Source organism: Paenibacillus sp. HGH0039, assembly GCF_000411255.1.
GTDB lineage: Bacteria > Bacillota > Bacilli > Paenibacillales > NBRC-103111 > Paenibacillus_F.
Genome location: NZ_KE150412.1, coordinates 2,280,310 through 2,337,980, shown reverse-complemented (window position 1 = coordinate 2,337,980; position 57,671 = coordinate 2,280,310). Strand labels below are relative to the sequence as shown.

52 protein-coding genes (1 of these 52 running past the window's edge) are annotated in these 57,671 nt (G+C 53.1%); 39 read left to right on the top strand and 13 right to left on the bottom strand.

What is annotated here, in order from left to right; genetic code table 11:
* Together HMPREF1207_RS10135 and HMPREF1207_RS10130 are read left to right on the top strand one after the other, a co-directional pair.
* Positions 1 to 362, top strand: the end of a protein-coding gene (locus tag HMPREF1207_RS10135) for an ABC transporter permease (RefSeq protein ID WP_009671664.1). The gene continues 955 nt to the left of window position 1, outside the view; 362 of the gene's 1,317 nt are visible here — the last part of the coding sequence; its start codon lies off the left edge, out of view; the stop codon is at positions 360 to 362.
* A 99-nt stretch (positions 363 to 461) separates the two neighbouring features.
* Positions 462 to 1,844 carry a TraB/GumN family protein gene (locus tag HMPREF1207_RS10130; RefSeq protein WP_016423635.1) on the top strand — a complete coding sequence of 461 codons (1,383 nt, stop codon included), beginning with the start codon at positions 462 to 464 and terminating at the stop codon, positions 1,842 to 1,844.
* A gap of 87 nt (positions 1,845 to 1,931) precedes the next feature.
* Here HMPREF1207_RS10130 and HMPREF1207_RS10125 read toward each other — a convergent pair whose 3' ends face one another.
* The 3 genes from HMPREF1207_RS10125 to HMPREF1207_RS10115 form a co-directional block, all read right to left on the bottom strand.
* Positions 1,932 to 3,986, bottom strand: a complete 2,055-nt coding sequence (locus tag HMPREF1207_RS10125) for a serine hydrolase domain-containing protein (protein WP_009671665.1) — start codon at positions 3,984 to 3,986, stop codon at positions 1,932 to 1,934.
* A 122-nt stretch (positions 3,987 to 4,108) separates the two neighbouring features.
* Positions 4,109 to 5,401 carry an ATP-binding protein gene (locus HMPREF1207_RS10120; protein ID WP_016423634.1) on the bottom strand — a complete coding sequence of 431 codons (1,293 nt, stop codon included), beginning with the start codon at positions 5,399 to 5,401 and terminating at the stop codon, positions 4,109 to 4,111.
* The gene (locus HMPREF1207_RS10115) at positions 5,388 to 6,143 is read right to left on the bottom strand and encodes a LytR/AlgR family response regulator transcription factor (protein WP_009671706.1); all 756 of its coding nucleotides are present in this window, start codon (positions 6,141 to 6,143) and stop codon (positions 5,388 to 5,390) included. The genes HMPREF1207_RS10120 and HMPREF1207_RS10115 overlap by 14 nt, the downstream gene beginning before the upstream one ends.
* Before the next feature lie 709 nt (positions 6,144 to 6,852).
* Between HMPREF1207_RS10115 and HMPREF1207_RS10110 the strand changes: the two genes are divergently transcribed.
* A complete protein-coding gene (locus tag HMPREF1207_RS10110; protein ID WP_009671717.1) occupies positions 6,853 to 10,923 on the top strand; it encodes an FIMAH domain-containing protein in 4,071 nt (1,356 codons plus the stop codon).
* Between the two features lie 217 nt (positions 10,924 to 11,140).
* Here the strand turns inward: HMPREF1207_RS10110 and HMPREF1207_RS10105 are convergent, their stop codons facing one another.
* Entirely contained in the window at positions 11,141 to 12,313 is a 1,173-nt protein-coding gene (locus tag HMPREF1207_RS10105) for an ROK family transcriptional regulator (RefSeq protein WP_009671658.1), read from the bottom strand.
* A 375-nt stretch (positions 12,314 to 12,688) separates the two neighbouring features.
* Between HMPREF1207_RS10105 and HMPREF1207_RS10100 the strand changes: the two genes are divergently transcribed.
* The 13 genes from HMPREF1207_RS10100 to HMPREF1207_RS10050 all read left to right on the top strand — a co-directional run bounded on the left by HMPREF1207_RS10100 (position 12,689) and on the right by HMPREF1207_RS10050 (position 24,023).
* Complete coding sequence (locus tag HMPREF1207_RS10100) at positions 12,689 to 14,131, top strand: extracellular solute-binding protein (protein WP_009671669.1); 1,443 nt, start codon at positions 12,689 to 12,691, stop codon at positions 14,129 to 14,131.
* 64 nt (positions 14,132 to 14,195) lie between these two features.
* On the top strand, positions 14,196 to 15,143 hold the full coding sequence (locus HMPREF1207_RS10095) for a carbohydrate ABC transporter permease (protein WP_009671667.1): 948 nt from the start codon (positions 14,196 to 14,198) through the stop codon (positions 15,141 to 15,143).
* A 30-nt stretch (positions 15,144 to 15,173) separates the two neighbouring features.
* Entirely contained in the window at positions 15,174 to 16,010 is an 837-nt protein-coding gene (locus HMPREF1207_RS10090; RefSeq protein ID WP_009671685.1) for a carbohydrate ABC transporter permease, read from the top strand.
* Positions 16,011 to 16,130: 120 nt separating this feature from the next.
* The gene (locus HMPREF1207_RS10085; RefSeq protein WP_036739924.1) at positions 16,131 to 17,162 is read left to right on the top strand and encodes a Gfo/Idh/MocA family protein; all 1,032 of its coding nucleotides are present in this window, start codon (positions 16,131 to 16,133) and stop codon (positions 17,160 to 17,162) included.
* On the top strand, positions 17,149 to 18,162 hold the full coding sequence (locus tag HMPREF1207_RS10080; protein WP_009671692.1) for a Gfo/Idh/MocA family protein: 1,014 nt from the start codon (positions 17,149 to 17,151) through the stop codon (positions 18,160 to 18,162). The genes HMPREF1207_RS10085 and HMPREF1207_RS10080 overlap by 14 nt, the downstream gene beginning before the upstream one ends.
* Before the next feature lie 13 nt (positions 18,163 to 18,175).
* Entirely contained in the window at positions 18,176 to 18,934 is a 759-nt protein-coding gene (locus HMPREF1207_RS10075; RefSeq protein ID WP_009671666.1) for a Cof-type HAD-IIB family hydrolase, read from the top strand.
* Positions 18,935 to 19,182: 248 nt separating this feature from the next.
* Positions 19,183 to 20,502, top strand: coding sequence for an S-layer homology domain-containing protein (locus HMPREF1207_RS10070; RefSeq protein ID WP_009671716.1), 1,320 nt, complete (start codon positions 19,183 to 19,185; stop codon positions 20,500 to 20,502).
* A gap of 339 nt (positions 20,503 to 20,841) precedes the next feature.
* Positions 20,842 to 21,354 (top strand): DUF2247 family protein, encoded by a 513-nt coding sequence (locus HMPREF1207_RS10065; RefSeq protein WP_009671677.1) that lies wholly within the window; start codon positions 20,842 to 20,844, stop codon positions 21,352 to 21,354.
* 138 nt (positions 21,355 to 21,492) lie between these two features.
* Positions 21,493 to 21,984 (top strand): HEAT repeat domain-containing protein, encoded by a 492-nt coding sequence (locus HMPREF1207_RS10060; protein WP_016423632.1) that lies wholly within the window; start codon positions 21,493 to 21,495, stop codon positions 21,982 to 21,984.
* Positions 21,985 to 21,999: 15 nt separating this feature from the next.
* Positions 22,000 to 22,146, top strand: a complete 147-nt coding sequence (locus HMPREF1207_RS29215) for a hypothetical protein (RefSeq protein ID WP_155977425.1) — start codon at positions 22,000 to 22,002, stop codon at positions 22,144 to 22,146.
* Positions 22,147 to 22,151: 5 nt separating this feature from the next.
* Positions 22,152 to 22,307 (top strand): conserved domain protein, encoded by a 156-nt coding sequence (locus HMPREF1207_RS29210; protein ID WP_009671710.1) that lies wholly within the window; start codon positions 22,152 to 22,154, stop codon positions 22,305 to 22,307.
* A 79-nt stretch (positions 22,308 to 22,386) separates the two neighbouring features.
* Positions 22,387 to 22,932, top strand: coding sequence for a hypothetical protein (locus tag HMPREF1207_RS10055; RefSeq protein ID WP_009671697.1), 546 nt, complete (start codon positions 22,387 to 22,389; stop codon positions 22,930 to 22,932).
* A 230-nt stretch (positions 22,933 to 23,162) separates the two neighbouring features.
* The gene (locus HMPREF1207_RS10050; protein ID WP_009671689.1) at positions 23,163 to 24,023 is read left to right on the top strand and encodes a hypothetical protein; all 861 of its coding nucleotides are present in this window, start codon (positions 23,163 to 23,165) and stop codon (positions 24,021 to 24,023) included.
* 247 nt (positions 24,024 to 24,270) lie between these two features.
* On the opposite strand, the gene HMPREF1207_RS10045 is transcribed toward HMPREF1207_RS10050, so the two are convergent.
* Positions 24,271 to 24,675 carry a hypothetical protein gene (locus HMPREF1207_RS10045; RefSeq protein WP_009671684.1) on the bottom strand — a complete coding sequence of 135 codons (405 nt, stop codon included), beginning with the start codon at positions 24,673 to 24,675 and terminating at the stop codon, positions 24,271 to 24,273.
* Positions 24,676 to 24,879: 204 nt separating this feature from the next.
* Between HMPREF1207_RS10045 and HMPREF1207_RS10040 the strand changes: the two genes are divergently transcribed.
* The 8 genes from HMPREF1207_RS10040 (at position 24,880) to thrC (ending at position 31,370) form a co-directional block, all read left to right on the top strand.
* Complete coding sequence (locus HMPREF1207_RS10040) at positions 24,880 to 25,653, top strand: hypothetical protein (RefSeq protein WP_009671721.1); 774 nt, start codon at positions 24,880 to 24,882, stop codon at positions 25,651 to 25,653.
* 4 nt (positions 25,654 to 25,657) lie between these two features.
* Positions 25,658 to 26,023, top strand: coding sequence for a GntR family transcriptional regulator (locus tag HMPREF1207_RS10035; protein WP_009671720.1), 366 nt, complete (start codon positions 25,658 to 25,660; stop codon positions 26,021 to 26,023).
* A gap of 27 nt (positions 26,024 to 26,050) precedes the next feature.
* Positions 26,051 to 26,770 (top strand): ABC transporter ATP-binding protein, encoded by a 720-nt coding sequence (locus tag HMPREF1207_RS10030; protein ID WP_231392034.1) that lies wholly within the window; start codon positions 26,051 to 26,053, stop codon positions 26,768 to 26,770.
* A gap of 70 nt (positions 26,771 to 26,840) precedes the next feature.
* On the top strand, positions 26,841 to 27,515 hold the full coding sequence (locus HMPREF1207_RS10025) for a GntR family transcriptional regulator (protein ID WP_009671703.1): 675 nt from the start codon (positions 26,841 to 26,843) through the stop codon (positions 27,513 to 27,515).
* 6 nt (positions 27,516 to 27,521) lie between these two features.
* The gene (locus HMPREF1207_RS10020; protein ID WP_009671694.1) at positions 27,522 to 28,499 is read left to right on the top strand and encodes a DMT family transporter; all 978 of its coding nucleotides are present in this window, start codon (positions 27,522 to 27,524) and stop codon (positions 28,497 to 28,499) included.
* Between the two features lie 268 nt (positions 28,500 to 28,767).
* The gene (locus HMPREF1207_RS10015) at positions 28,768 to 29,295 is read left to right on the top strand and encodes a GNAT family N-acetyltransferase (RefSeq protein WP_231392033.1); all 528 of its coding nucleotides are present in this window, start codon (positions 28,768 to 28,770) and stop codon (positions 29,293 to 29,295) included.
* Position 29,296: 1 nt separating this feature from the next.
* A complete protein-coding gene (locus HMPREF1207_RS10010) occupies positions 29,297 to 29,932 on the top strand; it encodes a histidine phosphatase family protein (protein ID WP_009671674.1) in 636 nt (211 codons plus the stop codon).
* Positions 29,933 to 30,116: 184 nt separating this feature from the next.
* The gene (gene thrC / locus HMPREF1207_RS10005; RefSeq protein ID WP_009671698.1) at positions 30,117 to 31,370 is read left to right on the top strand and encodes a threonine synthase; all 1,254 of its coding nucleotides are present in this window, start codon (positions 30,117 to 30,119) and stop codon (positions 31,368 to 31,370) included.
* Between the two features lie 129 nt (positions 31,371 to 31,499).
* On the opposite strand, the gene HMPREF1207_RS10000 is transcribed toward thrC, so the two are convergent.
* The 5 genes from HMPREF1207_RS10000 to HMPREF1207_RS09980 form a co-directional block, all read right to left on the bottom strand.
* Positions 31,500 to 31,823 carry a potassium channel family protein gene (locus HMPREF1207_RS10000; RefSeq protein WP_009671705.1) on the bottom strand — a complete coding sequence of 108 codons (324 nt, stop codon included), beginning with the start codon at positions 31,821 to 31,823 and terminating at the stop codon, positions 31,500 to 31,502.
* A gap of 162 nt (positions 31,824 to 31,985) precedes the next feature.
* Positions 31,986 to 32,606, bottom strand: coding sequence for a GTP pyrophosphokinase (locus HMPREF1207_RS09995; RefSeq protein WP_170318597.1), 621 nt, complete (start codon positions 32,604 to 32,606; stop codon positions 31,986 to 31,988).
* Between the two features lie 244 nt (positions 32,607 to 32,850).
* A complete protein-coding gene (locus tag HMPREF1207_RS09990; RefSeq protein ID WP_009671686.1) occupies positions 32,851 to 33,468 on the bottom strand; it encodes a nucleotidyltransferase domain-containing protein in 618 nt (205 codons plus the stop codon).
* Positions 33,469 to 33,692: 224 nt separating this feature from the next.
* Positions 33,693 to 35,435 (bottom strand): ATP-binding protein, encoded by a 1,743-nt coding sequence (locus HMPREF1207_RS09985; RefSeq protein ID WP_009671671.1) that lies wholly within the window; start codon positions 35,433 to 35,435, stop codon positions 33,693 to 33,695.
* Between the two features lie 33 nt (positions 35,436 to 35,468).
* Positions 35,469 to 36,551 (bottom strand): cobalamin B12-binding domain-containing protein, encoded by a 1,083-nt coding sequence (locus tag HMPREF1207_RS09980; RefSeq protein WP_009671670.1) that lies wholly within the window; start codon positions 36,549 to 36,551, stop codon positions 35,469 to 35,471.
* Positions 36,552 to 36,771: 220 nt separating this feature from the next.
* On the opposite strand from HMPREF1207_RS09980, the gene HMPREF1207_RS09975 reads away from it, so the two are divergent.
* The 5 genes from HMPREF1207_RS09975 (at position 36,772) to HMPREF1207_RS09955 (ending at position 43,972) form a co-directional block, all read left to right on the top strand.
* The gene (locus tag HMPREF1207_RS09975; protein ID WP_009671661.1) at positions 36,772 to 38,532 is read left to right on the top strand and encodes a cache domain-containing sensor histidine kinase; all 1,761 of its coding nucleotides are present in this window, start codon (positions 36,772 to 36,774) and stop codon (positions 38,530 to 38,532) included.
* Positions 38,529 to 40,139: a response regulator gene (locus HMPREF1207_RS09970; RefSeq protein WP_009671695.1), complete on the top strand. Its 1,611-nt coding sequence runs from the start codon at positions 38,529 to 38,531 to the stop codon at positions 40,137 to 40,139. Before HMPREF1207_RS09975 ends, HMPREF1207_RS09970 begins: the two co-directional genes overlap by 4 nt.
* A 347-nt stretch (positions 40,140 to 40,486) precedes the next feature.
* A complete protein-coding gene (locus HMPREF1207_RS09965; protein ID WP_370866982.1) occupies positions 40,487 to 41,809 on the top strand; it encodes an extracellular solute-binding protein in 1,323 nt (440 codons plus the stop codon).
* A gap of 371 nt (positions 41,810 to 42,180) precedes the next feature.
* Positions 42,181 to 43,059 carry a carbohydrate ABC transporter permease gene (locus HMPREF1207_RS09960; RefSeq protein WP_009671728.1) on the top strand — a complete coding sequence of 293 codons (879 nt, stop codon included), beginning with the start codon at positions 42,181 to 42,183 and terminating at the stop codon, positions 43,057 to 43,059.
* 19 nt (positions 43,060 to 43,078) lie between these two features.
* Entirely contained in the window at positions 43,079 to 43,972 is an 894-nt protein-coding gene (locus tag HMPREF1207_RS09955) for a carbohydrate ABC transporter permease (RefSeq protein WP_009671722.1), read from the top strand.
* Between the two features lie 526 nt (positions 43,973 to 44,498).
* Here the strand turns inward: HMPREF1207_RS09955 and HMPREF1207_RS09945 are convergent.
* Positions 44,499 to 44,732 (bottom strand): hypothetical protein, encoded by a 234-nt coding sequence (locus tag HMPREF1207_RS09945; protein ID WP_009671718.1) that lies wholly within the window; start codon positions 44,730 to 44,732, stop codon positions 44,499 to 44,501.
* Positions 44,733 to 45,470: 738 nt separating this feature from the next.
* On the opposite strand from HMPREF1207_RS09945, the gene HMPREF1207_RS09940 reads away from it, so the two are divergent.
* From HMPREF1207_RS09940 to HMPREF1207_RS09895, 10 genes are all read left to right on the top strand, one after another.
* The gene (locus tag HMPREF1207_RS09940) at positions 45,471 to 45,746 is read left to right on the top strand and encodes an acyl carrier protein (RefSeq protein ID WP_009671724.1); all 276 of its coding nucleotides are present in this window, start codon (positions 45,471 to 45,473) and stop codon (positions 45,744 to 45,746) included.
* Entirely contained in the window at positions 45,733 to 47,247 is a 1,515-nt protein-coding gene (locus HMPREF1207_RS09935; protein ID WP_016423629.1) for a hypothetical protein, read from the top strand. Before HMPREF1207_RS09940 ends, HMPREF1207_RS09935 begins: the two co-directional genes overlap by 14 nt.
* Before the next feature lie 22 nt (positions 47,248 to 47,269).
* Positions 47,270 to 48,376 (top strand): hypothetical protein, encoded by a 1,107-nt coding sequence (locus HMPREF1207_RS09930; RefSeq protein WP_009671693.1) that lies wholly within the window; start codon positions 47,270 to 47,272, stop codon positions 48,374 to 48,376.
* On the top strand, positions 48,348 to 49,523 hold the full coding sequence (locus tag HMPREF1207_RS09925; protein ID WP_009671676.1) for a radical SAM protein: 1,176 nt from the start codon (positions 48,348 to 48,350) through the stop codon (positions 49,521 to 49,523). The genes HMPREF1207_RS09930 and HMPREF1207_RS09925 overlap by 29 nt, the downstream gene beginning before the upstream one ends.
* Positions 49,524 to 49,583: 60 nt before the next feature.
* On the top strand, positions 49,584 to 50,567 hold the full coding sequence (locus HMPREF1207_RS09920) for an ABC transporter ATP-binding protein (RefSeq protein WP_009671675.1): 984 nt from the start codon (positions 49,584 to 49,586) through the stop codon (positions 50,565 to 50,567).
* Positions 50,564 to 51,373: an ABC transporter permease gene (locus HMPREF1207_RS09915; protein WP_009671727.1), complete on the top strand. Its 810-nt coding sequence runs from the start codon at positions 50,564 to 50,566 to the stop codon at positions 51,371 to 51,373. Before HMPREF1207_RS09920 ends, HMPREF1207_RS09915 begins: the two co-directional genes overlap by 4 nt.
* Before the next feature lie 12 nt (positions 51,374 to 51,385).
* Positions 51,386 to 52,189 carry an ABC transporter permease gene (locus HMPREF1207_RS09910; protein ID WP_009671723.1) on the top strand — a complete coding sequence of 268 codons (804 nt, stop codon included), beginning with the start codon at positions 51,386 to 51,388 and terminating at the stop codon, positions 52,187 to 52,189.
* 230 nt (positions 52,190 to 52,419) lie between these two features.
* Positions 52,420 to 53,445, top strand: a complete 1,026-nt coding sequence (locus HMPREF1207_RS09905; RefSeq protein WP_009671701.1) for a zinc-dependent alcohol dehydrogenase — start codon at positions 52,420 to 52,422, stop codon at positions 53,443 to 53,445.
* Between the two features lie 18 nt (positions 53,446 to 53,463).
* The gene (locus tag HMPREF1207_RS09900) at positions 53,464 to 55,122 is read left to right on the top strand and encodes a glycoside hydrolase family 3 protein (RefSeq protein WP_009671691.1); all 1,659 of its coding nucleotides are present in this window, start codon (positions 53,464 to 53,466) and stop codon (positions 55,120 to 55,122) included.
* Positions 55,082 to 56,125 (top strand): hypothetical protein, encoded by a 1,044-nt coding sequence (locus HMPREF1207_RS09895; RefSeq protein WP_009671704.1) that lies wholly within the window; start codon positions 55,082 to 55,084, stop codon positions 56,123 to 56,125. Before HMPREF1207_RS09900 ends, HMPREF1207_RS09895 begins: the two co-directional genes overlap by 41 nt.
* A 170-nt stretch (positions 56,126 to 56,295) precedes the next feature.
* Here HMPREF1207_RS09895 and HMPREF1207_RS09890 read toward each other — a convergent pair whose 3' ends face one another.
* Complete coding sequence (locus HMPREF1207_RS09890; RefSeq protein ID WP_009671699.1) at positions 56,296 to 56,853, bottom strand: hypothetical protein; 558 nt, start codon at positions 56,851 to 56,853, stop codon at positions 56,296 to 56,298.
* A 383-nt stretch (positions 56,854 to 57,236) separates the two neighbouring features.
* Positions 57,237 to 57,671 (bottom strand): YwmB family TATA-box binding protein (locus HMPREF1207_RS29780; protein ID WP_016423628.1); only part of this gene is annotated, 435 nt, incomplete at its 5' end.

Sequence of the window (57,671 nt, the reverse complement as noted above, 5' to 3'; positions counted from 1 at the left end):
TTTTCGCGGCAATCGGTTCGCTTGTCAGCCGCAGCGAGGAAGTGCAGCAGGCCGTTATGCCGGTCACGCTGCTTATCATCATCGCCTTTATGACGGCTATGTTCGGGCTGCAGAATCCCGAGGCTCCGTTCGTCATCGCGATGTCGTATGTGCCGTTCTTCTCGCCGCTCATTATGTTCCTGCGTATCGGTCTCGGAAGTCCGGCTTGGTGGGAAATCACGATCTCAATCGCGATCATGCTCGGTTCGATCTTCGTGCTGGGCTGGCTGTCGGCGAAAATTTACCGTACCGGCGTGCTGATGTACGGCAAACGCCCGTCGTGGAAGGAACTGCGGAAAGCGATGAAGGCTTTTCAGGCGTAAGGCGCATCCGCACATCGTCGTTTCCGTAGGTAGTAGTAACGGGTTAACACCCGATTTAAAGCTATTCTTCTCATCTATGTTTAGGAGGCAGGTTTGAACATGAAAAGTCATCTATGGAGCAAGTGGAGCCGCAAGACGGTAGCCGGCGTATTAGGGGTTACGATTCTGCTCGGGGGAACAAACTTAACCGTAAGGGCAGAGCAAGCTCCCGCTCCAACCCCATCTATCAGCACGTGGTCCCTCTCTACTCTTAACGAGGGAGAGAAATACGGAATCTACCCGACGGGCTGGTACTATGACGGCAAGTTTCAACAAGCGATTGACGCTGTAAAGTTTAAATCGTTAATCGAAAGCACGGCGGCCAAACTCGATCAGCTCGGTTTCAGTAAAAAAGATCTCCCTCTGCCGGCATCGGAAAATAAAGGGATCACCAGAGACACGGTTATGCGTGCCATGCACGGGTTACTGGCCCGCTACGAGCTGCCGGTCGCTTTCGGGATCGGATCTTCTTCACCGATCGAATATCTTCAGCAGAAAGGTATCGTACAGGGATCAAGCGAAGGACTGGAGCTCGATCAGCCTTGTACGGCCGAACAGGCCGCCGTACTCGCCTCGAGATTGGTGGAATTCAGTTACGATACGGCAGGGCAAGGAGCGAAAGGCGTATTCTGGAAGGTGAAGCATAACAATAACACCCTGTACCTGCTTGGGTCGGTCCACCTGGGAATTCCCGAGATGTATCCGCTCCAGAAAAACATAAGGGAAGCCTTCGAAGCTTCGGATGATCTGTGGGTGGAAGCCGATACTTTATCCGGGGATATGAGCTATTTCGCCAATCTGATGGTGTATGACGACGGCACGAAGATCCAGGATCATGTGTCGAAAGAAACGTACGAGAAGATGCAAAAAGTACTTGGAAAAATGGAGCTTCCGGAGCAGGCGTTCGACGAGTATAAGCCCTTTGCCGTCTCCAGCAACTTATCCATGCTATCCCTGTTCGACCGGCCCGAACAAATTACAGCGGCATCGGCGTCCGGAATTGATCACTATTTTCTCACTAAAGCGCTGCTGACGGGTAAACCGGTCCATGAACTGGAAGGAATCAAGCTGCAAGCGGACGTGTTTAACTCTTTGACTCCCGAAGCCCAGGAGAAGGATCTGAACAGCCTGCTGGATACTCTGCTTGCGGACGGAGGCAAGGAAGGGGCCGACTCCTTCAAACAGCTTCAACTGGATTGGAGTAAGGGCGATGCGAAAGGCGTTGTGGACGGACTTGTCCGGGGCGGCTTGATGGAAGGCGAGCTGAACAAGAAACTGATCGGCGAGCGCGACAAAAACATGGCCAAGAAGATTGCGGATCTTCTGGAGCAGGACGGGGAAAGCACTTCTTTCGTGGTCGTCGGCTCTGCGCATTATGTGGTGAAAGATATGGTCATCGACCAGCTGAAAGCGAAAGGTTATGACGTTCAGCCGGTTAAATAATGTTCAAGAACCGTAGAGATCTATCCATTGAAAAGAAACGAAGAAACCAGGCAGCGGACCGCTGCCTGGTTTCTTTGCTATTTCGTTTTATTTATTCTTCCAATCAATTTTGAATACGTCGCCTGCATGACCGCCGAAAACGATTAGCCCGCCCTCAGGCAGCAGGGCCGAATAATTTTTGCTTATTTTTGAGAAGTTCACAAGCTTTCCTTTCGCGTCATAAACGGCGAATCCTCCGCTTGCCGGAGCCTTAACGGTTAACGTCCGTCCGGCTGATTTCTTATCAATCTTGTACCATACGGCCTGACCGTTGGATGGTATGCTGCGAATTGCGGAGCTTCCTTGGGAGAAGGGCTGAATACCATCTTCATGGATATACGATTGTCCATCGATTGTTAAATACTCTGTATGATTCTTTTTATAAAAATTCAAGTCAAAAGAGTCTCTGCCGTTTATGACCGGAACAGCCGTTACATTGACGGCTTTATTCGGGTTCACAATTTTAGTGCCGGAGGCGTATCCGTAATCGGCATTAACGGTTATTTCTCTGGCTAAAAGCGCTTGGTTCCCATAACCGACGGAAGTTATTTTTTCATCCAAGGCGTAGTATTTCTTTCCGTTTCTTTGTTCCCATGCCTTTTTAGTTGTTTGGTCCAGAGGGTTGGCATCCAGTTTTTGATATTCATAGGTGACCATAACCGTTTGACCTAATCCCGGAAGATTCAAATAAGCGTTAAGTTTTAAATAGGTGTTTCCATTTTTCGCTTGGTCAAAGCTAAGGGTTAAATTTCCATCTCTATTTTTGAATTGTCGGTTGCCCGTATAGACATATTTTTGAGCCGGTACCAATCCACCGAACAGAGCGGGGAAATCAACCTCTCCGTTCTTGAACTCCAGATTTACCGTTTTACCCGTGGAACCGTACAATCCGGAGTAAGCCCGCAGCTCCGACGGCATATCCACTTTTACGGCCGGTTGGAAAGTTTTTGCAGGCAAAATCTCTTTAATGATGCCTTTGGTTTTTAAATATTCCAGTAAAATATTCGAGCTCATAATACTATTGAAAGTAGAGGACCCTCCTGATGAAAGCACCGCTACAGAAATATCATGTTCAGGCAGGGTGGTCAGATTTGCATGATACATTTGCGTATCCCCGCCTTTGGATAACGCCGTGATCCCGTAATCATCGAACGGGGCTAACTTGACGGCGTCCCAACCGAGGCCGTAATTAATGGTGTTGGTTTCTTCCGGAACCCACAGTCCCTTCCGATACTCGTGACTTTGCACGGCCTTGGCCGACTTCTCGGATAAAATATCCGTTCGGTTCCCGATCAGGACATCGCCGAACTTGCTTAGTTCTTCAGCCGTAGAGTAAATGCCTCCCGTCCCGATAAGATTGACATTTTCTACAGGCAAAGCCTGATCGTTCTCGGGAGCATACGTTTTTGCAAGCTTGTTTCTATCAAATGTATCGCGCGGTGTTTTGGTAGAGTTCAAATCAAGAGGCTTGCTAAAATGCTTATTCAGGAATTCGCTGTAGCTTAACCCGGTTACTCGTTCAACCAAGATTTCAAGCAGCTGAAACCCATCGTTGCAATAGACCGAAAACTCACCAGGGTCTGCCTTTAAGTGTTCGGATCGCAATTTGGTCAATAATTCATCATGAGCTTTCGTATCATTGTCATCGAACAAAAAGCCATTCTCATAGTGACTGCCGTAAAGTCCCGAAGAATGATTCATCAACATGCGCGGTGTAATTTTCTTGTACCGTTCATCAGCCATCTTAAAGTCTTTCAAATACGTGGTCAGCGGTTTATCGAGTTCAATCTGATTGGTATCCGCGAGCTTCATCGCTGCAGCCGTTATATACACTTTACTTACGGAACCTATTCCGAACATCGTGTCCTTCGTTACCGGGTTGTTGGCAGCTTTGTCTTTTAAGCCTGCGCCGCCGGATAGAACAACGGATCCGTGATCCCTGATCGCATACTGTATCCCGCTTGCCCCATAGTCGGAAACAATTTTCGAAGCCAGTACCTTTGCCTTTTCCTTAACAGGATCCTGAGTCGTTTGAGCAAATGCAGAGGTGACCGGTACCGTTAAAAGCATGGTGGTCATCAATACGGAAACCATTTTCTTCATGAATACTTCCTCCTTGCGGTTCAGTTTGAAATTTACTTGCTGAATTAATCATATATGGAAAATGATAGATGGATAAAAAAACGCCCTGAAACGAAAAAAACAATCCCTAAACAACATATTGTCTAGGGATTGTTCGTTAAGAAGGGGAGGAGAACCATATTATTAAACTGTTTATGTTTCGTTTCAAGTGTCATATGACCGCCGTACTTGTCACAAATTCTGGCGATATTGGTTAATCCGATCCCATGAAATTCGGGGTTTGGTTTCTGGCTGTGCAAGCGGGCGTCTTCCTTCTCCATATGGTTCAAGATGTGAATGAGAAGGGCAGACTCGGTCGCATGTATTTTGATAAGAATGTACCTGTCTTCCGCGATCTTGATATGTTTGGAAGCTTCAATTGCGTTATCCAGCATATTTCCCATAACCACACATAAGTCGTAACGGTCAATCGGGATTTCTTGTGAGCGCAGGTTAAGCTTGGTATCGATTCTTATCCCATTGGCTTGCCCGATATCAAGTGCATTGGTGACAAGGGCGTCAATAACCAGATTTCCCGTATTCACCCTTTGATAGGCTCCTTCGACTTTGTTTAGGGTCGTTTTAATATGTTCCACTGCCGCCGCCGGCTCATTTCGCTTAATACACTCTTCGATATATAAGAACTGTTGGTTCGTATCGTGAATGATTCTTTTGATGGATTTGAAGCTGTGAACGACTTTCTCGTAATTCGCATCCTGATAGTCCATCTGCTGCTGGAGCTGAGCGTTCTCATGCATGAATTGAAATTTATCCATAATCGTATCAAAAATATAGATAATCATCACGTTTAAGAAAAGAAAGCCGATGGCGGAAAGGAAAGAATAGAAGCTCTTATACGTTAGAATATTCAGGTGATAGAAACTTAGGAGCGGAATTACCAAGAATAGGACGTAGTATCGATAAGGCAAAGAGAAGCTTCTGCGTTTGGCAATGAGTCGTATAATCTGAATGACGACGAACATGATCATGCAGCTGAGGAAAATAAGCTTCGTGTAGGGAATTTGAGCGGCGGGCTGAGTTACAAGGTCAAGGGTGTCAAATTCAACGTTATCCAGCGTATATAAAATATAAAGGGAGATCGTATTAGAGATAGACATCAAAACGCCGTAAAGCAGGGAAAAAATGATTTTCATTCTAAATTCCACTTGATAAGAGTGCGCAATAGTAAATATGAGAAGCAAGGATACAATCGAAGATAACGCAGGCGATAAGGAAGTAACGAGGTACAGGTAATCGAGCAGCCCGAAGATAAGAAAGTAAATGATACGGTTGCGTTTGTGCGTGGTTTTATCGAAAACCGAGTTGAAGAAAAAATTAATTTGGACGGCCATTACAACTACCATGCTAAAGAAAATGGGCAAATTAGTTTGAATCATAGCCATCGACCTTCATAATCATAAATTTGGTGTATACATCTTTAACCTCTTTAACTTTAGAACGGCCTATGGGTAATTCCATGCCATTGGACATGAGAACAACTCCCTGGGCAAACTTCCTCACATGGAGCAGGTTAATAATAATGGATCGGTGGATTTGCAGAAATTTGTGATCTTTTAAGGCAAGGGCATAATCTGAAATCGTTCCTTTGCTTTCATAGGTTTGATTAACGGTCGTAAAATGCAGCTTGCTTTTTATGGTTAAGCTTTTGGCAGCCTCGATGCTAATGAGGTCATCGTATTTGATAACGACTTCGTCATAGGCCGACTTGATGACCATAAATTTTTTATCAAGGGCTTGAAAGTATTGGCACAGCTTGATGATTTTCTCTTCCAGGACCATGGGGGCGACGGGTTTGATCAAATACTGGAATGTCATGACGTCAAAACTTTCGACCATATATTCGGGGTAGCCGGTCAGAAAAATAATTTGTTCATCCAGGTTATTTAACTCTCTTATTCTTCGGGCGGTTTGAATGCCGTTAATCCCGCCCATTTCAACATCCAACAACAAAATATGGAACGGGGTTTCCTGGCGCTCATAATAGGCTGAGAGCTGCTCGCCCGAGCTGAATAATTCGATTTCAAATTGTATGTTGGATTTTATCGACAAAGCGATCAGGATGTTTTTAACAAGCTCTCTTTGTTTTTCCTCATCGTCGCAAATGGCTACTCTGTACATAAGATGCACCCCTCAGTTCCATTCCCTTATTCTGGGACCCTATCTAAGCATGATATCATTTTTGAACTTTGTATAGATCATTTTTGGATGAAATGCACTTTTGAATCCCTCAATTCACTTCTTGCGAGATTAAGGCCTTTGTAAAGATGAAACCTAATCCGCTGACTCCGGCGGAAAGAGCGTCACAAGTGGAACGAAAGCAGCCTCCAAGGTTAACCAATGAAGAGTACAAATTGCGGCACCATGCGCCTGTTCAAGTGTCATGCGCCTTCTCCTCCTTAAGTTTCCGAAAAAAGAAAGCGGCTTATCTGAAAGGATCAGAGCGTTTTCAAGCATTCGGCGGTTTCATCTGTTCAAGCAAGTCCTGTGAGGATACGGAGCAATGGCTGGATGCGGGGGAGGCTTACCGTTCATTGACCGCTATTTAAGCTGGACGCAGTACAGGAAGTTTTGAGAGCGCATCGGGATTTGCGAAGTTCAAGAGTTTGAAAAGTCAGGAAAGACAAGAATTCATAGGGTTCATGGGACCGCGCAGGTTCTGTGAATTCTTTTTTTATTTTACAAAAGATTAATAGAGGAATACTCCGGAAGATGACGAATACAGTAAATGAAATTAATAAATCCAATAGATATATAAATTAATTGTGGAGAAGAAGCGTGTAACTGTGGTTGTATTCTGCCAGTAGAAAAAAAGGAGATGAGTTGAAAAGTGAACAAGAAACTGTTTACCAGCTGCTTCACCTGTTTCATGGCCATCCAGTTGGCGGCGGGTTCATCGCTTGCCTTTGTCCGTCCCGCGGCCGCAGAAGAAGCGGGAACGCCTGCCGCTGTTTCATCTGCCGCAGCGTCTGCCGCGCCCCGAATGCTGATTACGGAAATCGTGCCCGATTCGGGAGGGGATACAGAGGCGGGAGAAGATCCGTACGAGTATCTGGAAGTGTACAACAACAGCGATCAGCCGGTTGATTTCAAAGATTATTCGATTCTGTACCGGTATCCGGGCGAACCGGGAAAAGACTTGTTCTGGCGCCCTTATACGGATCAGCAGATTGTGATCCCGCCTGGGAAAGCGATCGTTTTCTGGGCCGTCACACCTGCCGGGGAAACAAAAACCGTAGCGGATTTCAACGCACACTTCAAGACCTCCCTCACGGAAAACAAAGATATCGTTCGTATTCCCGGTGGACTGAACAATTTGCGGGAACGAACGATCGTCGTCGCGACCAACACGGGCCGGGACATCGTACGGGCCAGCTATAACCAGGGCGTCCTGGAAACCGCGGCGGATATGAGTATCGAGTACGGCACGCCCGATGCGGGAAGCCTGGATATGAAGAAACTAAGCGTTCTCCAACAGAAAGCGACCCCGGGTACGTTCGATCCCGCCCATGTTCCCGCGGAGCCTGTCCGCATCGCTGCCGATCCCGTGGCACCGACCGTAAGGGACGTCACCGATACGTCCGGAATAGATCTGATCAGTCCTATTGAGCTGACAGCCGAAGCGGAAGACGACCGGCTGCTGGCGTCGGTCAATCTCTATTACAAGTCCAACAAGACCGCGGATTATAAAAAGGTCGCGATTCCCCCGGGAAAGGACGGCAAGTTCCGGTATTCCGTTGAAATGATGGAATGGTTCGGCAGCCCGTCTCTGCAGTATTATTTCGAGGCTTCCGACACCTTCAACACGGCGGCTACCGCGCCTCGTACCCTTAGTCTTGCCGGGAGCGAGAAAAGTCCGGCGCTCAATGTGCGCGACGGGGAGACTCTGTCGGGAAGCCGTGTCTTGATCGGCTCTTCGGCCGCGGCGGTCGGGCCGATGACGCTGACCGTCGACGGTCAGGCGGTTTCGCCGACGGCCAAGGCGCTGGAGAAAACCGCCTATTTCGTATTCGAGGCGGACGATATAGACAAAGGGCAGAACGTCGTGACGATGGGGGCGGATACGCTCTATCTCATTCCTTTCGGGACACAGGATTACAAAACGATGGTCGTGCCCGTCCGTCCCGAGCTTTTCAAATACGGACAGGCCAACCCGATCGCCATCCGCGCCGGTTCCGTCAACCGCCCTTATTACGAGGACAAGCCCGAAACGGGACTGGACGATTTTAATATCCGCAACGTCCGGCTTGTTCTTGCCGACGGCACGGTCGTTAAAGACCCCAAATACGCCAATCCGGCTACGATCTTGGATATGGGGGACAACGGGCGTTTCCTGCCGGTCGTCACGTTTAATTTCGCTGTTCCGGAGTCTTACTGGAAAGGCATCTCCTACCGCTGGGACACGGCCGCTTCGGCCGACGGCGCCCATAAGGTGGAAGTGAAACTTCCGGACGGAAGTAAGGCTTCGGCCGATGTGACGGTGGATAACCAGGGGCCTGTCCTTACAACGAACATAGAGGAAGGAAAATCTTATAAAGGACCGTTCGACATCCGAGCAAGCGCCTCTGACGCGGCTTCCGGTGTGAAGTCCTTTGAAGTCAAGCTGGACGGCAAGCTCATCCGGGTACCGTACGCGGCTTCATCGGCTTCGCTGCCGCCGGGCGGACACACGCTTCTTCTCAAGGCGGCCGACGCAGGCGGCAAGACGACGGAGAAGACCGTCAAGTTCACGACACTCGAAGAACTGCCGCATAAGCCGGTCCTCTTGTCTCCGGCGGAGGGGACGCAGGATGCGGACGGGAACGTTTCGCTGGAAGTATCGGTCTCCGATCCGACAGGCGATCCGCTGAACGTGAAGTTCTTTAAAGGAAAGCGGATTACGGCGGGCGATCCCGGGATGACGGCCTATTCGCACGCTGCGGACATAGAGCCTCCGGCGGCGTTATCCTTACCGGGAGAGACGCCGTTCTCCCCGGAGGACATGGCTTCGGCGGGAACGTCCGACGACCGTTACGTGACGACCGACTCCGACGGCCAGTTCCCTTACCAGCGGTTCGAGGTGGAGGTCGGCGGGGAAACCGGCGCCGGCGACCGGATCGAGCTGAACTGGGAAGGCCACAGCCTGAAAGGGCGAAAGGTCAGCCTTTACGCGTGGAACTACGGGACGGAGAAGTGGGATTCCCTTGCTTCGATGGTCGCCCCGTCCGAAGAGGATTTTACACTTTCCGCAGCGGCAGACGCTTTTCCTTATGCGCGGAACGGTAAGGTACAGGCGATGATTCAGGATGAAATCCCCCGCCGGGACCAGTATGATTTTACATTCGTGTCCATGCCGGATACGCAAATTTATGCGGAAATTTTACCCCAGTACTTCGAATCCCAGGTGAATTTTATTCGCGGGGCCAAGGATGACATGAACATCAAATACGTGATGCAGGTAGGAGATATCGTCAATTCCGCCGGGATTAAAGGGCAGTGGGAACGGGTGGACAAGTTCATGAACGTGCTGGACGAGGCGAACATCCCTTACGGGGTGGCCGCAGGCAACCATGACGTGTTTGACGGAGGGGCCAATTCGGAGCCGGATTACTCGGAATTTTCGAAATACTTCGGGGAAAACCGGTTTAAGGACAAGCCTTATTACGGCGGTTCTTATAAAGACAACCGGGGCCATTACGACCTCATTTCTGCGGAAGGCAACGACTTTATTTTCGTCTACATGGGCTGGGATATGAGCGACGAGGATTTCGCCTGGATGAACGGGGTGCTCAAGGAGCATCCGGACCGCAAAGCGATCATCGTGGTGCACGAATATCTGCAGAACAACGGAAACCGCTCGGCGACCGGCAACCGGATTTACGAGAACGTGGTGGTGCCGAATCCGAATGTGAAAATGGTCATGAGCGGGCATTTTACGGGCAGCGCCCTGCGTACGGATCAGCTTGACGACGATAAAGACGGTACGCCGGACCGCAAAGTGTACCAGATACTCAACGACTATCAGGGAATCCCGAACGGAGGCGACGGATACCTCAAGCTGATGCATTTCGACACAAGCACCGACACTGTCTACGTGAACACGTATTCTCCTTATCTGGACGATTATAATTATTACGACCCGGCCAAGGATGAATTCAAGCTGTCGATGGATTTGAAACCGATGACGAAGCGGGTGGCCACGGATAAGCTCGAAGTAAACGTATATTCGGATGAACTAATCGGAGAGGTCGAGGCTAGCAGCGGTTCGACGGCAAAAACCGTCTGGGGCCCTCTGAACGGGAATACCGTCTACCAGTGGTATGCGACCGCGGAGGATGCCTTCGGAGGCCGGACCTATTCGGATATCGGCACCTTCCGTACCCGCCTTGCCCTGTCCGCTCCGCAGGAAGTGAAGGTTTCCGGCGTGACGGCCGATTCCGCGCGGATCAGCTGGAATCCTGTGGCGGCGCCCGGCGATTCGTCGTCCGTCACTTACGAGGTATACGGTCCGCAGGGCTTGGCGGCGACCGTGGCTGGCTCCGTATACGCATTTACCGGCCTGGAGCCGGATACGGCGTATACGTTCACCGTCCGGGCCGTGCACGAGTCGGGAGTCGTCTCGGACATGAGCCTGCCGGTCACGTTCACGACAAGCATGGACCTGCCCGCTCTGCAGGCCGGCTTGCAGCGTTTTATCGCGGCCGGTCAGGTCACTTCGCCTTTGACGAACCAGCTAGACAACGCGCTGAAGCAGGCGGCCGGTCATTTGCAGAAAGGCCAGAGCGGCCAGGCATCCAAGAAAATAGAAGACTTTCTGAAGCATCTCGGCAGCAAAGCCCATCAGGATGCGGCCGCTCCGGAAGCCCGGCAGTGGCTGCACCTGAAAGCACAGGCGCTGCTGCGTGTCTGGGCGGCGGAATAAATGTGGCTAGCCGCCGTCATGTGACGCCAAGCACCGCGCACCGGGAGCCTCACGCGGTGCGGAAAGCGGCCGTCTAGGCGGCGTAGGAGGTCAATCGGCATTAGCCGCACGGATTGACCGGACCGGCCGAAAGGCGGCGGGCCGATTAGCCGCACGGCCGGACACAAAAAAAAGCCCCCGAAAGCGTGTATAAACTCGCTTCCGGGGGCTTTCCGTTTTATAAAGACAAGCTGTCCAAGGGGATCTTGAACAGGTTCTGGAGGACTCGCTCGATGGCTAGAACGGTATCTTCCTCGGTTGTCCTGAGGTGGACGAATTCGAGATCCCGGCACGTCTGGGGCACGTTGGCGAGAACACGGTCCTTTAGCTCGTCCAGGAACGAATCGCCGAATACCGGCAGCATCGTGCCTGTCAGCGCGATATGATCCGGGTTCAGCATCGTAACGATGTTGGACAGGGCGGAAACGATGGCCGTCTTGACTGCCTCACGCAGTTCCACGGCTTGAGGCTCTCCCGCGAGGAGAGCGCTGCTGAACTGGTCGACGGTTAAGCCGAGCGTTCTCTTAAGGCCGTGGGAGGAAGCCAGCGTAGTCAGGCATCCTTTGCCGCCGCAGTAGCAGTCGTGAAGGTGCGGAGGCAGGAACGCTTTGTAATGGCCGAGCTCGCCCGCTACGGAGCCGGAGCCTGTGACGAGCATCTTGTCCACGAAAATGGCGCCTCCGATGCCTCTGCCGAGCTTGAGCGTGACATTGTTCCGGGAGGAGACGAGGCGGCCGCTTATATTCTCGTTCAGCGCGAGGAGATTGGTGTCATTCTCCAGGTAAACGGGCAGCCCGTATTTTTCTTCCAGTATCCGGCCAAGAGGAACCCGCTTCCAGCCCATGCCGGGGGAACGGAGAAGGATGCCCTCGCTGGAATCGACCAGTCCGTGCACGCTGAAGGAGATGCCCTTGATCCCGTCCGGTTCGGGGATCTCCTTGATGAGAGCGCCGATCACTTGGCGGATCACCCGCAGCATATCCTCCTCCGTCTCGTACGAGTCCGCGCGCATTTCCGCTTCCGCCAGGCGCTCTTTGCGCAGGTTGTAAGCCGCTCCTCTGGCGTAGGTGCCGGACAGCTCGATGCCGATGGCGGAGAAGCGCGAGCCGTTAAGCAGGAGAGGGACGCGCTTGCGGCCGCTGCCGCTTTCGAGCGACTGGGGCTCCCCTTCCAGGATGACTTCGTCTTCCAGCAGGCGGTTCACGATGTTCGTCACCGTCTGCTGGCTCAATCCCGTCTTCTGGGCAAGTTCCACGCGAGAGATCGGGGAATCGGAATAAATAAGATGCAGCACCTTCTGCTGGTTAATGGATTTAAGCAGCGTATGGCTCGCATGCTTGGAAGTGGACATAGAATAACCTCTTTCTTAAAACGAAGACGAAATGGATGTTATCCCTTAGTTTACCATTCCCGAATAGACGAGGGAAGGAAATCTGGAAGAACATTGAAGTTTCACCATTTTCGCCAGTTTATTGGGAATAGGGACGAATCGTTTTACAAATCTTTAAAAGAAAAACCGTGTTTTTTCTAAATATTTGTATTGAATCCTCCGGAAAAACAAGGTACGATATTAATTAATAAAATTGATTTATTTATTATTATACCACAGGATGCGTAAATCGGAAAACAATTCGCCGATCCCCGCTTCCAACAATTTTCCGGTTTTCCCCATCGGATCCAAACCATTTTAGCAAACATGAAAGGGGTTTCAAAAATGAGACCAAACATGAAAAGGCTTACATCTTTAAGCTTGGCAGTGGTGTTGTCGGGTTCGCTGCTTGCGGGTTGTGCGGGCGGTTCCGATCCGAAAAATGAGGGGGGGCAGGCGAGTCCCCAATCATCGGGAGAAGTATACGAGAACGGGCTCCCTAAGAATGAGAAAGTAACGCTTAAAGTGGGCTTTTTTATGGGAGGCTACGGCCGGGAATGGTTTGATTACGCCGTGAAGTCCTTCAAGGAGAAGTACCCGAACGTATCCTTCGATGTCACCGCATCGGCAGACATGAAAAATATGATTCAGACGAAGGTTTCGGCCAATAACGATGCCGATATGTTTGATATTTTCAACACCACACCCCCGGCCGGAGCGCAGGGAATCGTGTCTCTCGCCGAAGCCGGGAAGCTGGAGCCCTGGGATGAACTCTTCGACAAGAAGCTGCCGGACGCGCCGGACAAAACCGTTAAGGAGCTCATTCTGCCGGGCATGTACGAGTCGTTCACGCGGGTGAACGGGAAAGTGTACGAGTTTGCGTCTTCGAGCTCTTTCGGAGGGCTGTTTTACAACAAAACGTTATTCGAAAAAAACGGCTGGAACCAGAATCCGAAAACATGGTCGGAGTTTACCAAGCTTCTGGCCGACATCAAGGCGACGGGAATCGCCCCGATTACGTTCCCGGGCGTTCACCCGAACTATTACGACTGGGCCTTCGGACCGGCGAAAATGTTTGAACTGGCCGATATGAAAGGCGGCGCGGACAAATTTATCGAGAACTACAAAACTTACACAGGCCCCCAATACTTGAGCGAAGAGAGCATTGAGCATTGGAACCGGCTCTACGAACTCGGCAAGCAGGGCTATTTCCCGGAAGGGCTTCCGGCGCTTACGCATACCCAGTCCCAAATGCAGGTGATTCAAGGGCAGGCCGCGATGGTGTCGACCGGCAGCCACGTGGAGAATGAAATGAAGAAAACGACTCCGGCCGATTTCAAATGGGGCTACATGGCCGTGCCGTTCCGGGACAAAGCGGATCAGAAGCTCTGGGTGCGAAGCGGAATTACCAACTTCCTCTATCTGTGGAGCGGCAAGCCCGATCTGAACAAGAAATGGTCCAAGGAATTTGCTCTCTGGCTGCTTACGTTGGAAAATCAGCAGTTTGCGGCGGAGAAATCCGGCGCCCTGCCGATGCGCAAAGACTTGACGGATGATTCGTCGAAAGTGCTCAAACTTTCAAGCTCGGCGCAGGCGATTCTGAACTATATCAAGGAAAACGACGCGCGTGCCTATAAAGCGCACAGAACGGTCAGCATTTCGGACCCGAACCTCGCCAAAGCGGTCAAGATCGTCGAAGAAGCCACCGTCAAAATCGTGTTGGGCAAGCAGGATCCGAAACCGATCCTGGAGGAAGCGGAAGCTTTACTTCAGAAAGCGGTCGCCGCACAGAAGAAATAAAAAAGCCATCAAGCGGGGAGGGAACCCTCTTCGCTTTCATTTTCCTGAGAGGAGTTGACTTCCCTTGTCGGACCCAATAGCCGTAAAAGCGCCGCGAAGCTTCATCAGCCGGACGGGGCTGGATAAAGCGAAAACGCAGAAATGGATTTTTCTCATCCTTGCCATCGTGCCGCCGTTTGGAGGTTATCTTCTTTTTACATTGTTTCCCAATGTTCTGTCCGTATATTATGCACTGCTGGACTGGGACGGGCTGAAAGAACCGGAGTTCGTCGGCTTGAAAAATTTCGTGACGGCCTTGCAGGATGAATACGTCTGGCGGGCGCTGCGCCACAATGTGATCTTCATGCTGACGGTGCCTGCTCTTGTCGTCCTGATCTCTCTTGTCCTTGCTTATCTGGTCACCTATAAGACTTACAGAGAAAATAAACTGCTGAAAATTTTATTTTTCTTTCCGAACGTCCTGTCCATTGTGGTCGTCGCTCTGCTGTGGGCGTTTATTTACGACGGAACCTACGGCCTTCTAAACGGCGCACTGGGACTGCTCGGGATCGACTTGAAAAATTTCTACTGGCTGGGCAGTGAAAATACGGCCTTGTGGGCCCTGATCCCTCCGTGGGTCTGGGGCGGCGTCGGCCTCTATGTCATTATTTTCGTCAATGCGATGACCGCGATTCCGAAATCCTTGTACGAGTCGGCTATTCTCGAAGGCGCCGGTCACATGACCCGCCTGTTTAAAATCACGCTGCCCCTCATTATGCCGGTGGTCCGGGTGAGCGTGCTGTTCCTGGTCGTCAGTACGCTGAAGACGTTCGAGCTTATTCTTATCATGACCAACGGGGGCCCTTCCGGATCGACGGATGTAATCGGCCTGTATATGTTCAACCTCGCTTTCGGCAAGGAGTACATCAACTACGGATACGCCTCGTCGGTAGGCATGATTCTCTTTGTGATCCTGGTGACGGCCAAGCTGCTGATGGACAAATTTTTGCCGAACCGGGGCGTCGAATACTAGTCATTACCTACGGACAGGGAGCGGATTGCAGTGAAAGAAAAACGGACGTTTATGGATGTGGTTTGGCGCCTCTGCTTGTACGCCTGGGCGCTGACGATTATTTTCCCGCTGTGCTGGGTGTTCTACGAGTCGCTCAAAAGCAATCCCGAATTTTTTCAAAATATCTGGAGTCTTCCGTCCAAGCTGGAATGGTCGAATTACAAGACGGCCTGGACGGAGTACGGCTTCGGCAAGTCCTTGCTGAATACGCTCTATTATGTCGGCGGAAGCCTGGTAGTCAGCCTTATTTTTACGACGCTCAACGCGTACGCGCTGACCCGGCTGGAATTTAAGGGCCGTCAGGTGATCTGGGGACTGATCATGCTGTCTTTGTTCCTGCCCGGCATCAATGCGCTCGTACCGCAATATGTCATCATGCGGGAGCTGCACCTGACCAACAGCCTGACGGGGCTTATCCTGTTATCCGCCCTGGGGGAGAGCGTCTTCTACCTGATGCTGCTGGGCGGATTTATGAAATCGCTGCCCAAAGATCTGGAAGAAAGCGCGAATATGGACGGCGCTTCGATTTTTCAAGTGTTCCTGCGCATTATTGTGCCGCTGTCCACGCCGGGGATCGTGACGGTCGCGATCTTCAAGTTTCTCGGGTACTACAACAACTTCATGGGTCCGTTCATTTACTTGAGCGATCCGGAAAAATATACGATCGCCGTACAAATGTACCAGGCGAACAAGATGATGGAATATACGGCCGACTGGGTAACCCTGTTCGCCGGGGTGACGATCGCGATGGTGCCTTCCGTGATTGTGTTCATTCTCTTCCAGAGACTCATTATGCAGGGAGCTACGCTCGGGGCGGTCAAAGGATAGCTCTCCGGCTGAAGACGGGGGCTTGCCGGTTAAACAGATGTTGGATATAGAAAGTATGCTTACGTGCGGAACTCATGGAAACAGAGGGATCCGATGCGCGTGGAATTGGGGGAGTGTCAGGTGAAAGTCGCTGTAATAGGCTGCGGGACAATGGGACGTACTCATGCGGCCGAGTGGAAAAGAATGCCCGGTATCCGGCTTGCCGGCGTGTGCGACGCGCAGGAAGGGGCGGTGCGCAGTCTGGCAGGCAGACTGGAGACGGAGGCTTACGAAGATTTCGACCGGATGATCGGGGAGGCGGATCCGGATATCGTGGATATCTGCCTGCCTACCCATCTGCATAAAGAGTTTATTTTCAAGGCGGCCCGTACCGGCAGGCATGTGATCTGCGAGAAGCCGATCGCCCTGTCGGCGGACGAGGCGGAGGAAGCGGCCGCCGAATGCAAGAAGCAGGGCGTCCGCTTGTTTATCGGCCACGTCGTCCGCTTCTTCCCGAGCTATGCGGATATCCGGCGCAAGGCCGCCGAAGGGACGATCGGGACCCCGGCGGTTCTGCACGCGAAGCGCATGGGGGCTAATCCCGGTTTGGCGAAGCCCTGGTATGCGAACAGCGATAAAAGCGGAGGCGTCATTCTCGATTTGATGATTCACGATATCGACTTCGCGCAGAGCCTTTTCGGCAGAGCCGTATCGGTGTATGCGATGAACCGGAGGGAAGGAAATACCGATTACGCGCTGGCGACATTGCGTTTCGGCGGCGGGGAGATCGCCCACCTGGAAGCGTACTGGGGATTCCCTGGTCCTTTTACGACAGGTGTGGAATTGGCGGGAACCGGCGGTGTGCTCCGCTTCAACAGTGAGAATGCCGTGTCGCTCCGCGTGTTTAAAGCGAAGGAAACGGCGTCCGGGTCAGGCGTGGCGGCGGCTGTTCCGGTACCGAAAAGCCCGTCGACATACAATCCGTATTACCTGGAGCTGGCCCATTTCGCCGATTGCGTGCGGACCGGACGAGAGCCTGAAGTAACGGTCGAAGACGCATGCAGCGCCCTGCGGACCAGTCTGGCCGTGATCGAATCCGCACGTACGGGGCGGCCGGTCAAGCTGAAGGATATAAACGCACGGGAGGGGGAAAATCGGCATGTCTACCGTTAACATCGGGATGATCAGCTTTGCGCACGGGCATGCGGCGGGGATTTACCGCCTGCTTCACAACATACCGGGCGTACAAGTGACGGCCATAGCGGATGAGAGCGAAGCGAGGGTCCGGGAGTACCTGGAGGAAGCCCCTGGCATCCGCTATTACGCCGACTACCGGGAGCTGCTGGCGGACGACTGCGATGCCGTGGTCATCTGCTCGGAGAATATCCGTCATGCGGAGATGACCGTTGCGGCCGCCCGCGCGGGCAAGCACGTGCTTTGCGAGAAGCCGCTGGGCCTGAATGTGGACGAAATGGAGCGGATGATTCAAGCCTGCGAAGAAAGCGGCGTCCGCTTGATGACGGCCTTTCCGTGCCGGTTTCTCCCTGCGGTCATTCAGGCCAAAACGGCTGTGGACCGCGGTGAAATCGGCGATATCTTGGCCGTCAAAGGAACCAACCGCGGCACGATGCCGGGCGGCTGGTTCGTCGACCCGGCGCTCTCCGGCGGCGGAGCGCTGCTGGACCACTCCGTCCATGTACTGGACCTTCTGCACTGGATGCTGGGCAGCCACGTGACGGAGGTTTATGCGGAAACGGCTACGCTGTTTCACGATATTCCGGTGGAGGACACGGGCTTCCTGCACGTGAAGTTCGAGAGCGGGGTCTTCGCGTCGATCGACACAAGCTGGTCCCGTACCCGTTCGTTCCCTTACTGGGGAGACGTCACCCTGGAAATCGTCGGGACCGAAGGCATGCTCTCCGTCGATGCTTTCGGCCAGAAGAACGAAGTGTACAGCGACGGAGCGGACAAAGCCCGGTGGAGCCACTGGGGCGAGAATATGAACCGTACTATGGTCGAGGCTTTTATCGTCTCCGTCCGGGAGGGCAAAGAAGTGCCGGTTACCGGCAGGGACGGTCTCCGTTCCGCCGCCGTAGCCGCAGCGGCTTACGAATCCGTCCGCCGGGGCGAGCCGGTTGCATTAAACGAACACGGCAGGTATTCCGTGGAATAGGGGGGCTTGCGGCATGTCGGCTTACAAACTGGTCGCGCTGGACCTGGACGGTACCACGCTGACCGATGACAAACGCATATCCGAGGTGAATCGGATATGGATCCGGCGCGCGACGGAGGCTGGCGTCACCGTTATTTTCTCGACGGGACGGGGCATCCAGACTGCCAAATCGTATTGGGACGAGCTCCGGCTGGATGTGCCCATGGTGCTGCTCAACGGGGCCGAGATCTGGAAAGGACCGGGCCGGTTGTGGGAGCGCCACTATTTGTCCCGGCAGCAAATCCGCGAGCTGCATAAGCTGGCGGTCGGGGCGGACGCCTGGTACTGGGGCTACAGTGTGGAAAGCTTGACGAACCGGGAAGAGTGGACGGAGGAAATGTTCGACCGGGACTGGATGAAATTCGGCATGGGCCATCACGATCTGCCCACCATTGCGGGGCTTCGCGAGCAGGTGCGGCAGATGGGCATGCTTGAAGTGACCCGCTCTGCCGATACGAACATGGAAATCTCCGCCCTTGGAGTGACGAAAGAATCGGGCGTACGCAAAGTATGCGAGCTGCTTGGGGTCGGCATGCACGAGGTTATGGCCATCGGCGATCATCATAACGACCGGATGCTCATCCAGGCCGCCGGCCTGGGCATCGCGATGGGCAATGCCGACGCGGAGCTGAAAGAGGCGGCGGATGCCGTCACCGGCACGAACGGCGAGGACGGCGTGGCGCAGGCTATTCAGCAGTATATTTTTGGGCTGGATGCGGTGCCGGAGGAATAGGTTTGGAGAATGAAGCTGGTTATCCGGATGGATAACCGGCTTTTTTTCCGCCGTTTAAAACGATGTATACGAAATTATTTAATAAGATTATGTAAGAAATCATTCATTTTATTAACGGATGAAAATAATAAGATTTTATTTATTTTTTTTATAGGTCTAAAGAATCATAATATAGGCACGAAATGAAGGTAAATTGTGGAAGGCGGTCGAATGATTAGGAGACTACACTCAGAGAGGAGCATCATCGAATGAAAACAAGTAAAGGGTTACGCAAAAAAATGGCGGTCACGCTGCTCGCATGCACCGTGATGGCGCCCGCTCAACTATCCTGGGCCGCTTCTGCGTCCGCGGCAAGCGATATCTCGGGTCACTGGGCCGAGCAGCAGACAAAGCAGTGGGTAGACAAAGGATACATACAGGGTTACGCAGACGGCACGTTGAAGCCGGATAAGGCGGTAACCCGCGCGGAGTTCGTTTCGCTGGTTAACCGTTCGTTCAAGCTGGAAGCGCAGGGCACGGCATCCTTCAAAGACGTCGCAGCCTCCGACTGGATGTACGGCGAAGTCGCCAAAGCGGTCCAGGCCAAATATATCGAAGGATACCCGGACGGCAGCTTCCGTCCCAACGCTTCGATTTCCCGGCAGGAGGCGGCCGTGATTGTCGCCCGGCTGCTGAACAAGACAGCGGCTCAGAGCGAAACAGCCGCGGCTTTCCGCGATCAGTCCGCCATCGCGTCGTGGGGAAGCTCGGCCATTGCGGCCGTAGTCAGCTCCGGCGTGATGAGCGGCTATGCGGACCGTTCCTTCAAGCCCGATGCGCCGATCACCCGCGCCGAAACGATCGTCACGCTGCAGCGGGCAGCCGGTGAAACGACAGCTCCGACGGAGACCACGGGACCAGGTCCGGAGGAGACGGCTCAGCTAGCCGAGGGCACCATTGCCATCACCGGCCCGGATTCCGTGAAACTGACGGATGAGTCGGCCCAAAGCATTTCTTTTGAAGCGGCCGTCAAAAACAAAAACGGCGAGGCCGTCAAAGACGCCAAGGTCGTCTGGAGCCTGGAATTCGCAAACGATCACCAGAGATGGAATGACGAGGAAGGCTCTTCATACGGCATTACAATCGACCCGGCTACGGGCAAGCTTAATGTCGGCTGGTATTCCTGGATTGAGGATTTCAAGGTCGTCGCCAAGCTGGCATCCGACCAATCCGTCGTAGGTTCCAAAACCGTTCACGCCAGCCAGGGAAATATTAAAAGCGTTCTAGCTTCCAACGGTACGGTTCAATTCGTTTTCTTCGAAGAGCCGAAGGTGGAGGACGACGGCTACGGCGGGAAATTCAGAGCGGACATTGATTCGATCTCCATCGCTCAGGAGGATTTGCAGGATCCGTCCCAATACAAAGAACTTGAAATTACCAAAACAGACTATGACCCGGCGACCAAAACAGCCACCTTCCATTTCAACCCGATTGCCGCTGCAGCCGAGAAACAGGGCGTATATCTCTCTATCGGCTATATCGAAAGCACGTATATTTCAGGTGCGTATTTCGTGATACCGGCAAAATAGAGAAGCTTCCCCGCTAGAAATTGAGCAAGTGGCACAAAGAAAAAGAGCTGTACCGAAATTCATCGCAGATGATTTTGGTACGGCTTTTTTTTGTATAGAAGGCCTGTAGCCTGTAACGATGTAATTTGGAGACCATCGAAATTTGCTTCGGGGGAAATAAAATACAATAAAATAGTTATTAGGGTTCTCGCTATGGTAAGTTGAATGGAAAGAGTGGTGTATACGAATATATATAAATCCTGGTGGTACAGTACCTCATCAGAGATTTATTGAAGACGGTAAAATAAATGGAATTCCAAATCAAAAAGCTATAAACCTGTAATGAAAGAGGCTAATAAAATGAATTCACTAAATATCTCACTCCCTTATGATTACGTTACAAATCTAATTAATCTAACCTGGAGCGATCTTTTATTTGCAGTTGAACAAGGGTATATGTCTCGAGAGGCAGCAGTAGAACATGCTATTAATATTGTTGGAAAAGAAAAAGAAAAGACACATCAGAAAGTCTTAGAGTTAGCTTGTTTAACCAATGAAGAATCAAATTTCTGGTATATTGATGAGTTATTAAATCAAATTTATGAACAGGATGGTAGCAGTTCACGAGATAAATTTCTATTTCTGCTTTTGAATTGGATCTTTGAGCACAAGGAACTTTATTTAGACCCTCTTGAAATGGTCGAAAATATATATGCAGATTTCAACTATCCAGAAAAAATTTCTGAATTTGTTCGATATATGCCTTCAAAGCGAACAATTACAAGTCTGGTGAAATTAAACACTGCGTACTTATATAACCGTTGGAAAGAATTCTTAGAGCAAGAAAGAGTTAAATACTTCTTGGCAGAATGACAGTTAACAATCAAGTTCGCAAACAACATTTGAATATAAAGAGAGATATAGTGCATTATTTTTAAAAACTCCATGAGAAAAAGTTAATAAATAACAGCCGTTGTATGAAAAAATTGTAATTCTGGAGGGAAATGAAAAGTGGAAATAATCGATTCATTAAAAGAAGAAGTCAGCAAAAATAACATAGAAGAAGCCAGTTCTATTGTTGAAAAAATAGGAGACTCCAAATTAATAGAAGCTGTTCCTATACTCATAAACACCTTATTGGATACGGAAAGTAATCAGCTAAGAAATACAATTGCTATAGCACTTTCTGATATAGGTTGTGATGATGCCGTCGTTCCTATAATCAGCTTGCTTAAAAGCCCTAAAACACAAAACTCTAGAGGAACCTTACTCTATGCTCTAGAAAGTTTTGATTGCTCTGATTACGGAGAGTTAATAACGGAGTTATTGATCGAAGGTAATTTTGAGGTGAGATGGCAATCGATTTCACTCTTAAGAATTAACGTTAAAAATATGTCTGCAGCATTAAAACATAATTGCAGGACTAAATTACAAGCAAACCTTAGTAACACGATCGCAGATGAGGAATTGCAAGAGGCTCTTGAGATCTTAGGTAGTTGTTAAAGGGGGGAGTTATCATTGGTAATACCTGTACTTAAAGGTATCGATATTATTGAAATCCAAGATGATTTAAAAGGCTCAAAATTAAGGGGGACAGCTTATATTGCAGAAGAAGATGATAGTGGCTCAGTCGAGCAACATTCATTGTTCAAAATTTTGAGTTAGACTTGGTGGAAACTGAAATAAGAAAAATACTCAAAGATTGTATTCGTCCCACTTGGGAAGAGGCGGTAAGAGCTATTAATCGTCATTTAAATTGGGAATACGATAACATCCAATACTTTACCGAGGAAGAGATATTAACAAAACTAGATCAAAAGAATTGAAAGTTCAAACCCTTGGAGATTGATCCTCCTGAAAATTCTTGACCAAGCTGCTGATACCCTAAGAAAATGAGGTGATTTATTGGAAGCCATAGAATATGCTTCTAGTGATGAAATTGAAAAAGTAATTAGCATTTTTGGTAGATTGGATGTTGAAAATCTTGATCATCCTAACAAATTAGTTGTCGGGATTCTTGATAAATACAATAAGGCTCTAGATGAAGAAGAAGCGTTAAGGTTAATTAGTTACGAAGGACATAATATCAGATATGAAAAGAACTTTATTGAATTTGTACTCAGGTGCATCAGAGAATACCCAGACTTTCATATTTTCATTAGAAATTTTAAGAGCATTAATAATAGGGAATTAAAGAAAAAATTTGATTCAGAAGAGGTCAAGTTGGTATTAAATATGAAAAATAGTATCACGGAAGATGCATTAATAAAAGTTAGAGATATTTCTATCGTAAAATTGATACTAAGCTTATCGACAAGAGAGGTTTTCTTTTCGAATTTCTTTTTTGGAAGTTTTGTGGTGCTCGGAAATTTTGATTTGAGTTTCCCTGTCTATTGCAGTAACAAAGAAACATTCAATGCTTGTACAAAAGTGAAAATGGGTTATTTATAAGGACGAACTAAGTACATGGGCCACAGGCGACTAACCTCGTTAGTGGTTATTTTTTATAGTATTCTGATTCTCAGCGCTTCTTTGGTTATGACCCGGCAGCACTTATCTCCCAAATCTTTGAACCACCCCCTCTCTTTTCTCGCCTATAGGTATGTAGGACGCAGCACAGCAGCGCAAACCTGGAAGCCGTGCAATCATCCCGTCCTGCTACAGAAAAGGAGGAAGAAATCATGAAAAAAGCTACACTTGCCGTATTAAGCGCCGCGATCGTATTGGGAGGGACTTTGACAACAGCAGGGCCGTATGTAGCCGCTCAACAACTTAATGCACAGCCCGCGGTAACAGCCGCAGCTAAAGACACAGACGCGACATCCGCGTTCCAATTGACTCCTACCTTGAAAAAATACTGGGGCGGAGTGGAGTTTAATCTGGAATACCTCAACGCTACCGAAAACAGCACGGAGTTTATGATTTCCCGCAAATTACCGGCTAACCCGGCGGACCTGGACCCGGAAATCGACCGCAAAATCACGGACATGGATTACCTGGTGATAGATAGCAGCGGATGGATTTATGAGAGACAGAGTAGTAGCGGCGGGATGTTCGCATTCCCGGACGGTGCTTTGGGCATGAGGCATGAGGAAGCGGTTGAAGCATTGAAAGATCAGCCGCAGGAGCTGACGATCAAGCCTTATATCGGCGGGTATTATGATGATACAACGACGATGTTTTCGGACAAAGCGGATGTGAAAACACCCCTGAAGGGAATGTATCCGCTCCAAGTGGACCAGGGGAAAATCGGCAGCATTTCCGTCACGGGTGTGGACTTCAGCGAGGACAAAACCGTTGTGCGAGTAGCGGCCGCAGGCGAAACGGCACCGATGCAAACGACTGGCATCTGGCTGGTGGAGAACGGCAAGAGACTGGATGAGTCGGGCAAGAAGCTGAAAAGCGTTGAGGACGGCATCTACGAGTACGAGCTGGAATTCCCTGCGGTCGGCAAGAACGCTTCGCTGGAACTGCTGACCAAACGGATGACGCCGGTCACTTTCCTGGACAACCTGGAAATGACCGTCCAGCTTCCGCGCTAAGCGGCAGGGGAGTGGGGGCCATATATGGTTGACCACGTTATGTGACGCCAAGCACCGCGTGCTGGAAGCTTCGTGTGGTCCGTTATTGAACCGTCGTCGGCATCTGAATTTTTTTCGCTAACGAAGTGAATTCGTTCCGCCGGAAGAAGCCGCCCATCTGATTCAGGACGTGTATAGTTTACGCGGTTAAAACGCATACCTGGCGAAAAGCCTGACCCTAAAAGCAGCCCGTTGCGGCTGCTTTTTGTTATTTCTTTTGACCGGGGAATCGGGCTGCCAGAGTTATATCCGCAACAAAAAACAAAGCGGCCGCCGCCAGACTGGCAGGGCAAAGAATCAGCCCGAACACTCCGTGCATGATCCCCGATATTACAAGCCGCAGCTTACTGTAAGGCAGGATGCAAAAGCCGATAAAGTCGCTCAGCAGAGACGTAAAGGTGCCGTATACATAAATAACGGGAGCGGAGTAGGCAAGGTAGATAAAACCGACCGACATAAACCGGGAAAAAGCCCCTGGAACGGTTCCAGCGGACGGGTGATAGAAGAAAGGTTCGTGCCGTGTGTACCAAGCGAAAAAAAAGGCAAACAAGAATGAAGAAATCGCAGCGCTCAGCAGTTTTCTTTTCACAATTCTCGTCAGGTGGGGTGTCATTTCCGGATAATCTCCTTTCTGCTCAAAAACTCCATTCACTACGGCTTATCGTAGCGGATCGGGTATCCCGGTGTAAGTTCTAACTTTTATAGGTCCTCAAACGGCAGCCGACAAAGGAAAAATACGTCTTGACACTGCTTCATGTACCAGTGTACTATTTAATTAATACAGTAACACAAAGAACTGACCGAGGAGGAATACACTTTGAACGCATGGTGGAATTTATTCAGGAAAGAAATCGGCTTACGGACAGCCGTGACCGGCTCCCAAAAGACCTGGGCGGCTTTTTCCGTCGGTATGATCGCTTTGATGACGTTTATGGCTTACCGCTACCAGTCGGGGGTTGTCACTCCCTTGTGGCTGGGCATTATTTATCTGCATGTTTTTCTTCCGTCCGTTTACCTGCTGATCAGTTTCGGTAAAGAACGGGAGCGGGCACCGCTCTGGTTCCAGCTGCCGCAGCCGGGCTGGAAGCTGATCGGGGCGAAATATGCGGCCGCGCTGACGGAGATGATCGGCGGTCTGTTCGTCTCGATTACGATGTTCCTGTGGATGTACAAGGTGGAGAAAATGACGCTGATCGAACGTGCGGGAGAGGATCCGTTTTATTTATCGGGACACGTCAGTTATTTCACGGGTCTGCTTCACGGCTCGGGGCTTAAAGAAGCCTTTATCTTTTTCTTCATGGCATTTTTCATCGCCGCCTTGGCGGTCCTGGTGTACTTCACGGCTTTGGCACTAAGCAACCGGGTCGGCCGGCTGCGCTGGCTGGCGGCGATTGTTCTGATCGGGGCGGTCATGCTCGTGGAATATACATTTGAAATGAGCCCGGTGTATCAATTTTTGTTCAAGTGGGGCTACGCCTTTGATTGGGACGGCGAACCTTTTTATTCGGGGGAAATGATTTGGACACTGGCCAATCTGGCTGTCGTCGTGTATATACCGGCCTGGCTTTTGGATCGCAAAGTGGAGGTGTAAGTTCATGCCTGAACAGTTTTCGGGCTCGCAGCCGATTTACCTGCAACTGGTTCAGCGGGTATGCCGGCAAATTATCCGCAAGGAATTTCCGCCGGGAGGCAAGCTGCCCTCGGTCCGGGAACTTGCCGTACAGTTCGGGGTTAATCCCAACACGGTCCAGAGAGTGAATATGGAGCTGGAGAGAATGGGCATAGTCGAAAGCCGGAGGGGACAGGGCATGTTTGTTACGGAAGACGAGTCGTTGTTAACGCGGCTCCGGGATGAGCTGAAAGAAGGAGAATTAAAAAGATTCGCGGAGGAAATGCGTGATTTGGGCTACTCTAACGAGCAGATTATAGAGAATGTACAGAAATTTCTCAAGCTGAATTAAGGGTCTTTCAGAGGAGAGGAAATGAAAATGGCAGAAACCGGGAACGGTACGGAGCCTATCGTCGCGTTCGATGGGGTAAGCAAGAGCTTTATCGGTAAAAGAGTGCTGAAAGACGTCAGCTTCCGCATACCGAGGGGACAGATCATCGGCATCATCGGCACGAACGGAAGCGGGAAATCGACGGTGCTGAAGTTGATGGCAGGTCTGCTGCAGCCTTCCAAAGGAAGGGTGGAGCTTGAAGGAGAGCGGGTATCGCGGATCAGTTCGCGGCGGATCGCGTTCCTGCCGGAGCAGGACGTATTCTATCCGGCTCATACCGTGGAGCGTACGCTGCGTTTTTACACCGCGATGTACCAAGATTTTGACATTGCGAAGGCGCTGGAGCTGGCCGAATCTTTCGGGCTGGATTTGAAGGAAAAGGTTGCCCGGCTGTCCAAAGGCAACCGCGCGCGTCTGAAAATCGTGCTCGTGCTCGCCAGACAGGTGCCGCTGATCGTGATGGACGAACCGCTGTCCGGCTTGGACCCGCTGGTGAGGGAATCGATCATCCGGACCGTGATTTCTTTCGTGGACATGGAGGAACAGACGCTCGTCCTGTCCACACACGAAGTCGACGAGATCGAGCCTCTGCTGGACCGCGTTATTCTGATCCGGGACGGAGAGGTCGCCGGCGACGAGTCGGTCGAACAGATTCAAAGCGAACACGGGATCGGACTTGTGAACTGGATGAAGCAGGCAGGCGGCTAACGCCCGGCTGCTTTTTTTCTATACCCGAATAAGGTTGACAAACCAATCTATAAACCAATATATTGGTTTTATGAAAACGAAACCAACCATTCAACGCATTAAACGCCAATCGTTCCGCGAAGAGATTTACGAGGCGCTGCGGCAAGCGATCGTTTCGCTGGAGCTTGAACCGGGCGCCAAGCTCAGCGACCAGGAGCTGGCCGAGCAGTTCGGCGTAAGCCGCACGCCTGTCCGGGAGGCGCTCAAGCGCCTGGAGGACGAGGGGCTCGTCGAAGCGGTTCCCGGCTCCGCGACACGCGTCACGCCGCTGAAGCCCGAGGAAGGCAGGCACGCCTTTACCGTAGTGGCGGCGCTCCATGCCTTGGCCGCCCGTCTGGCCGTGCCCTATCTGGGCCCGGAAGAGTATGAAGCGCTGGAACAGTCCAACAAGGCGCTGGAACAGGCTCTCGGCCGGAACGACGTTCCGGCGGCGATCGAGGCGGACGGTGCTTTCCACGCCGTGTTTCTGCAGGCGGCAGGCAACCCGGAAATCTTGTCCGCGCTGAAAGGCATCCTGCCCAAAGTGCAGCGGCTGGAGATTTCCCGGTTCGCTTCCGTCCACGGGCTTCAATCCGTCGAGCAGCACCGCAGAATTGCGGATGCGTGCCGGAAGCGCGATGCGGCAGACGCCGCCCGTCTGGTCGAAGAGAACTGGCTCACCCTGGGGGAACGATTGGCCGAGAGCAATCAAGCAGAGAAAGGCTGAACCTTCATGAAACCGATACTCCTGGGCATTTTATCCGCCTTTTTCTTTGCCATTACGTTCGTGCTCAACCGTAAAATGGAGCTGGGAGGAGGGAGCTGGCTCTGGAGCGGCTCTCTGCGCTACCTGTTCATGGTCCCGTTCCTCCTCCTGATCGTTGCGGGCCGCCGCAATCTGCGGCCTCTCTTCCGGGCGATGCGGCTGCACCCGTGGCAATGGCTCCTGTGGAGCACGGTCGGCTTCGGGCTGTTCTACGCGCCCATGTGCTTCGCCGCGGCCTATTCCCCCGGCTGGCTGACCGCCGGGACGTGGCAGCTTACCATCATCTCGGGCTCCCTGCTCGCCCCGCTCTTCTGGGAGACGGTCGCGACTCCGGCCGGGCCCGCGAAAGTCCGCAGCCGGATTCCGCTGCGCGGACTCGCGATGTCGCTCGTCATTCTCGCCGGCATCTTCCTGCTCCAGCTTGAGCAGGCCGGCTCGCTGACGGCGAAGGATCTACTGCTCGGCGTTCTGCCGATCGTGGTCGCCTCCTTCGCCTATCCGCTCGGCAACCGCAAGATGATGGAGCTGTGCGGCGGCGGGTTGGACGTGTTCCAGCGCGTGCTCGGCATGACGCTGGCCAGCCTGCCGTTCTGGCTGCTCCTGGCGGGCTGGGCTTACGCAAGCGCCGGGCTGCCGAGCACGGAGCAGACGTTCCAGTCGCTCATCGTCGCGCTGTCTTCCGGCGTCATCGCCACGATACTCTTCTTCCGGGCCACGGATATGGTGCGAGAAGACGTGTCCAAGCTGGCCGCCGTGGAAGCTACGCAGTCGGGCGAAGTGCTTTTTGCCCTGGCGGGCGAGGTGCTGCTGCTGTCCGCCGATCTTCCTTCGGCGTTGTCCTGGCTCGGCATCGGGATCATTGTGGCCGGAATGGTGCTTCACAGCCATGTGTCCCATCGGGGGCCCGCAGCGCGGTCCAATCCAGACCTTTCTATGGAAAAGTAACCGCGAATTTCCGGTTATCCCCAGAAACCGTACTCCCCAAGCAAAGAATTCTTTTGCCAAGGAGGCGGTTTTTTTTGGTTACACCACAGTTATCAACAAAGTTATCCCCATAATCTACACCTTTAAAAGCTTATCTGTGCATAGATCGCACTTTTATTATTAACATATCCACAACCTCATTTATCCACAAGATTAATCTTTTTTGATGGATCGGGAAAAGGACTTCCAAAAGGAAAAACCGAATGTATGTAAAGAGACTCAATCGCTTATGAGTAAAATCTTGCAGGGAACCCGGCGGAGAAGAAAAGGAGTGCGCGAGATGGAGGACCTTACTTTAAACCACGTGGATGCCAAGCATCCGGATCTATGGCTGCTGATCGAAAAACTGGACGAGGAGCTGCTCCAACGGTATCCGGCCGAAGACATTTTCGGTCTTGACCGGGACGATCCCCGCCTGGATCAATCTGTTTTTGTGGTCGCCTACTATGGGGACCGGCCGGTCGGCTGCGGGGGCATCCGTCCGTTTGATGCGGAGAGCACGGAGCTGAAACGTTTTTTTGTGGATAACGCGTATCGTAAAAGAGGAGTCGCGGGCCGCATGCTAACTTTTCTGGAAGAACGGGCGCGGGAGCGGGACTTTATATCGGTCAAATTGGAAACTGGCCCGGAACAGCCGGAATCCCTTTATTTCTATAAGAAGCACGGCTATGTGGAAATCGACAGGTACGGCGAATATATCGGCAGTGAAGCGAGTATCTGTTTTGAGAAACCTTTAGCGGCCAAGGGGAGGGAATAACATGGCGGTAACGACTTTATATTTGACGCGGCACGGGCAGACCGAATGGAACGTGGCCAAAAAAATGCAGGGCCATCAGGATTCTCCGCTGACCTCTTTGGGCGAAACGCAAGCGGCCTGGCTGGGCGAAGCGCTGGCGGACGTGCCCCTGGACGGCATCTACTCCAGTTCGAGCCCGCGGGCTGTCCGGACAGCCGAGATTATACGGGGCGCGCGTAAGCTGGACATTGCGGAGCGGGACAGCCTCAGAGAGATGAACCTGGGGGAGTGGGAAGGGCAGCGCTTATCGGATATCGAGCAGCGTGAGCCTGAGCGGCATCATGCATTCTGGAAAGCGCCCCATGAGTTTCGCGCGGGTACGGGCGAATCTTATGAGGAAGTGAAGGAGAGAGCGGTCGGAGAGGTTCTGAAAATGGTCGAAGAGAACCCGGACAAAAGCTTGCTGATCGTGACTCATACGGTGGCGCTCAAACTGATCATGGCACACTTCGAAAGCCGCGATCTCCGCGACCTGTGGGAGCTCCCTTACATCCATCCGACCTGTCTGTGCAAGGTGGAGCTGACGGACGGCGTTCCGCGGATCGTTCTGCACGCCGATATCTCGCATTATAAAAATGAAATCGAAGGCGCGTTCTGAGCGGAAGTTATTGATTTTTTTCATAGAGTATGCAAAAATACCACAAAAGATCGCATTGGTTAATCATTCCGGTATAGATCTGACGTAGAAAGTACAGCTGGCCCGTGACGGTATGTCCGCCTCTTATGAGGCGATAAATCTGATCTTGTGAGGAGGAAGATAGGCGTTAGTCTATCGAACCGCGATGAAATTTGTTTGTGTTGAGTGCAGCAAGGTGTTTGCCGAATTCCGCTATACCTGTACGTGTAACGGAATGCTTGATATTTCCCAGGACTTTACCGGTCTGGACGCCGAGGAGCTGAAACAGCTATTCCAGAGCCGGCTTTCGGACAGGCTTTCCCCTTATGCGAGCGGGGTGTGGCGCTACAAGGAACTGATTTTTCCGGACGTGGAAGATTCGGCGATTGTGACCAAATACGAAGGAAACACGGGGCTGTACCGGAGCGATGCGGTTGCCTCTTATGCGGGGACGAGAAGCGTCTGGCTTAAGGCACAGAGTGAGAATCCGAGCGGCTCTTTCAAGGACAACGGCATGACCGTTGCGGTTACGCACGGCCGTTCGCTGGGTTACGACCGGTTTACCTGCACCTCTACGGGCAACACGTCTTCCTCTCTTGCGATGTACGCCTCTCTGGCGGGACGCAAATCGTACGTGTTCGTACCGAACAAAAATATTTCCTTGAACAAAGTGCTGCAGACATTAGCTTATGGAGCTAATATTTTCTCCATTGAAGGAACTTACGACCATGGAATCAAGTTTCTGGAGGAGAACAGCGAGAAGCTTGGTTTATATATTTGCAACTCTATCAACCCGTTCCGGATCGAAGGCCAGAAAAGCATTGTGTACGAGCTGGCTCAAGTGATGAGCTGGAAGCTGCCGGATTGGATCTTCGTACCCGGCGGCGCGCTCAGCAACGTGTCCGCCCTCGGCAAAGGGCTTTCCGATCTATATGCGCTCGGTCTGATCGACAAGCTGCCGCGCGTAGCGCTCGTACAGGCGGAGGGAGCGAGTCCCTTCTACAAGATGGTCGCAGAGGGCAAAACGGCGCTCGAAGCGGAGCCGAATCCGTACACGAGAGCCTCGGCTCTCAACATCGGCGATCCGCCGAGCTGGCGCAAAGCGCAGCGCACCCTCCAGGAGACGAACGGCGTTGCCGTGTCCGTCACGGACGAGGAGATTCTGAACGCGAAGGCCGTAATCGACGCGTCCGGCATCGGCTGTGAGCCGGCTTCCGCGGCTACGGTTGCGGGTCTGCGCAAACTCGTATCCCAGCAGATTGTGGATAAGGACGAGACCGTGGCCTGCATTCTGACGGGGAATATGCTGAAAGACACCGATGCGCTCCGCGAGTACCACCTGGAGGACAACAAACCGTTCTCCAACAAGATCATTCCGTCCAGTTTGACTTACGACGACATCTTTGCCGTGATTAAATAAATGACAGGTTCTGCCCCGTTTTTCCCGGAAGGGAGGACGGGGCTTTGCTTACGGCCGTACGCCAAAGAGCCGCCTTCTCCCGAAAGCGGCTCTTCGTGAACCGGACCCCTTCTTCCGAAGGAGTCCGGTTTATTTTTTGCTTGTCATGATGCCGTAGGCGACCCGCAGGATGAGCCCCAGGAAGAGTCCGGTACCGGCTATGATGTAAATGATCGTGAAAATCTTGCCGAGCTCGGTCTGGGGAACAAAATTCGGATGACCGACCGTGCTCAGCGTCGCCACGCAGAAATACAGCGAATCCAGGACGGAGAGTCCCTCCACCTGCGTGTAGAAAATCGTGCCGGACAGAAGAATCAGGAGAATCAGGACGAACAGCACCTGAAAATCCTTTTCTTTAAAAGCGTGCCAGAGACCGCCGACGAGTCTTTTGAGTGTGAGTATAAACGATACCATGGTTCACTCCTGCTTCAGATGAGAGTACGGGGCTGTCGTTACAGGCGAAGTGTCCGGTGTTCGCGTTCTGTGTTCCGCTGTCTGAAAGCGGCGGCCGCCGCATACAGGTCCCGAATCGCCCTAAGGCGCCCGCTTAGAGAAACCGCAAAACGGGTCCGGCGGTCAGGCTTCCGGTTTGACGAGCGCTTTCTGGCTCTGTACCTCGTTGTTCAGCGCGAGCATCCGGGCGTCCAGCGAGGCAATCAGATCGGCGGTGTCCTTAAGCTCCTGACGGATCTCGGCCGGAACGCCTTCGTTGTATTTGTAGTAGATTTTGTGCTCCAGGCTTGCCCAGAAATCCATGGCCACCGTGCGGATCTGAATTTCCACAGGCACATGCTCGATCCGGTTGGTCAGAAAGACGGGAATCTGAATAATAAGATGAAGACTCTGATAGCCGTTGGGCTTAGGATGCTTGATGTAATCCTTCGTCTGAACGACTCGCACATCGTTCTGGCTGCAGATCATGTCATAGATCCGGTAGATGTCGGTTGAGAACGAGCAGATGATGCGGATTCCGGCAATGTCCCGGATATAGGAGCGGGTGTTGTCCATCGTGATCTCGAGATTTTTGCGTTTGAGCTTGGCGGCGATACTCTCGGCCGATTTGATTCTCGTTTTCATATGCTCGATGGGGTTGTAGTCGTGAATAAACTGGAACTCCTCGTTCAGGATTTGCAGCTTCGTGCCGACTTCATCCAGGGCAAATTTGTAGGTGAGCAGAAAATGCGCCCAGCTTTTCATATTTTTTATATCCAAAATCAAAATAAATCCTCCTAACCGGCCGGCCAGCCGGCCGGATTTTCGAAAGGTACGCTATAAATTTTACAGGCTGCGGACCGGGAACACAAATTCCTCCATATTTCGTCTTAAACGCAGCCGTTTCCGAATGCTTATCCTTGCCCTGAAAAGCGGAGACAATCCCCGCTTGTTACGCCGGACGCCCGAATAAAGGGCGCTCTTTCGGACGCCCTTACCGGACCGGAGGTCAGCTCTTGGTAATATGCCCGATCAACTCCGAGACATCCTCCTGTCCGGCGAGTGGGGAGAGGGCTTTTCTGAAAAGCCGGAAGGTTCCGGGCTCATGCTGTTCCAGCCATCTCAGGGATTTTTTCGGCCCCCAATACCAACGCCCTTTAAGCTTGAAGTAAATCTCCAGACTGTCCTTAAGCAGCCAGTGATACCTGAAATCGCCCTCGGCGTCACCTTTTCCTGCCCGTTTCAGCATTTTTTGAAGCCATGCCTTCTGAAAATCGGCCTCTTCCGGACCTAATTTTTCCGGTCCTTCCGCGAATACGGATTGAATCTTCTCCAGAAAAGGAGCGGCCAGTCCGCGGCTGTCGGTCACAATTACACCATCATGAATATGCAGAAAACGGACCGGATCGTCCATGGACGATGTGGGATGAATCCAGGCATCGAGCAGCAGGCCGTCTATCCGGGAGGTGTCGTTTCTCTTGAAATTCCGATCCGAGAAGATCATAAGATCCAGATCGCTTTCGTCTGTATAATCCCCGTTCGCATAGGAGCCGTAGAGGATAACCGAATGGCCTTCATACTTGCCCGCCAAATAGCCGGCCGCTTGCTTGATTTTCTCGTTTGTCATTGATATTCCCCGCTATCTATAATGTTGTGAGTATTCCGGCACCTATTAATGAAGCGGGGAGAGAATCAAATCGGTGTTATTCCGTGTACCAAGGACAATCCTCCTTCGGCAAATGAAAATGACGTTCAAACTGAGGAAGTTTAAACGCCATTCAGGGTAGGTTCATTCGTTTTCGACATTTCATATCGTTCTCCGCCAGCCTTTAGACAGCTATTTTAGGACATTTAGAGAAGTGCTTTGAGTTCCCGGCAAGCTTTATCGTACGCCTGCCACAGCTCTTTAAAGATGGTGCCCGATAGATGAACGGTTCCGTTCTTGGCCTGATTTTCGATTCTCTCGATCAGCTTCGAGAATTGATCGATCCCCAGGCTAAGACTTGTCGATTTAAGGTCATGGGCGATATATTGGACGGCGGTCAAATCGCCCGCCCGCATTTTTTCTTCCAGCTGATTCAGCTTGGAAGGCGTCTGTTCCTGGTACATGCCGAGCAGCATGGCCAGCACGCCGGGTGAGCCGGGTTCATCCAGCCCGTTGAGCTCCTGGATCACCTCCGGTATGAGCACATGCTCGTTCACGGGCTCGGGCGGACCGGCGGGAAGCCATCTGCGGATGACGGACTGGAGCTTCGAGAGCTGGATCGGCTTCGTCAAGAAGTCGTCCATCCCGGCTTCCAGGCAGCGCAAGCGGTCGCTTTGCATGGCGCTTGCCGTCAGCGCGACGATGGCGCTCCGCGGATGCCGGCGGGCATTCTCCCATTCGCGGATAAGCTGAGTCGCCTGGAGTCCGTCCATGACGGGCATCTGCGAATCCATCAGCACGAGCGAATAATCTTTGCGGGAGCGCGCTTCCAGAGCTTCCTCGCCATTGCTCGCCGTGTCGATATGCATGAAGCCCAGCTTCTGAAGCTGGAGGAGGGCGACCTGACGGTTGATGGCGTTGTCTTCGACGAGCAGGAGAGGCTGACTCCGTTCTTCGTCCGTGAAGGCGGGGCCGATGCCGCTTCCGGTAGTCTGCAGCGCGGCCGCGGCTTCCTGACGGTACTCGGCTTCCGACGGAATCGCGAGCTGCAGCTCGAACCAGAAGGAGGAGCCTATGCCTACCTTGCTCGTCACGTCGATGCGGCCTTCCATCCACTCGACAAGCCGTTTGCAGATCGATAAACCGAGGCCGGTACTCTTCTGGGCGTCTTCCCGCTGGGTATGGGCCTGGTAAAACGGCTCGAACACACGATTGACGTGTTCTTCCGGGATGCCCACTCCCGTATCCGTCACTTCGAAGCGCAGAGTCTGGGAGGTGGCCGAGCTTTGCAGCAGGCGGATCCGGATATGAACCTCGCCGTCATCGGTAAACTTGATGGCATTTCCCGCTAAATTAATCAGAATTTGTCGGATTCTTCCTGCATCTCCGGTCAAAAATTGGCCGACGGATTCATCGACGCTCCCCCTCAGCTTATTTCGCTTGCGGGAAGCGTTCGGCTCCAGGAGTCTCAGGGCGTGATTAAGGAGTTTTCGGACCTCGAAGGTTTCCGGCTCCGGCTGCATATGGCCGGCTTCGATTTTGGAAAGATCGAGAATATCGTTGATGATCGTCAGGAGAAGCGAAGCGGATTCTTCTATAATCGCGATGGACTGTTTCTGTTCTTCGGTCTGCAGCGTGTCGGCGAGGAGCTCGGCCATACCGAGAATGCCGTTCATAGGTGTGCGGATTTCATGGCTCATGGTGGCAAGAAACATGCTTTTCGCCTCGTTGGCTCTTTCGGCTTCCGCCTTGGACTGTACCAGTTCCACATTTGTTTTGGAAAGCTGCCTTTGCAGCGTGATCAGCTCGTTGTTCAGGGAGCTGAATTGGGTAAGGGCTTGTTCTTCGCGCTGTCTCGCCTGAATGACCTGCTGGGAAAGCTTCTCGATCGTTTGGCGGTAATGAGTGATTTCCAGGCGTTCGTCCTCTGTTTTCATATTGGGATCCACGTAGAATCCTCCTTCCTCGGTAAACGAGCGGTCTCAATTGGACCGGGCTAATTCGTTTCCGATACGGTGGTTTTTCCAGTGGTCCGCCAGCCGAATGGCTTCCTGCGCGTCGTCCGCATAACCGTCGGCTCCGACTTTACGCCAGAGATCGCGGTCAATATTGAACGGCAGTCCGCCCACCAGAATGTGCACATATTGTCCTGCTTCACTGCTGCGGATTTCGGCAATTAGCTCTTCCACCAGATGCACGTGAAACGTCATAGTCGCCGAGATGGCGACTACTTGTGCTTTCTTCTCGACAAGGGTGCGGATCAAACTGCGCGTAGGGACATTGGCGCCCAGATAGTAGGTGTCCCAACCGTTCAGTTCGAAGAGATCGGCGACCATGCGTAATCCGATTTCATGGAGCTCCTGTCCCACGCAGGCCGCCACCATCGTGTTACCGCTGCGCTCGGTTGCAAACAAGTGCGGATACAAGTGCGACATAATCATCTGGGTGGCAGCCGTGCACAAATGCTCCTGTGCGACGGTAATCTGATTGGTCTGCCACAGCCGGCCGATTTCACGTTGAGACGGTTGAAAGACATGGAGGTACAGGTCGGCTATCGCCATGCCTTCCTCCAGCTTCGTTAAAATGAGCTGTAACGCCTCGCGGCGGTCCGCCCGCAGGATAGCCTCGGTATAAGCGATTGCCGTTTCCGAGAAAGGCCGTTCTTCGGATAAGAATGTCTCCGAAGTCTGGGCGGATTGGATCTGATGGAGTCCGATTTCGAGGTACTCGCCGATCAATGCGCAATCCGCTTCCCCGAAATGAGCGTTAATCGCTTGTTCGATCATCTGGAAATTCAGCGCCAAGTCTTCCCTGGATACTTGGTAGCCGGACAGAAGCTCCGTCATCCAGGATGTGTAGTGATTGAACAAGTCGGGACTTTGCATATATACGCTCTCGGCCAGATACTTAATGCTGTAACCGGAGTCTTGAATCGTCAGCAAACGTCCGCGTTCGCCGAACCGTTCCGCCAGATCCGGCTGATACTCATATTGAAGCTGAGTCACATACTCCGCTAAATTCTCCGCCATCTGAAAAAGGCGTCTGCCCGTTTCCTCATGATTCATGATAGGGTGACCTCCTTTGCCGGCATCGCGAGGATGCCTTTTTTTAGTAGACGGGAAACTCGGACGTTTCTACCATTATACCCTTTTTCGGCATAATTGGAAATTGTCTGGCTCGGGGAAAGACTTAAAAAGTTCGGATAACGGACCGAAATGTATGTTAGGATGGTGCTATCTACCTATTTCGACATGATCTGAACAATTATCAAGCGGGGGATAGAAAATGAGGCGCTGGCTGGACCGTTCGCTGAAGCGGAAACTATCATTTCTGATGCTGGTATCCATAGGGATTCCGCTGTTGTCTTTCGGAATATTTTCTTATCAAATCGCTTCGTCGGTTACGGAAGAAAAGGCGAAGCAGTCCGGTTTCGGGCTTCTGACCCAGATGAGAACCAACATGGAGCTTATGGTCCAGGACGTAGAGAACATGTCGATTTTCCTGATCGGGCAGAGAGATGTGCAGCAGTATTTGTCCGATACCCAGTGGGATGCGCTCAAGCCTACCATTATTATAGGGTTTCTGACCAACCTGGCATTCTCGAAACCTTACATTGCCGAAATCACCATAGACTCGGCGAGAGACCTTCCCTCCTTATCCAATACAAGCATCGTCAGTTCCGGCATGCCGCCCTGGCCGGGTCCCAAAGATACGGAGCCCGGAAACCGTCCGAAATGGTGGACGCCGCTGTATAAGAACCAGACCACTATCGGCGAGAAAAATATGATTTCCCTGGTGCGGCCCATCCGCAGCGTGAACACATTCGCCCATCTGGGCAGTCTCACCATCAGCCTGGACCAGCAAGTGATTGCCGATACTTTGCGGAAATCGAATATCAGCGAAGGCGGCAGCGTCCTGCTCGTGAACGAACAGGGCAATATCATTGCCGGTCCCGGAGTGGAATGGCTGAACCGTCCTCTGTCCGAATGGATGCCGGGTATGCCCGGTATAACGGGGACCTCGGGGGCTTTTAATGTGGGGCAGGGCGCTGATAGAAATACGGTTTTGTACGATACGGTGCCCGGCGTGGACTGGAAACTGGTCGGCATTATGCCGTACAAAAACTTCCGCGAGCAGAACCGTTACGTGCTGCTCTTAACCGCGGCGGCGGTCGCTATTGCGGTGGTTCTGGTCGCCTCGCTCGTGATTTTCTTCGTCCAGCGCGTGACGAAGCCGCTGCTTATGCTGACCCGGTTCCTCAAGGACACCGATCCGGAGGAACCTATGAAAGCCCTTCCGGTCACATCGGCCGACGAGGTCGGGCAGCTTATGCGCAGCTACAACCGGTTAAGCGACCGGATCGAACGGCTGACCGAGCAGGTAAAGCTGAATGAAGCGCGGAAGAAGGAGACCGACATGCTCGCTCTTCAAGCGCAGATTCATCCGCATTTTCTGTACAATACGCTCTCTTCTGTCCACTGGATGGCTCTGATGAGCAAGGATATGAAGATCGCCGAGATGGTCGGCCATCTCAGTGATTTTCTGCGGTTCAGCCTGAACAAGGGCGCGGAGTACTGCGAGGTGCAGCAGGAAGTCGCTCATGCGGAGCACTATGCCGCCATCCAGGCCGTCCGCTATCCCGACAAATTCGATATCGAGTTTGTCGTGGATCCGGATATCCGGCAGAAGCCTGTATTGAAGCTGCTTCTTCAGCCGCTCATCGAGAATGCGCTCATTCACGGCATCCAGAAGCAGCGTGAAAAAGGCAGCATCCGCGTCTACGCGCAGCGGATGGGCACAGAGCTGACTTTTATGGTGGAAGATACCGGGATAGGAATCGAACCCGATAAATTGAATGAAATCCGGGCGGCCTTATCGGCGGTGGACGAGCCTGTCGTGCCGGGCAGTTACGGCTTGCGCAACGTCCACCGGAGGCTGCAGCTTCATTACGGCAGCGAGGCGGGGCTGCATATCCGCAGCATCGTCGGAGAAGGCACGGTGATTACATTTATGATACCGATTGTAGAGGGGGCGGGGACAGCATGAATATTCTGATTGTCGATGACGAAGTGATTATTCGCACCGGCTTAAGCACGGTTATTCAGTGGGAGGAGCTGGGCTTCCGCCTTCTTCCGGCCGCGGAGTCGGCCGAAGAAGCGCTGGAACGCGCCCCCGCCGAGCATCCCCATATCGTGCTGACGGACATCCGCATGGGCGGAATGGACGGAATCACGATGGCCGAGAAGGTGAAGCAGATGCTTCCGGACAGCGAAATTATCGTGCTGACGGGCTACGATGATTTTGCTTACGTCCAGCAGGCTATCCGCGGCGGCATCGGCGATTATTTGCTGAAATCGAGCCGGCCGGAAGAAATTATCCGGGCCGTGATGAAAGCGAAGCAGCGCATTGTGAGCAAGTGGGATGCCCGCAAAGCGGATAATATGCAGCGCCGCGCCTTCCACAGCGGGCTGCTGGAGCGTCTTGTGACCGAGGGCATCGACGATGCCGATTCGCTGGAGCAGGTGCCCCAGGTGCTGACCAAGCTCGGCCTGCCTCACCTGCCGGAAGCGGCCGCGGGCGTGTGCCTGCAGGTGCTCCTGATCAGCGTGCAGGGCTGGGGCGACAGCCGCGCTGCGGGAAACCTGCTCCAGTTCGCCGTCGACAACATGCTCGGCGAGCTGCTGCCCTGCGAGACCCTGCGGCGCAGAGACGACATCGTCGTCCTGCTCCGGGCGGAAGGCAGGGACGCGGATGCTCTGCGCAGCAGGCTCGGCCGCGTCTCGGACAAGCTCAAGTGCGTCCTGTTCACCGCGGCAGGCTCGCGGGTAAGCGGGCTGGGGCAGGTGCCGCGCTCCTACCGGGAGGCGGTCTATGCCGCCTCGTTCCGCGGCTTCGCGGGGGCGCAGACGCTGCTTGCCTACGAAGCGGTGGAGGGCCGCAAGGGCGGGCGCACGGTCTGCTCGAAGGAGGAAGAATCGGAACTGGCGATTCTGCTCAAGAACGGCAACCCGATCGAGCTGCGCCACTTCGTGCAGAAGGCGCTGGACGGCGAGATTGCCGACGCCGAGGCAACGCCCGCTTCGCTGAAGGCTTACTCGGATTCGCTCGTCGTTGCGGCCCACAGGTGGCTGGAACGGACCGCGTCTGCGCTCGGCATGCCGCAGCTTCCCCGTCTGCCCGATCAGGACCCGGCCAAACGTGCTCAGGGAGACAAGCTTCCGGGAGACGGCACGGGCGCCGAAGGGCAGGGCGATCTCCAGGAGAACCTGTACCTGCGGCTGCGCGTCATTATGGAAACCTACTATCAATACGTGTCGGAAGACGGCGTTCTCTATATCAAGCGGGCGATAGCCTACATTCAGGATAATCTCGACCGGACCCTGACTCTCCAGCAGGTGGCGGGGCACGTGCATGTTCACCCGAATCATTTCAGTGAAGTTTTCAAACGGGAAACGGGCGTAAACTACATTGAATTCGTCATGAGGGAGCGCATTCGCCGGGCCGCCGAAATTTTAAGGGAAACCCCCGTCAAGGTCAGCGAGGTGGCCAAGAAGGTCGGCTACGAGGATATTAAATATTTCAGCCAACTGTTCAAAAAATACACGGGGCAGACGCCGACGGAATTCCGTGCGGGACGCGAAGGCAAGCAGTAAAGCATTGGACCCGGAGCCCGGCCGGTCGGCCGGATACGTGCTTTTGAACGCTGATAACGGCTTGAAGCCGGAGGATTTCCGTTTCTCTAAATTCAGTAGATTCGGGCTCGCGGAGTCAGGAGGAAAGCAGGGCAACCTGGTAAACAGGGCCCTGCCGGTGTTTAAAATAAAGGCTCCGTGATGCTTGCCGGCATCGCCGGGGCCTTTTTCTTTTCCAGGTATTGGAGGGCGGGGGCGTCTAAAAGGGCTGAATTTACCCCACCCTATCCCCGAAATCACTCCCCTTTTGACAATGGCTGTCCCCTTTTATACTAAAAAAGAATAGAGATAAGGAGGGGTTACACATGATGAAAAAAACGGCAAAAACAGGTATTGCGTTGATTCTGTCACTCTCATTGTTATCCGCATGCAGCAAAGAGCCGGCAACAACGGGCACGGGCGACGCCGGTAAAGGGACCGAAAAAGTCAAGCTTTCCCTGTGGCACAACTTTACGGGTGAAGATGCGCGCGCCAAAACGATGCGGGCTATCATCGAAGAATACAAAAAAGCGAACCCGAATGTAGAGCTTGAAGTACAGGCGATTCCGCCGGACGGTTACAAAACGCGTTTGAAAACGGTTGCAGCAGCAAACGAAATGCCGGACCTGTTCCAGATGTGGCCGGGCGCTATGACCAAAGAATTTGTAAGCGGTAACTTGCTCCAGCCTGTGGGCGATCTGCTCGACAAAAATGCGGAGTGGAAGAACGGTTTCCTCCCGAACTCCTTCGACGACTTTACGGTAGACGGCAAAGTATACAGCATTCCGATGTCGTTGTCCCCGACCTCTATCCTTTACTACAACAAGAAAATGTTTGATGATAACGGCGTAACGGTACCTAAAACTTGGGACGAAATGATGAAAGCGATCGAGACGTTCAAATCCAAGAAAATTACCCCGATCGCCCTCGGCAATAAAGCCGCATGGCTTGCCCAGTCCAGTATTCTCAGCTCTCTGGCAGACCGTTACACCGGTACGGAATGGTTTATGAAAGCGGCGGCACAAGACGGTGCGAAGTTCACCGATCCCGAATTCGTAGCCGCTCTGAAAGCGCTGCAGGATCTCGGCAAAGCGGGAGCTTTCCAGGAAGGCTTCAACTCCATCGACAACACGCAAATGGAGCAAATGTTTGCACAAGGCAAAGCGGCTATGATGATCGACGGCGGATGGGCCTTGACCAATCTGACCAACGGCGCGCAGCCGGAAGCGTTGAACAACATCGAAGTTACGGTACTGCCATCCGTTCCTAACGGTAAAGGCGATCCGAAATCCCTCTCCGGCGTTGTAGGCATAGGCCTGGGTCTCAACAAGAAAGTGGAGGGCGCGAAGAAAGAAGCGGCTGACAAGCTGATCCAGGCGATGGCCGGACCGGAAGCGCAGAAGCGCACGCTGGAGTCCAACCAGTTGGTCTCCTATAAAGTCGAGCTGGATAAGAGCAAGGTTTCCACTCTTTTCGCGAAAGTGAACGACCTGGTCGGCCAGGTAAAACGTACGCCGGTTTATGATTCCCAGCTTTCCTCGGCGGCTTCCGAAGTGATCAACAACGGCATTCAGGAGCTTCTGATGGGCGGCAAACCGGAAGATGTAGCGAAGAAACTGCAGGATGCACAGGCGAAATCTCTCGGTAAATAACAGGATTCCGGTAGTAGAAGAAGCGGGGCGCTAGTCGCCCCGTTTTTAACAAAGACAGGCGGAGAGAGCCAGGACGGCGGAGAAAGACCTGCCGGAACAACGGACGGCCGGACATCGGCGCGGCCGGGAAGCCGGAAAATTTTCGAACGATTGAGATCATAAAAAGAACGATCCCGGTGAAAAGCCGGGCACAACGGAATTCCCGGTAGGAAAGCACGGCGGAAATACGCCCCGCAGTCTGCCCGCATTACGCAGTCTGAAGCTGTTTCCGCACGCTGCTTTACCGGTGAATAACCATGCTTCCTGATAGGTTTAGTAGATATTTTTTGAACCGCCTTGAAGGTATACACCAATAGGAGGGGAGAGACGCCATGACTTCCTCGTCAAGAAGGACCAACTTTATCGTGCTTGGTCTCCTGCCTGCGCTGCTTATTTACAGCGTATTTGTCATTGTCCCGATTTTCTGGTCGGCGTATTACGGGTTTTTCGACTGGAAAGGGATTGGAGAAGCCAAGTTCAACGGATTTGATAACTATGTCGAAGCCCTGAAGGATCCGATCTTCTGGCTCGCGTTAAAAAATAACCTGATCGTGGTAGCGGCTTCCGTCTTCGGACAGGTGCCGATCGCCCTCGTGCTGGCCCTGGTGCTGCGCAAGAGCAACTTCTTCCAGCGTTTTATCCGCTCGGCGGTATTTATGCCGATGGTGCTTTCGTCGGTCGTCGTCGGGATTATCTGGAGCTACATTTATCACCCGCAAATCGGGATTCTGAACTTCCTGCTGGATGCGGTGGGGCTGGAATCGTGGAAGAAAGCCTGGCTTTCCGACAAATCGGTGTCCATGCTCGCGCTGACCGTTCCGATTATCTGGAATTATATCGGGCCTTATCTCATCATGTTTATCGCGGCGCTTCAAAATATTCCTTCGGATATTGACGATGCCGCCATGATCGACGGGGCGACGGGAAGCCGCAAGCTGTTCTCCGTTACGCTGCCGATGATCTGGGATACCGTGAAGGTCACGATCGTGCTTTGTATTTCGGGAAGCTTGAAGGCTTTCGACCTGATCTATGTCATGACCGGGGGCGGTCCTGCGCATTCAACGGAACTGCTCGCCTCCTATATGTACAACAACACGTTCTCCGTCTACCGCTTCGGGTACGGCAGCGCCATTTCCACGCTGATCATCATTATCAGCCTGGTGCTGATCGCCGGAAGCCAGCGGCTCATGAGACGGAATCAGGCTGTATGACGAAAGGAGGAGGGCTCGCATGCCACAGATGACCGGAACCGCCGTTCCTCCCGTGAAAGGGACGGAACCCGCCCGCAGAGAGAACGCTTTTGGCAAGCTCGCCAAAAGCTCGATTTTAAATATTTTGCTTGCCGTGTACGCGCTCGTCACGCTGTACCCGCTGATCTGGCTGTTTATCAGCGCATTCAAGACCAACGACGAATTTTTCGGCAAGCCGTTCGGCCTTCCGGCGGAATGGAAATGGGACAACTTCGTGCAGGCCTGGAAAGTGGCGGATATCGAGACGGCCGTCATCAACTCGGCGATCGTCACGCTGGTTGCGCTGGTGCTTACTCTGGCCATTGGCGCACTGACCGCGTTCGTCCTCTCCCGCTTCTCGTTCCGCATGCGCGGACCGCTGATGGGCTACTTCCTGCTCGGCATGCTCATTCCCGTGCACAGTACGCTCGTGCCGCTGTTCATCATGCTGAAAAAAATCGGCATGCTCGACACGTACGGCGCGCTGATTCTGCCGTACGTCGCCTTTGAGCTGCCGGTAGCCATCTTCATCATCGCCGCCTACATGACGTCGGTGCCGAAGGAAATCGAGGAAGCCGCGCTGATCGACGGTACGGGCTACTGGGGCATTTTCACCAAAATGCTGCTGCCCCTGTCCGTTCCCGCGCTGTCCACCGTCGGAATTCTCGCGTTCCTGCGTTACTGGAACGATTTCGCGTTCGCGCTCGTGTTTATCAACAAGCCGTCCCTCAAGACGCTTCCGCTCAGCTTGTCGCAGTTCGCTACCGGTTTCGGCACGGACTACAGGCTGACGATGGCGGCCATGGCTATCTCGGTCATCCCGACCATTCTGATCTACCTGGCCTTCCAGGAGCAGATCATGAAAGGCATGGTTGCCGGCGCGGTTAAGGGTTAAGGATGGGCACATTAAAAACAAGGTCAAGAGCTGTACTCCAGCTCTTGACCTTGTTTTTTTCAAATTCTACTTATTCTAGATCGGAAAACTCACGGGCACTCTTTAGATCCGGCTCATGGATTTTTCCTAGTACGACCTTTCCATCCTTACTGTCTATCCACAAATCGGCGATTGCGCCCTTAGGATCTGAATGATTCCAATATACGATATGATAAAAATAACGGTGCCTTTTGTTAACTTTTTCGAAAAAATACGATTCCCTTTCGGTAGGATCAAATTGAGTTGTTTTTCTATCAATTAATGTATTTTCCACAAGCTGCGATTCAGTCCATTGCAGCTTTCCTTTTGCAACCGATATGGCTTCGTCTTTTGTTAGAATAGGTTTTTCCAGAGAATTATTGACGTACCAGGCAACAAGCAATCCGACGCAAATTAAAGTAAGGATTATTATAATTATTCGTCGAAGTTTAACTTTAATCAACTCCTGAAAAACGAAATGAAATAGAAAGAGCAACTAGTAAGGGACTTACAGACTCACCGCTGTATACGCGAAAATCACGATGAAAATCAAGTAGGTTATGCTGACGTTTTTCATGTAAGAGTTAAAGCCTTTGTTACTTTTGTAATCCAGGTACGCACATACGAAGGCGGCAGCGATAAGCAAGCACGCCGTAGTAAGTGTAATCGCGGGACTGACGTTCAGGAATTTTACGGTGAGCAATGCGGCAATGCTCAGGAATGAATACAGAAGAGCAATCAAACCATCACCTCCGGGTGAAGAAAATACACCAAAATTACGCTTTTATTTGTATATTTTACCATAATTTTCGCTGCGAAAGCACTCGGCCTGCACTTAAGAAAACATCAAAAAAATCCCTTCCAAGCAAACAATTGTTTACTCGACAAGGGATTTTTCCTGTGTTCTTCTATGCAAACGTTCCAGCCTTGTGCAGCGCGCCTGACAGGCATGAACGGTGTGAGGGAATCAGCTGCCCGGAGGCAGTCAGGGCCGTTATCCGTTTTACTGGACGCGGCTCTGTTTTTTGCTTCTCATTTTTTCGAAGGCCATGTCAACGAGTTTCGGGAGCACCGCCACTAAAACTCCTGTCGCAACCTTTTGCATCAAGGAAGATTTCATGACTCATTCTCCTCTCTTGTTCTGTTGTATTTCTTCTTAACCGGAGGGGAAAAGGATGAAACGGGAACGGATCCGGTTAGCACAAATTTCCACCCGCGACGATTCTCCTACTCTTTCAAATACTCTTTCAAAAAGGGTGGGAAAAGCCTGAATAAGCGTCTTATTTTAGGTTTTTGTAAACAAAACTTAATATTTATACAGGATTGTAAACATTGACAGCTTTTAACAGCAGGAGGATAATAATTGTAACTTATGGAAAAAGGAGGGGAGACAGCGAGCAGGTTATCGTTTGTACTGGAGTTTGTGAACGCAAGAACTCGGTTGCACCCTCACACATTAACCCTTTAAAGGAGTGTAGTCATGTACGATAAAATCGTAGACATTTTGTGCGCTATCAAAGAAGATCAACCGGAACTCCGGCAATCCCTGTCCCCCGCAACGGACCTTAACAACGATATAGGCCTCGATTCACTGCAAATGATCCAGTTTATGCTGAAAGTCGAGGATCAGTTGAACGTCGCCATCGACTACGACCAATTCGATTACGAACATCTCGAGTCGATCGAAACGTTTATCTCTTTTTTGAAAAGCTGCCAGTCCCAAGCGCAGCCGCTGTACGAAGATGTCAAACAGTGAAGCCGGCATGATTCCGAAAACCGTTATGGGAACCTTCGATCCCGAAACGCGCTGGAGGGATCCGGATCTGGCCCGGCTGCCGGCTATGCCCGATAAGGACCGAGAGTCAATTGTCCTCTGCATGGACGATCTGTTGTTTCCGTTCTGCGGACCGGAAGATATCCTTTACAGCCGCTGCAAAATCGATCCGGTGCTGCACGAGTACCTGGAGGGGTTAGGGTTTTCCTTTCGGAACCGCTACCTCTATGATTTGAACGACGAGCGGGCCGCCCTGCCCGGACCGGACGATTTCAAGCGGTGTGTGTTCCGGCTTGCGGCCGACAAAGACAAGCTTGTCGATCCGGAAAACAGGGTGCTGCAGGCCGCCGGTTCCGGTTATTCTACCGGTGCGGAGCAGCCGCAATCCCTCGCTCCGATGAATGCTGCCGGAGCCTCCCGACAGGCGCAATCGGCGGAAGAAGCCGGAATCACCGGGGCAGCCGGCATCTTGTCTCCGTACGCCATTACGGCGGAGACGGAAGCGTACCTGCAGGCGGCCGGACCGCTGGAGCCTTTGCCGGACCTGAAGACGGTTGTACGCGTCAATTCGAAGATGTACTCCAACCGTCTCTTGGCCAGAATCGGCGAGAAGTGCTACGGCACGGAGGCGGGCAGTGCGGCGGAAGTGGAGGCGGCCGGGAATGCGCTTCTGAAGCAGGGGCCTTACCTGCTGAAAGATCCCTTCGGCGTTTCGGGCAAGGGAAATCTGCTCATCGACAGCGAAGCGATGCAGCGGAGGATAGCGGAGCACCTGCATAAACAGGAGGGAAGCGGACTGCGCTCTCATTTCCTGCTGGAGCCTCTGCTGAAGAAAGAAACGGATTTCAGTTCTCACTGGCTAATCCGGGAGAGCGGAGAGACGGAATTCATCTCCGTTCAGCGGATGATCAACCACCAGCAAAATTACGGCGGGTCGATCAGGGCGGATGAGGCTTTTATCCGCCTGCTGGAGAACGCCGGCTATTTCGGTGTGATGGAGAAAGCGCTCCGGCTTCTGGCGGAGGACGGCTACCACGGCTTCGTCTGCTTCGACTCCATGATCCTGGAGGACGGGGAAGTCGTATCCATCGTGGAGATTAACGCCCGCAAGTCCATGGGCCTCATTAACGCTTATCTCGATAAATGCTGGGAGAAGCACGGCCGTACGGGCTGGCTTACGTTCCTCTCCCTCGGGCTTCCGGAAGGCTTCGCGTTCGGCAGACTGCTGCATGCTCTGCGTGAGTCCGGTCTGCTGCTGACGGCCCCCGGCGGGTACGGGATCGTTCCTCTCTCATCCAATACCGTGATGGTCAACGAGATTCTGACCCGCCGCCGTATGGCCGAAGGAACACTGAACAAACGCGGTATGCCGAAAGGACGGCTGTATGTATCGGTGGTCGGCCGTGACGACGAACACCGCAGCGAATTGGTCGAAAGCTTGCGGCACGTTCTCGCCGGCTTGTCCGTTAAGGTGTACAACTAAATCTGCAACTCGGGAGCTGCGAATGAATTCATCTTCGGTTACTTTGCTGGCGTCGGGGAATTCGCTCGGCGCATACATTCCGGCTATGCATCTGCACACGTACCTGCAGGGCAGGGGAGTCGGTTCGGACGTTCACGTTCTGGAGAACGTGTATCACGAAGAAGTCCGGCACAAGATCCGGGCCACCAAAAAAGCGTTCCATGCGGACTTCTCCGTAGCCCGTATGGGGCATAAGCTGGCCAGGCCCGTCGACACTTCCCTGAACGAGGAAGCGGTTCTGAGGCTGCTGGAGGACTGGATGCGGGCCGGTATCACCCGGTTTGCGGTGTTCACCGGCTTCTGGCTGCCGATTCTGGAACGCTATAAGGCGGCTGCCGGCCGGCCCCTGGATATCCGGCTGATCCGGCTGGACGCGTGGGATACGCCGTCGTTTAAAGTGCACAAGCAGCTGTATCCCGGCTACGACAACGTCTGGTTTTACGAGCCATCGAAGCTGTCCCCGGGCGGCTACATCGCTTCGGACGAAGCGGAGCCCCTGCCTTACGGGCAGCGTGCCGGAAGCATTCTGATCCACGGAGGCGGCTGGGGGATCGGCACTTACGCCGAGACGATCCGCGAACTCCGCGCGCTCGGCCGCCGGCTCGATGTGATCGTCTATGACGCTTCCGAAGTGGAGGAGGACGACGGGGTTACGCGCTACTTCGGAACGGATGCCTCCTGGGACCCGTGGAGCCGGGACGCGCAGGGGCGGCATACGTTTCCGCCGATGGTCCGCTATGTCCGTGAGGACGGCGTTCTCCGGGAGTACCCGCTCCGGGATTACTCCATTTACACGGACTTGATGCGCAATTGCGCAGCGATCATCAGCAAGCCGGGGGGAGCTACCCTGAACGACTCGCTGTCGTTCGGAATCCCTTTTGTCATGCTGGAGCCGTTCGGCGACCACGAGCTTCATAATTCAACCTACTGGGAAACCTGCGGTTTCGGTATCCGGTTTACAGAGTGGCAAGCCCGGGATTTTTCTGAACATCTGCTGGAGGGGATTTGCACACGATTGCTGGAGCAGCGGTCAAAAATCAACCATTTTGGGAGGAATACTTATGCAGCCGAAAACAGCAGTTACGTTTGACCAACTTACGTTCCGTAATATGAAAAGAACCCTGGTTCCGCTGGCGGAAACGGGAAGGAAGCGCAGGGAAGATCCGGCTTATGCGGCCCCCGTGCCTTACGAGATCGGAATCAAGCTCAATAACGGCTGTAACCTGCGCTGCAAACACTGCTTCGAATGGAACCCGGACGGCTTCCATCACGGCTTTGCCAAAGAAGTGAAGAACGATGAAATCGAGATTCCCGTCGTGGAGAAGCTTCTGGCCGAAACGAGAGAACGCAAATCCCGAGTGTTCCTGTGGGGCGGGGAGCCGCTATTCTACTCCAAGTTCGATGAGCTGGCGGAACTGCTGGCCAAAGAAGACCGGTACACGACCATTTGCACGAATGCGATTCTCATTGAGCAGAAGCTGGATTCTATTCTGAAAATGTCGGAAAATCTCGTCATGCTGGTCAGCCTGGAAGGCTTCGAGAAGGAGAATGACGCGATCCGGGGCAAAGGCACGTTCAAGAAAGTGATTCACGCCGTCCAGCTCCTTCTGGATTTGCAAAAACAGGGCGTGTACAAAGGCAAGGTTTCCGTAGCCTTGACCGTAAACGACCAGATGGTCAGCCAGTTGTACAGCTTTATGGAATACTTCGAAGAAATGGGCGTCGATTCCGTCTACTTCTGTTTCCCTTGGTACATCCCCACCGATACGGCGGAGAAAATGGACACCTACTTCGATGCCCATTTCCCGCACTTGGCCGCCCGTTTCGAAGAAGGCCACAAGAACAGCTGGCATTCGTTCACGTTCCACATCTCGCCCGACAATTACGACACGCTGATCGATGAACTGAACCGCGTCAATTCCCGGGTATGGAATGTTCGTGTCCGTTACCAGCCCGCTCTGGAGCCCGAGGAAGTGGAAGACTTTATCCGGGGCAGCGAGAAGCCGGCCATGAAACGGACTAAGTGCTTTTCGATCTCCAACCGGATGGACGTTATGCCGGACGGCAAAGTGAATCCGTGCAAATTTTTCCCGGAATTCAGCGTGGGCAACTTGAATGAAGAAAGCGTGGCGGACATTTTCCACGGCGATGATCTCCGCAAGCAGCGCGAAGTTCTGGCCTGCGGTCTGATGCCGATTTGCTCCAAATGCGTGCTGCTTTATAACAACGGGATTTAAGCGTTTAAACTTTATGCCGCCCAATCAGGCAAAACAGGCAATCGTTCAGGAGGGGCAGGGATGGACTTCATCCGTGTGCGGGAGCTGCACAAATCGTTCGTGTATTACCGGAAAGAAGCCGGGCTTAAAAATTCGCTGAAAAATTTATTCGCCCGCAAGTCGCTGGTGAAGGAAGCGGTAAAATCCGTTTCCTTCGACATCGGCCCCGGCGAGTGCGTCGGATTTCTCGGGCCCAACGGGGCGGGTAAAACCACGACGCTCAAAATGCTGTCGGGCATTCTGTATCCCACCGGCGGGGAAGCCGACGTGCTCGGCTATGTGCCGTGGGAGAGGAAAAACGAGTTCAAACGGCTTTTTTCCATCGTGATGGGCCAGAAAAACCAGCTTTGGTGGGATCTTCCCGCAAGCGAGTCGATTTATCTGAACAAATGTATCTATGACGTGGACGACGATCTTTACCGCCGGAGCCTCGCCGAGTTATCGGAAATGCTGGATGTTCAGGAGCTTCTGAACGTGCAGGTGCGCCGGTTATCCTTGGGCGAACGGATGAAAATGGAGCTGATCGCCGCTCTTATCCACCGGCCCCGGCTGCTTTATCTCGACGAGCCGACGATCGGCCTCGATTTTCCTTCCCAGAAGAAGGTCAGGGAATTTCTGAAATATTACAATGAGCAGTTCGGCGCGACGATCCTGCTGACGAGCCACTACATGAAGGATGTGGAGGATCTGTGCAAGCGGACGATCATCATTAACGAAGGAAGTCTGCTGTATGACGGGGACCTCCACAAGATCAATGATCTTTTCGGCGAGCAGAAGATTATCCGGCTGCAGTTCTCCGAGCCCGTTGCCGAGCATCGGTTGGCCAAGTTCGGCAAAATCGTCAGCGGAGACGGCTACAATGCCGTTCTGGAGCTGCCGAAGCACCGCTTGAAGGAAGTGTCTCGCGCCGTGCTCGATGCGTTCCCGATCGTCGACTGGACGATCGAAGACGTGCCGATCGAGGAAAGCATTTCGATGCTCTACCGCAAGGAATCCGCCGGATGAACAGACGCAAATTGTACTTGGCGGTTTTTTCGATGGGCGTCCAGCATTCGATGGAATACCGGTTTCACTTCTTTCTCGGTCTGCTGGGAGCCGCTTTTCCGATCCTTGTCCAGTATTTCATTTGGACGGCGGTGTACCGGCATTCCGGCCAGACGGCGCTGTTCTCGTACTCGTACGGTCAAATTATTTTGTACACCATTTTGGCGGGGCTGGTGTCCAAGCTGATCGCTACCCAGTTCGAGCACCAGATTGCCGACGATATCAAAAACGGCGGCCTTAACAAATATTTGATCAAACCGGTGAGTTACTTCGGTTACCGGCTGGTGTCCTTCTTCGGACAGAAGGCGATTTATTACGGAATTACGGCGATTCTGCTTATCGGGATTATCTGGATTTCGGCGGCAAGGGAAGTGCTGGATGTGGAGGCCGTACGGCTGATCTTGTTTGCCTTCACGCTGCTCGGAGCGCTTCTGCTCAACTTCCTGATCGCTTATTGCATCTGCGCGAGCGCGTTTTACTTGCATGAAATCTCGTATTTTTTCGTCATTACAAGTCTGCTTGTCAATATTTTGAGTGGGGGCATGTTTCCTTTGGAGATTTTCGGGGAAACGGTTGTGAAGGCGCTTCAGTACACGCCGTTCCCGTATACGATTTATTTTCCGGTCAATGTCCTCAGCGGCAAGACGGAAGCGGCGGCCATGTACCAGGGGCTGCTGATCCAGTGCGGGTGGATTCTGCTGTTCTTCTGGCTTTCCCGCCTGACGTGGCGCGTATCCATGAAGAAATATTCGGCGGTTGGGGGGTAGCGTACGTTCCATATGTTTAAAATCGCGAGAAAATACGCGCTCCTGTACGGCATGTTCATTAAAAACTGCCTCATCGCCCAGATGGAGTTCCGGGGCAATTTTATCATGAGCCTGCTGGTCGAATCCGTCTACCTGCTCGCCAAGCTGCTGTATGTGCTCGTCGTGTTCCGCACCGACCTTCACGTGGACGGGATACCGCCCGAAGGGCTGCTGCTATTTATTGGCATGCATACTGTGGCGACCGGAATTTATGTCGGCCTGTTTTTTACAAATTTCATGAAAATTCCCGAGTATATCAAGGACGGCTCGCTTGATCTCATGCTGACGAAGCCGGTTTCCCTCCAGTTCATGGCTTCCCTGCGTTATGTGGATCTGGCGCTTCCGATCCCCGACATTCTGGTCGGGTTCGTCATGGTCGGTATCGGCTGGCACGCCATGGATATTCCGCTGACATTCGTGCAGCTTGCGGGATTCGCCCTGCTGCTTGTCGTTTCCGTTGTCATCACGTACTGCCTGATGATTATTCCGGCGCTGCTTTCGTTCTGGTTCGTCCAGACGGGCTCCGTATCGGAAATCGCCCATTCCGTCTGGGACGCCAACAATTTTCCGATGGCTATTTACCCGGCTTGGGTCCGCCGGATCGGCACCTTCGTTATTCCTCTGTTCCTTATTACCAATTTCGGCCCGATGTTCCTGCTCGGGCAGCTCAGCTGGCTGTATGCGGGACTGGCGCTGGTTGGATCGCTACTGCTTTTCGCTGTCGTACGGCTGCTCTGGAAACAGGCCGTAAGGGGGTACAGCAGCGCGAGCAGCTAAGACGGCTCCGGCTTTGCGGTCCTGACAAGCGACCGGGCCGGCAGATGCGTGAAGGCTGCTTCCTGCCTGGAACTGCTGCCCTGAGTTTGAACTAGCGTTCGTGCCTGAGCCGGCGCTCTGTGTTTGGAGCTGCGGCCCCGTGCCGGGTCTACCGAGGGAGCTTCCCGCGGAAAAGTACTTCAAGGAATTCTGAATTCCCATCCTATACTTAAAAAAGGAAGTGCCAATGCATGCCGGATGTTGCGACAAGCGAGGGATACACCTCGTTAAACTGCGTATTTCAGGAACCGGGCCGGATCGAGCTCATAGAGGAAAAGGTGCCCGAGCCGGGACCGGGACAAATTTTATGTGCGGCCAAAAAGTCGCTGATCAGTACGGGAACGGAACTAGCCTGTCTGAAAGGGAGCTTCGACGAGGGGACGGTCTGGTCATCGTGGGTCCGTTATCCGTTCTATCCGGGATACTCCATGGCGGCGGAAGTGCTGCAGACGGGCAGCGGGGTAGAAGGAATCCGGGCCGGCGACAGGATCATCTGCCCCGCCGGACACCGCCAGTACTTCTTGGCCGATTACCGGGAAGCGGCGCTTATTCCCGATACGGTCCGTGATGAAGAGGCGGTTTTTACGCAGATCGCCAAGGTCGCCCTGCTGGGTATCCTGCGCGCCGAGCCCGCATTCGGCGAAAGAGTGGGCGTCGTCGGGCTCGGTCTTATCGGCCAGCTCGTGGTCCAGTATCTGAATTCGAGCGGTGCGCGCCAAATTATCGCGATTGCGCCGGAGAGCTCCCGTCTGGATCAAGCCCGCCGAAACGGAGCGACCGATCTGCTGAATCTTCCGGTGGCTGATGCGTTCGGACCGATAGAAGAGCTCACCGGAGGCAGAATGCTTGACACGGTGTACGATATTACGGGCTCCTATGCCGTACTGCCGCACTGTACCCAACTCACCCGGGATCTCGGAAAAGTGATCCTGCTGGGCGATTCGACGGAGCCTTCGAAACAGACGATCGGGCCGAAAGTCGTCTTTAATTCGGTCAGCATACTGGGGATTCACGGGCGGATGATGGAAGGTTTTAAAGGGTGGACGGAAGCGGACATGAACGGATTCATCTTCGAATCCATCCGTCGCGAAAAACTGGACGTCGCAAGTCTCGTTAGCGAGAAAGTAAGCCCGCTCGAAGCCGTATCGGTGTATTCCCGGCTCGCCGGGCGAAAGTCAGATTCCATGGGCGTTATATTCGATTGGACGCAAGTGTAACGGCAGAGGGGGATACGAATGAAAGCGTGTAGCGAGCTTACGTTGAAGGAGAAAATCGGCCAACTGTTGATGGCCGGCTTCGAGGGCTTTACGCCCGATATGAATATCCGGGACCTTTTGCAGAACCATTTCGTCGGTGGCGTCGTGTTCTTTTCCCGCAATCTGGACAACCCCGGGCAGGCATTCGCTTTAACGGAGGAACTTCAGCGGATGGCTGTGGCCGCGACCGGCATTCCGCTGTGGATCGGGACGGACCAGGAGGGCGGCATGGTGGTCCGGGTAAGGCAGGGGATCGCGCAGCTGCCCGCGGCGATGGGGCTGGGAGCTGCGCGCAATCCCGGGCTGCTTTACGAAGCCGCCAAGGGGACGGCGGAAGAGCTGAAGGCGCTGGGCATCAATATGAATTTCGCGCCGGTGGTGGACATCAACGTCAATCCGCGAAATCCGATCATTGACGTCCGCTCGTTCGGAGACGACGCCGAATTGGTCTCCGAGCTGGGGATCGCCGCCATGATCGGCTTTCAGGACGGAGGGATCGCCTCCGTCATCAAGCATTTTCCCGGGCACGGCGATACGGAGACGGATTCCCATGCCGAGCTGCCGGTCGTGAGGCATTCCCTCGAACGGCTTCGGTCGGTGGAGCTTGTGCCGTTCCGGCGGGCAGCCCTGACCGGGGCCGAAGCCGTTATGACGGCCCACGTCGGAATTCCGCTGCTCAGCGGCGGAGAGCCTGTTCCTGCCACTCTCTCCCGGGAAGTCCTGACGGGACTGCTGCGGGAGGAGCTGGGCTTCGACGGGCTCATCGTGACCGATTGCATGGAAATGGACGCGGTGACGCAGGGAATCGGCGTAGGCGAGGCCGTCGTCCGGGCCATGCTGGCGGGAGCGGATCTGCTGCTCGTCAGCCACACGTACGCAAGCCAGCTGGAGGCGGTGGCGGCTCTTGAGCGCGCCGTGGCGGACGGGCGCCTGCCGGAGGAGCGGATCGACGCTTCCGTGGAGCGTATTCTTCGCCTGAAGAAGCGCCGCATCGGAGAGCTGCGGGAGCGCAACTGGGAAGAAGCGCGGCTTCTGCTGGAGAATCCGCAGACGCTGCGGACGATAGAGCGGCTCCGTGAAGAAAGCATCACGGCCGTCAACCGTGAACCGGATTTCTGCAGGCTGTCTCCGGACGTCGACACGCTGGTGCTCTGGCCGCAAATCTCGGCCGCCTGCAAATCCGAAGACGAGCCGGTACACGATGCTACCCTGGCCGGCTTCCTGCGCCCTTTTATCGGGGCGAAGCTCACGGAGCGCGTGTACGGGACCAGCCCGGATCCGGATGAGATTGCGGCCTTGGCTTCCGAAGCGCAGCGATACGGGCAGATCATCGCCGGTATTTTCCACACGGCTTCTAATCCGGGACAGCCCGCATTGGTCCGCAAACTGCTGGAGGGAGGCGCCAAAGTCATCCCGGTTTCCCTGCGCAATCCCGTCGATCTTGCGGCATTCCCGGAGGCCAAAGGCTTCCTGGCCTGCTACGAGCACCATCCGCATACCCTGCAGGCCCTGGCCCGTGTTCTGACGGGCACGGCGGAGCCTGCCGGAACTCTGCCGGTCACCATTCCGGTTTACATCTCAGAAAGGGGAGAATCAGATGAACACCGTTCAGCTTCCGTTATCGAATCCGCCACTTAAAGGTTTTTTGCGGTGGGGCTACACACTCTCCATTACCAGCGGACATGAAGAAACGACTCCCTGGTTCTACAGCAATTTTGTCCAGTTATCCTGCACAAAGAAATTTTTGGAGGACGGCAGGCAGTGCTATGTCGACTTTTTCCGGGGCGAGCCCAATGAGCTGAATTTCAACAACCCGTTTCTGCTCACATGCACTGTCAATTATATGATGCTGGAAAATCTGGCGCTGGATGACTGGCCGAAATTTTTTGCGGATCAGATCCGCAACGGGTATTATTGTATCGTTTTTTTGGACGAGTCCAGGCTGTCGCCGGCGGCTTGCTATCAGCAGGAGCCGTTTCCCCATCACCTTTTTCTGTACGGCTTCAATTGGGAAGAACGGATCTTTTATGTCTCCATGTTCGACTTTACGGGAGTATACCGCAATTTGGAGATATCTTTCGAAGAGTTTCTCGATGCCGTAAATTCCATGAAAAAGCTGCTGAAGGAGGAGCAAACAGCCGATCACCATACGTATTTCTACAAATACGAGGCGGAATTCCACTATCCTTTCGACAAGACGGCCGTGATCGACCAATTGCGCGATTACCTGAACGGGGAGACCCGTTTAAACCGGATCAATTACAATCCGGACGAGAATGAAGCTTTCGGAATCAAGGTATACGACTATTTGCAGATGTACTATGACGCCGTAGAGCAAAACGATCCCCGGCTGGGAATGCGCAACGACGTGAGGCACCTTCATCTCCTGTGGGAGCATAAAAAAATGATGAGCGAGCGAATCGAATATCTGGTGAATGAGGGGATCATTCCGTATGACGAGGAACTTGCGGAAGGCTATAAGGATCTGGCTAAGAGAGCGATGAAGCTGAGGGACCAGTACATTCGACATGAAATCCGCGAGGATAAAGAAGTGTTTGAACGGTTAAGACTCCGGTTCAACCAATTCCGGGACGAAGAGCCTGCACTTCTGCAAAAGTTGATTGCACTGCTCGAAAGTTGAAAAAAGCCCCGGGGAGAGAACCGGCGGAACCGGATGCGGCGCATACCGGAAAGCCGGGTTTCTGCAAGGGGCCGGGATAGCCGTGCGATGTGGAAAAAAGCAGCGGGCAAACAAAGGGCTTGGGCGAGGAGCAAAGAACAACGTTCTTGGCAGGGTATGATGCTAAGGGTTCAGCCCGCCGCTCCCAATGCCGGAGCCGAATTTTTGATCTGTTCGGCCAGCCGGGCTACAGCCGCGTCAGGCTCGGTTACGTAATACAGGTAGGACGAGCGGCCGGTATCCAGCTTCCACCAGAGCCAATGCAGCCTGGACTCGTTGCGGAGCTCCGCTTTGGATACCGGCGTATAAATCCGGCCGTCCGCATCGACGAGAATAACCCGGCCTTTGGAATTTTCATAAGAAAGCCGGAGAGGCTCCTTGCCGGGAATAAAGGCGGAGGTGGCTTCTTCTTTCCGCAAAGCTTGCTTGGTAAGGGCCAGGCGGGTAAACGATTCAATGACACCCTGGTCACGGTAAGTGAAATTTTCATCAGGCAGATAAAAAGAGGCGGGCTGCGAGCGGGTCATCAGGTCGCCGTAAGTCATGGAACCCGGCACGAGCCTGTTTAGCAGCGCGCTTAACACCAGGGAGACAAGGACGGCCGTGATGATCAGGCCTGCTGTTAATCTACGTCCGAAACCTTCCGGAAAACTCCATTTACCGAACCATTGAAAAAAACGCAGTGTCATTGTACCGCCTCCCGGATTCTAATTGTAAGCGATTTCAATAAAGTTGGGAATTAAACCGTGAACGATCAGATGTGTGAGCAAGCGCCATTGATGAGGATGTGACTGCGATCCGTTCGTGTATAAAATGCGCTTATGATTCTTGGGCAACCGCTGTGCATTTACTGCTTGCCACTTACTACGTACCTTGTACCACTTGTCTGTAAGTTTATTTAAACGGATTCCAACTAGTTAGACGCCGATTTTCGAAAAAAGTTTTTTCCGGTATTGGATTTAAAGGATTGGTGTGTAAAAGGAGCCGCAGGTTGCATATACGGTGCGGTTCGGTAAAAGGCAAGCCGCATTTTATGCAGCTTGCCTGGTTTTGCGTAGAGAAGGAAAGAAGTTCAATATTCGGTTGTAATGACCGGCGTGCCGATTGTGATACGCTGCAGTCCGCTTTCGGTTACCGTGTGAACCGCGGCCTGCAGGTTGACGCGTTTGCCGCCGCTGATTACCGAAGCGTGAAGCTTGGGCGCGCTCATCGTTATGCTGACGGTCTCTCCGTCGGCATAACGCTCCAGCGGAGCGGCGCCGAGCCGCTTCGCGAGCAGCGCCTGAAGCCCGTCGGCCTGAGCTGCGGCCCCTGCCGAAGGCCGGGCAGCGGCTCCCTGCAGGACGACGTTGCAGTCTGCCTGCACGCCCGCCTCTTGCAGGGCGGCTTCCAGGCTTTCACGGCGCGCTTCCAGCGCCGGGAGGCCGTCGGCTGTGCGCGCTTCCAGCCGGGCGATGACGAACGCGCTGCCGTCGTCAAGGCGGGCGAGCTGCAGCGACAGCCCGCC

Excerpts from the sequence above, each read along its gene's own strand:
- HMPREF1207_RS10130 (WP_016423635.1), top strand. The coding sequence starts at position 462 with ATGAAAAGTCATCTATGGAGCAAGTGGAGCCGCAAGACGGTAGCCGGC.
- HMPREF1207_RS10125 (WP_009671665.1), bottom strand. The coding sequence starts at position 3,986 with ATGAAGAAAATGGTTTCCGTATTGATGACCACCATGCTTTTAACGGTA.
- HMPREF1207_RS10120 (WP_016423634.1), bottom strand. The coding sequence starts at position 5,401 with ATGATTCAAACTAATTTGCCCATTTTCTTTAGCATGGTAGTTGTAATG.
- HMPREF1207_RS10115 (WP_009671706.1), bottom strand. The coding sequence starts at position 6,143 with ATGTACAGAGTAGCCATTTGCGACGATGAGGAAAAACAAAGAGAGCTT.
- HMPREF1207_RS10105 (WP_009671658.1), bottom strand. The coding sequence starts at position 12,313 with ATGTCCACTTCCAAGCATGCGAGCCATACGCTGCTTAAATCCATTAAC.
- HMPREF1207_RS10100 (WP_009671669.1), top strand. The coding sequence starts at position 12,689 with ATGAAAAGGCTTACATCTTTAAGCTTGGCAGTGGTGTTGTCGGGTTCG.
- HMPREF1207_RS10080 (WP_009671692.1), top strand. The coding sequence starts at position 17,149 with ATGTCTACCGTTAACATCGGGATGATCAGCTTTGCGCACGGGCATGCG.
- HMPREF1207_RS10075 (WP_009671666.1), top strand. The coding sequence starts at position 18,176 with ATGTCGGCTTACAAACTGGTCGCGCTGGACCTGGACGGTACCACGCTG.
- HMPREF1207_RS10070 (WP_009671716.1), top strand. The coding sequence starts at position 19,183 with ATGAAAACAAGTAAAGGGTTACGCAAAAAAATGGCGGTCACGCTGCTC.
- HMPREF1207_RS10065 (WP_009671677.1), top strand. The coding sequence starts at position 20,842 with ATGAATTCACTAAATATCTCACTCCCTTATGATTACGTTACAAATCTA.
- HMPREF1207_RS10050 (WP_009671689.1), top strand. The coding sequence starts at position 23,163 with ATGAAAAAAGCTACACTTGCCGTATTAAGCGCCGCGATCGTATTGGGA.
- HMPREF1207_RS10045 (WP_009671684.1), bottom strand. The coding sequence starts at position 24,675 with ATGACACCCCACCTGACGAGAATTGTGAAAAGAAAACTGCTGAGCGCT.
- HMPREF1207_RS10035 (WP_009671720.1), top strand. The coding sequence starts at position 25,658 with ATGCCTGAACAGTTTTCGGGCTCGCAGCCGATTTACCTGCAACTGGTT.
- HMPREF1207_RS10030 (WP_231392034.1), top strand. The coding sequence starts at position 26,051 with ATGGCAGAAACCGGGAACGGTACGGAGCCTATCGTCGCGTTCGATGGG.
- HMPREF1207_RS10025 (WP_009671703.1), top strand. The coding sequence starts at position 26,841 with ATGAAAACGAAACCAACCATTCAACGCATTAAACGCCAATCGTTCCGC.
- HMPREF1207_RS10020 (WP_009671694.1), top strand. The coding sequence starts at position 27,522 with ATGAAACCGATACTCCTGGGCATTTTATCCGCCTTTTTCTTTGCCATT.
- HMPREF1207_RS10015 (WP_231392033.1), top strand. The coding sequence starts at position 28,768 with ATGAGTAAAATCTTGCAGGGAACCCGGCGGAGAAGAAAAGGAGTGCGC.
- HMPREF1207_RS10010 (WP_009671674.1), top strand. The coding sequence starts at position 29,297 with ATGGCGGTAACGACTTTATATTTGACGCGGCACGGGCAGACCGAATGG.
- thrC (WP_009671698.1), top strand. The coding sequence starts at position 30,117 with ATGAAATTTGTTTGTGTTGAGTGCAGCAAGGTGTTTGCCGAATTCCGC.
- HMPREF1207_RS10000 (WP_009671705.1), bottom strand. The coding sequence starts at position 31,823 with ATGGTATCGTTTATACTCACACTCAAAAGACTCGTCGGCGGTCTCTGG.
- HMPREF1207_RS09995 (WP_170318597.1), bottom strand. The coding sequence starts at position 32,606 with ATGAAAAGCTGGGCGCATTTTCTGCTCACCTACAAATTTGCCCTGGAT.
- HMPREF1207_RS09990 (WP_009671686.1), bottom strand. The coding sequence starts at position 33,468 with ATGACAAACGAGAAAATCAAGCAAGCGGCCGGCTATTTGGCGGGCAAG.
- HMPREF1207_RS09980 (WP_009671670.1), bottom strand. The coding sequence starts at position 36,551 with ATGAATCATGAGGAAACGGGCAGACGCCTTTTTCAGATGGCGGAGAAT.
- HMPREF1207_RS09975 (WP_009671661.1), top strand. The coding sequence starts at position 36,772 with ATGAGGCGCTGGCTGGACCGTTCGCTGAAGCGGAAACTATCATTTCTG.
- HMPREF1207_RS09970 (WP_009671695.1), top strand. The coding sequence starts at position 38,529 with ATGAATATTCTGATTGTCGATGACGAAGTGATTATTCGCACCGGCTTA.
- HMPREF1207_RS09965 (WP_370866982.1), top strand. The coding sequence starts at position 40,487 with ATGAAAAAAACGGCAAAAACAGGTATTGCGTTGATTCTGTCACTCTCA.
- HMPREF1207_RS09960 (WP_009671728.1), top strand. The coding sequence starts at position 42,181 with ATGACTTCCTCGTCAAGAAGGACCAACTTTATCGTGCTTGGTCTCCTG.
- HMPREF1207_RS09955 (WP_009671722.1), top strand. The coding sequence starts at position 43,079 with ATGCCACAGATGACCGGAACCGCCGTTCCTCCCGTGAAAGGGACGGAA.
- HMPREF1207_RS09940 (WP_009671724.1), top strand. The coding sequence starts at position 45,471 with ATGTACGATAAAATCGTAGACATTTTGTGCGCTATCAAAGAAGATCAA.
- HMPREF1207_RS09935 (WP_016423629.1), top strand. The coding sequence starts at position 45,733 with ATGTCAAACAGTGAAGCCGGCATGATTCCGAAAACCGTTATGGGAACC.
- HMPREF1207_RS09930 (WP_009671693.1), top strand. The coding sequence starts at position 47,270 with ATGAATTCATCTTCGGTTACTTTGCTGGCGTCGGGGAATTCGCTCGGC.
- HMPREF1207_RS09925 (WP_009671676.1), top strand. The coding sequence starts at position 48,348 with ATGCAGCCGAAAACAGCAGTTACGTTTGACCAACTTACGTTCCGTAAT.
- HMPREF1207_RS09920 (WP_009671675.1), top strand. The coding sequence starts at position 49,584 with ATGGACTTCATCCGTGTGCGGGAGCTGCACAAATCGTTCGTGTATTAC.
- HMPREF1207_RS09915 (WP_009671727.1), top strand. The coding sequence starts at position 50,564 with ATGAACAGACGCAAATTGTACTTGGCGGTTTTTTCGATGGGCGTCCAG.
- HMPREF1207_RS09910 (WP_009671723.1), top strand. The coding sequence starts at position 51,386 with ATGTTTAAAATCGCGAGAAAATACGCGCTCCTGTACGGCATGTTCATT.
- HMPREF1207_RS09905 (WP_009671701.1), top strand. The coding sequence starts at position 52,420 with ATGCCGGATGTTGCGACAAGCGAGGGATACACCTCGTTAAACTGCGTA.
- HMPREF1207_RS09900 (WP_009671691.1), top strand. The coding sequence starts at position 53,464 with ATGAAAGCGTGTAGCGAGCTTACGTTGAAGGAGAAAATCGGCCAACTG.
- HMPREF1207_RS09895 (WP_009671704.1), top strand. The coding sequence starts at position 55,082 with ATGAACACCGTTCAGCTTCCGTTATCGAATCCGCCACTTAAAGGTTTT.
- HMPREF1207_RS09890 (WP_009671699.1), bottom strand. The coding sequence starts at position 56,853 with ATGACACTGCGTTTTTTTCAATGGTTCGGTAAATGGAGTTTTCCGGAA.